Annotated in this window: 41 protein-coding genes and 1 tRNA gene; 20 read left to right on the top strand and 22 right to left on the bottom strand. The window is 66.4% G+C overall.

Features of this window, described 5'->3' with window-relative positions:
* Window positions 1-276 (bottom strand): transposase (locus BM353_RS16270; protein WP_143104060.1); only part of this gene is annotated, 276 nt, incomplete at its 3' end.
* Between the two features lie 68 nt (window positions 277-344).
* Between BM353_RS16270 and BM353_RS16265 the strand changes: the two genes are divergently transcribed.
* Entirely contained in the window at window positions 345-725 is a 381-nt protein-coding gene (locus tag BM353_RS16265) for a type II toxin-antitoxin system VapC family toxin (RefSeq protein WP_143104201.1), read from the top strand.
* 479 nt (window positions 726-1,204) lie between these two features.
* Here the strand turns inward: BM353_RS16265 and BM353_RS16260 are convergent, their stop codons facing one another.
* The 5 genes from BM353_RS16260 to BM353_RS16240 all read right to left on the bottom strand — a co-directional run bounded on the left by BM353_RS16260 (window position 1,205) and on the right by BM353_RS16240 (window position 4,962).
* Window positions 1,205-1,753, bottom strand: coding sequence for a pseudouridine synthase (locus BM353_RS16260; RefSeq protein ID WP_092082762.1), 549 nt, complete (start codon window positions 1,751-1,753; stop codon window positions 1,205-1,207).
* 22 nt (window positions 1,754-1,775) lie between these two features.
* Window positions 1,776-2,462: a ribulose-phosphate 3-epimerase gene (rpe, locus tag BM353_RS16255; RefSeq protein ID WP_092082760.1), complete on the bottom strand. Its 687-nt coding sequence runs from the start codon at window positions 2,460-2,462 to the stop codon at window positions 1,776-1,778.
* A gap of 101 nt (window positions 2,463-2,563) precedes the next feature.
* Window positions 2,564-2,767 (bottom strand): hypothetical protein, encoded by a 204-nt coding sequence (locus BM353_RS16250; protein ID WP_092082758.1) that lies wholly within the window; start codon window positions 2,765-2,767, stop codon window positions 2,564-2,566.
* 177 nt (window positions 2,768-2,944) lie between these two features.
* Window positions 2,945-4,087 (bottom strand): N-acetylglucosamine-6-phosphate deacetylase, encoded by a 1,143-nt coding sequence (gene nagA, locus BM353_RS16245; RefSeq protein WP_092082756.1) that lies wholly within the window; start codon window positions 4,085-4,087, stop codon window positions 2,945-2,947.
* Window positions 4,084-4,962 carry a glucosamine kinase nucleotide-binding domain-containing protein gene (locus tag BM353_RS16240; RefSeq protein ID WP_245759687.1) on the bottom strand — a complete coding sequence of 293 codons (879 nt, stop codon included), beginning with the start codon at window positions 4,960-4,962 and terminating at the stop codon, window positions 4,084-4,086. The genes nagA and BM353_RS16240 overlap by 4 nt, the downstream gene beginning before the upstream one ends.
* Window positions 4,963-5,152: 190 nt before the next feature.
* Here BM353_RS16240 and BM353_RS16235 point away from each other — a divergent pair, with 190 nt between their 5' ends.
* The 6 genes from BM353_RS16235 to mvaD are packed head-to-tail and all read left to right on the top strand — an operon-like array spanning window position 5,153 to window position 11,385.
* Window positions 5,153-6,169 carry a hydroxymethylglutaryl-CoA reductase gene (locus BM353_RS16235; protein WP_092082769.1) on the top strand — a complete coding sequence of 339 codons (1,017 nt, stop codon included), beginning with the start codon at window positions 5,153-5,155 and terminating at the stop codon, window positions 6,167-6,169.
* A complete protein-coding gene (gene fni / locus BM353_RS16230; protein WP_092082754.1) occupies window positions 6,169-7,221 on the top strand; it encodes a type 2 isopentenyl-diphosphate Delta-isomerase in 1,053 nt (350 codons plus the stop codon). The genes BM353_RS16235 and fni overlap by 1 nt, the downstream gene beginning before the upstream one ends.
* Before the next feature lie 11 nt (window positions 7,222-7,232).
* On the top strand, window positions 7,233-8,396 hold the full coding sequence (locus tag BM353_RS16225; RefSeq protein WP_245759686.1) for a hydroxymethylglutaryl-CoA synthase: 1,164 nt from the start codon (window positions 7,233-7,235) through the stop codon (window positions 8,394-8,396).
* Window positions 8,359-9,480 carry a mevalonate kinase family protein gene (locus tag BM353_RS16220; RefSeq protein WP_092082752.1) on the top strand — a complete coding sequence of 374 codons (1,122 nt, stop codon included), beginning with the start codon at window positions 8,359-8,361 and terminating at the stop codon, window positions 9,478-9,480. Before BM353_RS16225 ends, BM353_RS16220 begins: the two co-directional genes overlap by 38 nt.
* A complete protein-coding gene (locus BM353_RS16215; protein ID WP_092082750.1) occupies window positions 9,477-10,388 on the top strand; it encodes a mevalonate kinase family protein in 912 nt (303 codons plus the stop codon). The genes BM353_RS16220 and BM353_RS16215 overlap by 4 nt, the downstream gene beginning before the upstream one ends.
* Window positions 10,378-11,385 (top strand): diphosphomevalonate decarboxylase, encoded by a 1,008-nt coding sequence (gene mvaD / locus BM353_RS16210; RefSeq protein ID WP_218155494.1) that lies wholly within the window; start codon window positions 10,378-10,380, stop codon window positions 11,383-11,385. Before BM353_RS16215 ends, mvaD begins: the two co-directional genes overlap by 11 nt.
* A gap of 165 nt (window positions 11,386-11,550) precedes the next feature.
* On the opposite strand, the gene queG is transcribed toward mvaD, so the two are convergent.
* The 6 genes from queG to BM353_RS16180 form a co-directional block, all read right to left on the bottom strand.
* Window positions 11,551-12,582, bottom strand: a complete 1,032-nt coding sequence (queG, locus tag BM353_RS16205; protein ID WP_092082748.1) for a tRNA epoxyqueuosine(34) reductase QueG — start codon at window positions 12,580-12,582, stop codon at window positions 11,551-11,553.
* Window positions 12,583-12,616: 34 nt separating this feature from the next.
* On the bottom strand, window positions 12,617-13,303 hold the full coding sequence (gene fzlA, locus BM353_RS16200) for an FtsZ-binding protein FzlA (RefSeq protein WP_092082746.1): 687 nt from the start codon (window positions 13,301-13,303) through the stop codon (window positions 12,617-12,619).
* A gap of 34 nt (window positions 13,304-13,337) precedes the next feature.
* Window positions 13,338-14,102 carry a monofunctional biosynthetic peptidoglycan transglycosylase gene (gene mtgA / locus BM353_RS16195; RefSeq protein ID WP_092082744.1) on the bottom strand — a complete coding sequence of 255 codons (765 nt, stop codon included), beginning with the start codon at window positions 14,100-14,102 and terminating at the stop codon, window positions 13,338-13,340.
* Window positions 14,103-14,156: 54 nt separating this feature from the next.
* Window positions 14,157-15,059: a Hint domain-containing protein gene (locus tag BM353_RS16190; RefSeq protein ID WP_092082742.1), complete on the bottom strand. Its 903-nt coding sequence runs from the start codon at window positions 15,057-15,059 to the stop codon at window positions 14,157-14,159.
* A gap of 190 nt (window positions 15,060-15,249) precedes the next feature.
* On the bottom strand, window positions 15,250-19,785 hold the full coding sequence (gene gltB, locus BM353_RS16185) for a glutamate synthase large subunit (RefSeq protein WP_092082740.1): 4,536 nt from the start codon (window positions 19,783-19,785) through the stop codon (window positions 15,250-15,252).
* A 197-nt stretch (window positions 19,786-19,982) separates the two neighbouring features.
* Window positions 19,983-21,416: an NAD(P)-dependent oxidoreductase gene (locus BM353_RS16180; RefSeq protein WP_092082738.1), complete on the bottom strand. Its 1,434-nt coding sequence runs from the start codon at window positions 21,414-21,416 to the stop codon at window positions 19,983-19,985.
* A 229-nt stretch (window positions 21,417-21,645) separates the two neighbouring features.
* On the opposite strand from BM353_RS16180, the gene BM353_RS16175 reads away from it, so the two are divergent.
* Window positions 21,646-22,449, top strand: coding sequence for an undecaprenyl-diphosphate phosphatase (locus tag BM353_RS16175; protein ID WP_092082736.1), 804 nt, complete (start codon window positions 21,646-21,648; stop codon window positions 22,447-22,449).
* 87 nt (window positions 22,450-22,536) lie between these two features.
* On the opposite strand, the gene BM353_RS16170 is transcribed toward BM353_RS16175, so the two are convergent.
* A complete protein-coding gene (locus BM353_RS16170) occupies window positions 22,537-23,223 on the bottom strand; it encodes a response regulator transcription factor (protein ID WP_092082734.1) in 687 nt (228 codons plus the stop codon).
* Between the two features lie 163 nt (window positions 23,224-23,386).
* Here BM353_RS16170 and ribA point away from each other — a divergent pair, with 163 nt between their 5' ends.
* Both ribA and BM353_RS16160 read left to right on the top strand, forming a co-directional pair.
* Complete coding sequence (gene ribA, locus BM353_RS16165) at window positions 23,387-24,478, top strand: GTP cyclohydrolase II (RefSeq protein WP_092082732.1); 1,092 nt, start codon at window positions 23,387-23,389, stop codon at window positions 24,476-24,478.
* Window positions 24,475-24,966, top strand: coding sequence for a L,D-transpeptidase family protein (locus tag BM353_RS16160; protein ID WP_092082730.1), 492 nt, complete (start codon window positions 24,475-24,477; stop codon window positions 24,964-24,966). The genes ribA and BM353_RS16160 overlap by 4 nt, the downstream gene beginning before the upstream one ends.
* Here BM353_RS16160 and BM353_RS16155 read toward each other — a convergent pair.
* The gene (locus BM353_RS16155; RefSeq protein ID WP_092082728.1) at window positions 24,963-25,616 is read right to left on the bottom strand and encodes a YggS family pyridoxal phosphate-dependent enzyme; all 654 of its coding nucleotides are present in this window, start codon (window positions 25,614-25,616) and stop codon (window positions 24,963-24,965) included. The genes BM353_RS16160 and BM353_RS16155 overlap by 4 nt on opposite strands.
* A gap of 235 nt (window positions 25,617-25,851) precedes the next feature.
* Here BM353_RS16155 and BM353_RS16150 point away from each other — a divergent pair, with 235 nt between their 5' ends.
* The 5 genes from BM353_RS16150 (at window position 25,852) to holA (ending at window position 31,676) form a co-directional block, all read left to right on the top strand.
* Window positions 25,852-26,952, top strand: coding sequence for a porin (locus BM353_RS16150; RefSeq protein ID WP_092082726.1), 1,101 nt, complete (start codon window positions 25,852-25,854; stop codon window positions 26,950-26,952).
* Window positions 26,953-27,127: 175 nt separating this feature from the next.
* Window positions 27,128-27,514, top strand: coding sequence for a DUF3576 domain-containing protein (locus tag BM353_RS16145; RefSeq protein WP_245759685.1), 387 nt, complete (start codon window positions 27,128-27,130; stop codon window positions 27,512-27,514).
* An 80-nt stretch (window positions 27,515-27,594) separates the two neighbouring features.
* The gene (gene leuS, locus BM353_RS16140) at window positions 27,595-30,165 is read left to right on the top strand and encodes a leucine--tRNA ligase (RefSeq protein WP_092082722.1); all 2,571 of its coding nucleotides are present in this window, start codon (window positions 27,595-27,597) and stop codon (window positions 30,163-30,165) included.
* Window positions 30,166-30,651, top strand: coding sequence for an LPS assembly lipoprotein LptE (lptE, locus tag BM353_RS16135; RefSeq protein ID WP_092082720.1), 486 nt, complete (start codon window positions 30,166-30,168; stop codon window positions 30,649-30,651). It abuts the gene before it with no gap.
* On the top strand, window positions 30,648-31,676 hold the full coding sequence (gene holA / locus BM353_RS16130) for a DNA polymerase III subunit delta (RefSeq protein ID WP_092082718.1): 1,029 nt from the start codon (window positions 30,648-30,650) through the stop codon (window positions 31,674-31,676). The genes lptE and holA overlap by 4 nt, the downstream gene beginning before the upstream one ends.
* A 15-nt stretch (window positions 31,677-31,691) precedes the next feature.
* Here the strand turns inward: holA and BM353_RS16125 are convergent, their stop codons facing one another.
* A complete protein-coding gene (locus tag BM353_RS16125) occupies window positions 31,692-32,672 on the bottom strand; it encodes a complex I NDUFA9 subunit family protein (protein ID WP_092082716.1) in 981 nt (326 codons plus the stop codon).
* A 133-nt stretch (window positions 32,673-32,805) separates the two neighbouring features.
* On the opposite strand from BM353_RS16125, the gene BM353_RS16120 reads away from it, so the two are divergent.
* Together BM353_RS16120 and BM353_RS16115 are read left to right on the top strand one after the other, a co-directional pair.
* A tRNA-Leu gene (locus BM353_RS16120) sits at window positions 32,806-32,892 on the top strand.
* Between the two features lie 171 nt (window positions 32,893-33,063).
* On the top strand, window positions 33,064-34,275 hold the full coding sequence (locus BM353_RS16115) for an MFS transporter (protein ID WP_092082714.1): 1,212 nt from the start codon (window positions 33,064-33,066) through the stop codon (window positions 34,273-34,275).
* Window positions 34,276-34,284: 9 nt separating this feature from the next.
* Here BM353_RS16115 and BM353_RS16110 read toward each other — a convergent pair whose 3' ends face one another.
* The 5 genes from BM353_RS16110 to zrgA all read right to left on the bottom strand — a co-directional run bounded on the left by BM353_RS16110 (window position 34,285) and on the right by zrgA (window position 37,701).
* Window positions 34,285-35,433: an alpha-hydroxy acid oxidase gene (locus BM353_RS16110; protein ID WP_092082712.1), complete on the bottom strand. Its 1,149-nt coding sequence runs from the start codon at window positions 35,431-35,433 to the stop codon at window positions 34,285-34,287.
* Window positions 35,434-35,550: 117 nt separating this feature from the next.
* Window positions 35,551-35,835: a DUF2218 domain-containing protein gene (locus BM353_RS16105; RefSeq protein WP_092082710.1), complete on the bottom strand. Its 285-nt coding sequence runs from the start codon at window positions 35,833-35,835 to the stop codon at window positions 35,551-35,553.
* A 93-nt stretch (window positions 35,836-35,928) separates the two neighbouring features.
* Window positions 35,929-36,438 (bottom strand): DUF3299 domain-containing protein, encoded by a 510-nt coding sequence (locus tag BM353_RS16100; protein WP_092082708.1) that lies wholly within the window; start codon window positions 36,436-36,438, stop codon window positions 35,929-35,931.
* Window positions 36,432-36,962, bottom strand: coding sequence for a DUF3299 domain-containing protein (locus BM353_RS16095; RefSeq protein ID WP_092082706.1), 531 nt, complete (start codon window positions 36,960-36,962; stop codon window positions 36,432-36,434). Before BM353_RS16095 ends, BM353_RS16100 begins: the two co-directional genes overlap by 7 nt.
* A gap of 109 nt (window positions 36,963-37,071) precedes the next feature.
* On the bottom strand, window positions 37,072-37,701 hold the full coding sequence (zrgA, locus tag BM353_RS16090) for a zinc uptake protein ZrgA (protein ID WP_245759684.1): 630 nt from the start codon (window positions 37,699-37,701) through the stop codon (window positions 37,072-37,074).
* Window positions 37,702-37,877: 176 nt separating this feature from the next.
* Here zrgA and ettA point away from each other — a divergent pair, with 176 nt between their 5' ends.
* The 3 genes from ettA to BM353_RS16075 all read left to right on the top strand — a co-directional run bounded on the left by ettA (window position 37,878) and on the right by BM353_RS16075 (window position 40,702).
* Window positions 37,878-39,533 carry an energy-dependent translational throttle protein EttA gene (gene ettA, locus BM353_RS16085; RefSeq protein WP_092082702.1) on the top strand — a complete coding sequence of 552 codons (1,656 nt, stop codon included), beginning with the start codon at window positions 37,878-37,880 and terminating at the stop codon, window positions 39,531-39,533.
* Window positions 39,534-39,665: 132 nt separating this feature from the next.
* Window positions 39,666-40,241 (top strand): hypothetical protein, encoded by a 576-nt coding sequence (locus tag BM353_RS16080; RefSeq protein WP_092082700.1) that lies wholly within the window; start codon window positions 39,666-39,668, stop codon window positions 40,239-40,241.
* A gap of 254 nt (window positions 40,242-40,495) precedes the next feature.
* Window positions 40,496-40,702: a cold-shock protein gene (locus tag BM353_RS16075; RefSeq protein ID WP_092082699.1), complete on the top strand. Its 207-nt coding sequence runs from the start codon at window positions 40,496-40,498 to the stop codon at window positions 40,700-40,702.
* A 90-nt stretch (window positions 40,703-40,792) separates the two neighbouring features.
* Here BM353_RS16075 and metG read toward each other — a convergent pair whose 3' ends face one another.
* Together metG and BM353_RS16065 are read right to left on the bottom strand one after the other, a co-directional pair.
* Window positions 40,793-42,505, bottom strand: a complete 1,713-nt coding sequence (gene metG / locus BM353_RS16070; RefSeq protein ID WP_092082697.1) for a methionine--tRNA ligase — start codon at window positions 42,503-42,505, stop codon at window positions 40,793-40,795.
* A 542-nt stretch (window positions 42,506-43,047) separates the two neighbouring features.
* On the bottom strand, window positions 43,048-43,326 hold a 279-nt coding region (locus BM353_RS16065; protein WP_177220567.1), incomplete at its 5' end, for a transposase.

Here is a 43,326-nt window from a genome sequence, read left to right as displayed (position 1 = left end):
GATCAAAACGGTCTTCTCTTCGACCTGTTCTGCGGCCAAACCAACCATCATTTGCGCGAAGATGCCCTTGTCGCTCCAGCGCTTCCAACGATTGTAGAGCGTCTTGTGAGGGCCATATTCCTTCGGAGCATCCCGCCAACGCAACCCATTGCGGTTGATGAAGATAATCCCGCTCAGAACACGACGATCATCGACGCGTGGCTTGCCGTGGGACTTCGGGAAGTAAGGCTCCAGGCGCGCCATCTGCGCGTCGCTCAACCAGAAAAGATCAGACATGTCACCGCTCTGTTTTCGGACGGTGAATCATGACGCCTCAATGAAATCAATGGGTCCTGACCCTAGAAGTGTCACTGAAACTTTCCATTCTTAAACCTTACGGTGTTCAATCCGAACTCGAAAATCCGAACGTACCGGCATCCGCTAGAGCCGATATGAATGGTATCTATACCCTTCCTACAAGTTTGACCCCTGAGGAGTTTCAGCAGCGCTTGAAGCTGCGGATGCTTCTTCGCGGAAACGCGAAACCGGGGAAACATGAAGCCGACGCCGACCATTTATTTGAGGCGGGAAAATATGGCGGGGGATACTTTCTAACCCACGACAAACGCATTCACAAACTAGTGGATCAGATCAAAAAGATCATACCCAGCATCTCTGTCGTTACCTTAAAAGAATTCGTTGAAATTGCGCTATTCTACGAAAATGCAAACTCCCCAAACCCATAGTGCATACTATAGTTTAAAACACCGCCTTCTATCAGTTGCTCGGGCGACCAGCCCGGGCCGCGCCCTCCCCTCCCCGCGGGAGGGCGCATGGCGATGTCGGAAACCACACAAAGCGCGTCCGATGCTTTCAAGATAAAGCACTGACCACGAGCCGATCAAGGCGCCCTCCCAGGTGAGGGCGCGGCCCTTATCGCAACCATCCAGCCCTCCCTGGCGCTCCGCGCGTTCACGGCTGAAAAGGTCCACTGGACCTTTTCCGAGACGCCGTTCACTCCCCGCGGGAGGGCGCATGGCGATGTCATAAACCGTACAAAACGAGTCCGATGCTTTTGAGCATAAACCGCTGACCACAAGTCCATCAAAGCGCCCTCCCAGGTGAGGGCGCGACCCTTATCACTCAGGTCCAACCGCCCCCTGCGCTCCGCGCGTTCGAACCTCGATCCGTCCACTGGACGGATCACCGCTGCGCGGATCGGCTCTCACACCTCGCGCCACTCCCCCGGGGCGAGGTCACCCAAGGTCCAGTCGGCGACTTGCGATCGGATGAGGCGGAGCGTGGGGCAGCCCACAGCGGCGGTCATGCGGCGCACCTGACGGTTGCGGCCCTCGGTGAGGGTCAGGCGGAGCCAGCGGTCGGGGATGGATTTGCGCACGCGAATCGGCGGGATTCGGGGCCATAGCCAGCTTGGTTCTTCGGCGAGTTCCGCCCCGGCCGGGCGGGTCCGGCCGTCCTTGAGCGTCACGCCATCGCGCAGCGCGGCAAGCGCCGCCGCATCGGGGGCGCCTTCGACCTGGGCGAAGTAGGTCTTGCCCTGCTTGGCCCGTGGGCTCGCGATGCGCGCCTGCAAGCGCCCGTCATCGGTGAGGACCAGCAGCCCTTCGCTGTCACGGTCGAGCCGACCCGCGGCATAGACACCGGGCGGCAGGCCGAATTCCGAGAGCGTCCGCGCCGTGCTGCCCTGCGTGCCGCGATCGGTGAATTGCGAGAGCACGTCATAGGGTTTGTTGAAGAGGATCACGCGGGCCATGGGGGCGGGAGTGGCGGGCGCTTCAGCGCGCGCTCTCGGCGGCCTCGCGGATGGACGCGATGTTACGGCCGTAGACTTCCGGCGCCTCGACCGACCCGCCCTTGAACACCGCCGAGCCCGCGACGAGCACATCTGCCCCGGCCGCCGCCACCTGCGGCGCGGTGGTCGGATCGACCCCGCCGTCGATCTCGATGTGAATTTCCCGGTCGCCGATCATCTCGCGCAGGGCGCGCACCTTGCCGGTCATGTCGAGGAACTTCTGGCCGCCGAAACCGGGGTTCACGGTCATGACGCAGACGAGGTCCGCTAGGTCCAGCAGATGGGCGACGGCCTCCGCCGGCGTGCCGGGATTGAGCGCGACACCGGCCTTCATCCCCGCGCCGCGAATGGCTTGCAAGGTGCGATGACTATGGGGGCCGGCCTCGACATGGGCGGTCAGGATATCGGCGCCCGCCTCGGCATAGGCTTCGATGTAGGGATCGACGGGCGCGATCATCAAGTGCACGTCCATCACCGTTTTGACATGGGGCCGGAAGGCCTTCACCGCGGGCGGGCCGAAGGTCAGGTTGGGCACGAAATGCCCGTCCATCACATCCACATGCACCCAATCCGCGCCCTGCCCCTCGATCGCGCGGATCTCGGCGCCGAAATTGGCGAAATCGGCGGAGAGGATCGACGGGGCGATCTTGATGGAACGGTCGAACGGCATGGGCGAGGCCTCCTGATCTGGCGCGTGGGCGTTCCCTACCCCAAATCCGGTGGCGGCTCAAACGGGGTTTTGCCGCCGTTCGATGTGCTGTGCCTGATGGGTCAGGCGTGCTGTGCGATATCGCGCATGGAGCGGCATTTCCAGCTCGCCACCCGCCAGCGCGGATGGGTCTCTGTCCAGCGCGCAAGTTCGGGTTGGGCCTGCATCAGGCAGGTCATGGGCGATATGTCGCTATAGAGAAGGCTGCGTTTTTCGCAGGTGTCGGGCGTGCTCCAGAGGCAGGCGACGAAAACCAGTTCGATCATGGGACTCTCGTGTCAACTCATACAAAGGTATTGGGTACGGTCTCATGATAACCGCGAATTTCCTAAGATTCTGCTGTCGCGCCCCGGGGCGATTGCGGGTGCGCGGGCGGGAGTGATCGATTTTTGGGCAGACTCGCCGCGCGCCGGGCATACGGGCGAGGGTGCGTCGCCAGAGCGTCAGGACGGGGCGGACGGGAGCGCTCGGGCCCGGCCGGCCGCATCGAGATGGATCGCGGTGGAGGGCTCGCCGGGAGTGATCTCGCCAAAGCCCCGCGCGTCGCGCAGGAGCGCGGCGGGGGCGGACGTCGCCATCGCCAGGGCCTCGTGCAGCGGCAGTCCGACCGGCCCGGTGAGGACGGCGCACGCGGTGGGCATGTCGGCGTCGGCGCCCGCGAGCGTGCCGTCTTCCAGCGTCAGCCGGCCACCTTGCCGGATCACCCGCCGGCCGTTCAGGGCAAACCCGTCGATTTCCGATCCCAGGGTGGCCATCGCATCGGTCACGACGAAGAGCCCGCCAGGCGGGGCCTTGGCGGCGATGGCTGTGCGGAGCGTGCCGGGGTGGACATGGTGGCCATCGGCGATGATCCCGGCGCGGACCTCTGGCGTATCGAGGGCGGCGCCGACCAGGCCGGGCGCGCGGCTGCCGAGCTGGCTCATGGCGTTGAAGAGGTGGGTCACGGCGCGCGCGCCGGCGGCGAAGGCCGCTTTGGCCGCCTCGTAGGTGCAATCTGTGTGGCCGAGCGAGACGATGACGCCCGCGCGGCTCAGCGTGCTGATTTGCGCGGGCGGGACGGTCTCCGGCGCGACGGTGACCAGCAGGTTGGGCAGGCGCTGCGCCGCGTCGCAGAGCAAGGCGAGGTCCTCCGAGCCCATCGGGCGGATCAGCGCAGCGTCATGCGCGCCCTTGCGTGCGGCGGCGAGGTGCGGGCCTTCGAGGTGGAGCCCGAGGATGTCGGGCTGGCCTTGGGCGATCGCGCGCGTGACGGCATCGATGGCGGCGCGGGTTTTTTCGGGCCTGTCGGTGATCAGCGTCGGCAGGAGGGCGCGCGTGCCCGTGGCGGCATGGGCGCGGGCGATCCGCGCGATGCCTTCGGGCGTGGTGACATCGTTGAAGAGGATGCCGCCGCCGCCGTTGACTTGAAGGTCCACGAAGCCGGGCAAGATGGTGCCGCCGTCAAGCCGCGTGATCTCCGCCCCGACCGGCGTCTCGCCAGGGGCGAGCAGGGCAGAGACGATCCCGTCCTCGATCAACAGCCCGTGGCCGCAGTGCAGCGCGTGGCCGTCGAAGACATCCGCGCCGAGGAAGATCCGGGCCGTCATGGCGCGCCGTCCTGCCCGGCCAAGAGCAGGGCCCCGTCGAGTGCGGTGCCCGCCGGAGCGCGGAGGCGCGCGGCGAGGGGCGGCGAGAGGTAGGGGGCGTAGCTTGGGCCGAGCCCGCCGGAGAGGCAAAGCGGAGCGTTCCCGGCAAGGTCCAGCGCGGCGAGCGCGCGGGTCAGGTAGGACGCACCGCGGGCCATGATCGCGCGGCCGGTGTCGTCCCCCGCCGCCGCGGCCTCGGTCAATTTCCGGGCCAGGCGCGCGTAGTCTTGTGGGCCCGCCTGACCGGCGAAGGCGACGATGCGGTCCGGCGCGCCGCCGAAGTCGATCAGCACCGCGCGGGTCAGATCGGTGAAAGCAGCAAGGCCGTCATGGGCGAGAAGCGTCTCTTCGAGCAGCGCCCGGCCGAGCCAGGCGCCGGAGCCCTGATCGGAGAGCTGAAACCCCCAGCCGCCGATGGTGCGGAGCGCGGCGCCGCGCCGGGAGATCAGGAAACTGCCCGTGCCGACGCAGATCAGCGCGCCATCCTGCCCGCCAAGCGCGCCCGCAAGCGCGGTGGGCCGGTCGTCGGTCACGGTCCAGCGGGCGGGGGGCAAGGCGGCGCGGACCCGGTCCGCATCGGAGCGGGTCACGACCCCGGCGAGACCGGCATGGGCGCGGCAGGCGGCCAGGGCGCTCTCGTCGAGCCCGGCCGCCGAGAGCGCCTCATGGATCGCCGCGCGGAGATTGGCGAGGGCGCCGTCGAAATCGGAGGTGACATTCGCGGGGCCTCTCTCGGCCCGGGCAAGCACCGTGCCATCGGCGCGCGCGAGAGCGACCCGGCAGCCGGAGCCGCCGCCATCCACCCCGAGGAACAAGACTGGGAGCCCGCGCGTCATGGCGCTACCGATAGCAGACGGGATGCGAAAGGGAAGCCATTTGGGCCCGGTGCGCGCGCCTGCCCCATGGGAAGCCTGCCCGGGCGCGCGGCGTAAAAGATGGACATTCCCCGGCGCGAGCATGTAGTGCGGTGCTGTTGCCGAAAAGGCGCAGCAAACGGGCAGAGTTGTGAACGAAAAGACCCCGCATATGACCCCGATCCCGACCCAATGGGTGGGCCCCATCGCCTTCACCGGGGAGCTCGTCGAGGGCGAGGTGAGCGCGCCGCTGGCGACCTACGAGACGCCGCTCTGGCCCTCCACCGCGCGGGGGGCAGGGGTGTCGCGCCATGCGGGCGGCATCCGGGTCACGCTGGTCGATGAGCGGATGACGCGGTCGATCCTGCTGCGGGCCCGCGACGGCGCCGCCGCGACCGCCGCCTGGCGCCGGATCGAGGCGCGCAAGGACGAGATCGCCGCCATCGTGCAGGGGACAAGCCGCTTCGCGCGCCTTTTGGAGCTCAACCGCCAGATCGTCGGCAACCTGCTCTACATCCGCCTCGAGTGCGCCACGGGCGACGCCTCGGGCCACAACATGGTGACCAAGGCGGCCGAAGCGGTCCAGAGCTGGGTCCTCGGCGAATACCCCGAGCTTGCCTATGCCTCGATCTCCGGCAACTTCTGCACGGACAAGAAGGTCTCGGCGGTCAACGGCCTGCTGGGTCGGGGCAAATACGTCATCGCCGAGATGGAGATCCCCGGCAAGCTGCTGCGGCGGATGCTGCGGACGACGCCGGAAAAGATGCTCGCGCTCAACATCGAAAAGAACCTGATCGGCGGGAGCGTCGCCGGATCGCTGCGCAGCGCCAACGCGCATTTCGCCAACATGCTGCTGGCCTTTTACCTCGCCACCGGGCAGGACGCGGCCAATATCATCGAGGGCTCGCAAGGCATGGTGCATGTGGAGCCGCGGGGCGAGGATCTCTATTTTTCCTGCACTCTGCCCAATCTCATCGTCGGGACTGTCGGCTCCGGAAAGGGCAACCCGCAGGTGGAGGCGCATCTTGACGCGCTCGGCTGCCGCGAGCCGCGCGACGAGGGCGCCAACGCGCGCCGGCTTGCGGGGATCTGCGCGGGGGTGGTGCTTTGCGGGGAGCTGTCGCTGATGGCGGCCCAGACCAACCCCGGCGAGCTGATGCGCGCGCATCTGCAACTGGAACGCGGTTGATGAGCCGCGCGCCGGATCGCAGCACCGCCGGGCGCAAGCGCGACCACATCCGCGCGCTCGGGCAAGACGCTGGGATCGAGCGCGGCGGCACGGGATTCGACACCATCCGCCTGACCCATCGCGCCCTGCCAGAGCTTGATCTGGACAAGATCGACACGCGCACCACATTCCTCGGCAAGGAGCTCAGCTTTCCGCTGATCATATCGTCCATGACCGGCGGAGAGGACGCAGCAATTGCCCGCATCAACCGCAATCTGGCCCAGGCCGCAGAGGCCACCGGCGTCGCCATGGCCGTCGGATCGCAGCGGGTGATGTTCGACCGGCCCGCCGCGCGCGCGAGCTTTGCGATCCGCGAGTTTGCGCCGCATGTCCCGCTGGTGGCCAATATCGGCGCGGTGCAGCTCAACGCGGGGCTCGGCGCGGCCGAATGCCGGGCGGCGATCGACGTGCTTGAGGCCGACGGGCTCTACCTCCATCTCAACCCGCTGCAGGAAGCGGTCCAGCCCGAGGGCGACCGGGATTTTTCCGGCCTGATCGGCGCCGTCGCCGCGCTCGCCCCGCAGCTTCCCGTGCCGGTCCTTTTCAAGGAGGTGGGCGCGGGGCTCTCAGGCGCGGATATTCGCGCGGGGCTTGAGGCGGGGATCCGGCATTTCGACGTCGCCGGGCGCGGCGGGACATCCTGGAGCCGGATCGAATATCACCGCCGCGCGGAGGAAGACGACGATCTCGGCCTCGTCTTTCAGGACTGGGGCCTGACCACGGTCGAGGCGCTGGAGGAGGCGCGCGCCGCCCTCGGGCCGGACCGCGCCGAAACGACCCTCATCGCCAGCGGCGGGATCCGCAACGGTATCGACATGGTCAAAGCCCTCGTTCTGGGCGCGGACCTGTGCGGCATAGCGGCCCCCCTGCTTGCGGAGGCCCAAGAATCCTGCGATTGCGTTATCCGCAAAATCCAACGGATCCGGCGCGAATTCCAGACCGCCATGTTCCTGCTGGGCTGCGCGGACTGCACGGCGCTGCGCGGAAACGCGGCGTTGGTGAGGCAAGACTAGGAGAGGCACGAGTGATCAAGACAGGCATCGACGCGATGAGCTTTTACGTGCCGCATCGCTACATCGGGCTTGAAAGCCTCGCCGAACGTCACGGCATCGATCCGGAGAAGTTCTCCAAGGGGATCGGCCAGGAGAAGATCGCCCTGCCCGGCCATGACGAGGATATCGTCACCATGGCCGCCGAGGCCGCCAAGCCGCTGATCGACAAATACGGCGCCGACGGCATCGACACCGTGCTCTTTGCCACGGAGACCGGCATCGACCAGTCCAAATCCGCCGGCATCTATGTCCACCGGCTGCTCGGCCTGCCCGCAAACTGCCGCAACGTGGAGCTGAAGCAGGCCTGCTACTCGGCGACCCCGGCGATCCAGCTCGCCTGCGGCTATGTGGCGCGCAAGCCCGACCGGCGGGTCCTCGTGATCGCCTCCGATGTCGCGCGCTATGAGCTCGACAGCTCCGGCGAGCCGACCCAAGGGGCCGCGGCCGTGGCGATGCTGATCAGCGCCGATCCGCGGCTCGTGGAGATCGACCCGGTCTCGGGCTGCTTCACCGAGGACATCATGGATTTCTGGCGCCCCAACTACCGGCGCACCCCGCTGGTCGACGGGAAGTATTCCGCCCTGCGCTATCTCAACGCGCTGATCGAGGCCTGGCGCGACTATCAGGCCAACGGCGGGCTCGACTATTCCGAAATCGCGCGCTTCTGCTACCACCTGCCGTTTTCACGCATGGGCGAGAAGGCGCACCGGCATCTGGCCAAGGCCGCCAAGACGCAGGTCAACATGGATCAGGCCCTGCCCGGCATGATCTACAACCGCCAGATCGGCAACAGCTATGCGGCCTCGATGTATCTCGCGCTGATCTCGACGCTGGACAATTCCGACATGGATCTCGGCGGCAAGGCCATGGGCCTGTTCAGCTACGGCTCGGGCGCGGTGGCGGAATTCTTCGCCGGGCGCGTGGTCCCGGGCTACCGCGATCACCTCTTCACCGAGCGCCACCGGGCCCTGATCGACGAGCGCGAGCAGGTCGATTACGAGGGCTACCTCAAGCTCTGGCAGGCGGTCGATCCGGGCGACGGATCCGAGCGGATCCTCCCCGACGAGGCCCGTGGCCGCTACAGACTGGCGAGCATCAATGAGCACCAGCGCCACTACATCGACAGCGCCGCCTGAGCCCGCCCGCGCGCACGCGCCGGGCAAGCTGATCCTCTCGGGCGAGCACTCGGTGCTCTACGGCGCGCCGGCGCTGGCCGTGGCCATCGCGCAATATACCGAGGTTTGGTTCAAGCCGATGGATCTGGCCGAAGGGCTGCGCACCGCGTTTGACGATCTGTCCTCCGGCGCCTTCTATCCCTTCCGGTTGCTGACGAAATTCAAGGGCAGTCTGGACCGCCGCTTCGAGCAGTTCCGGCGCGGCGAGCTCGATGTGCAGAACATCCTGACCCACCCCGACGATCTGGCCGTCTACGCGCTCGCCTCCCTCCTGCAGGAGGGGCCGACGCCGGGGCTCGGCGCGGTTCACCATCTGCCCCATCCGGGACAGCTCGGGAGCCATTCCGCCCTTCCGCGCGGGGCGGGCTTTGGCTCCTCGGCGGCGGCGATCGCGGCGGTGACCGTCCTCTTCGAGACCCTGCTGGATCGGCCCAAGACCGCGCCGGAGCGCGTCGCGCGGGTGCGCTTTTGCGAGCGTCTCCAACACGGGCAGGCCGGCCCGATCGATGCGGCGACCGTGGTCCACGGCGGTCTGGTGCGCGCGCAGGACGGCGCGGTCTCCCCCGCCGAGATCGCCGAGGGCCATTCGCTCCTGCGGGGCGACGGCTGGTACTGGGTGCTGCACGGCCTCCCCGCCTCGACGACCGGCGATTGCGTCTCGCATGTCCGGCGGCACCACGGCTCCGACGCGCCGCTCTGGGCCGACTTCGCCGCCTGCACCGCCGCCTTTGCCGATGCGCTGGCCGAGGGCCGCGCGCCGCTCGGTGAGATCACCGCCAACCAGCGCCTGCTGGAGCGGATCGGCGTTGTTCCCGAGGGCACGTCCCGCTTCATCGGGGCCGTCGAAGCGGCTGGCGGCGCGGCCAAACTTTGCGGCGCGGGGTCCGTCGCGGGCCCGCACGGCGGCGCGGTGCTCGTCCGGCTCGGCGATCCCGAGGCGATGCGCGCACTCATGGCCCGCCAACCCGAGCTGCGCTGGTCCCCTCTCCGCGTTGCCCCGACTGGCGCCGCGCCGGGGCCCGCGCCTCGCGAGGCAGAGGCATGATCCGCGCCTCCGCCCCCGGCTCGATCATGATCACCGGCGAGCACGCGGTGGTCTATGGCCATTCGGCCATCGTCGCCGCCATAGATCAACGCATCACGGTCGAGCTTTTGCCGCAACCCGGCCCCGAGATCGACATCGCCTCCGACATCGCCCCGCCGCTCTTCGCGCGCCTCGACGCGCTCCCCCATGGCGGGCCCTACCGTTTCGTCCTCGCCGCCATCGCCGGGTTTGCGGCTGACCTGCCCGGCGGCGTCTCCCTGCGAATCCGCTCCGAGATCGACCCGACGCTCGGCCTCGGCTCCTCCGCCGCCGTCACCATCGCCACCCTCGGCGCGCTCGCCCGCTACGCAGACCACACGCCGGACGATCTGCACACCCGCGCGCTCGGGATCATCCGCGCCCTGCAGGGACGCGGCAGTGGCGCCGACCTTGCCTCAAGCCTCACCGGCGGGATGATCAGCTACCGCGCGCCGGAGGCCGGGGGGCCCGCCGCCAAGATCACCGCCCTCCCCGCGCCGCCGCCGCTCTCGCTGCGCTACGCCGGCTACAAGACACCGACCGCCGATGTGCTGGCCCTCGTGGCCGCCCGGATGGAGGCGGAACCAGAGAGATATCGCGCCCTCTACGCGCAAATGGGCGCGGCGGCCGAGACCGCCATCGCCGCCGCCACCGCACAGGATTGGCCCGCCCTTGCCGCCTCGCTCCAGCGCTACCAAACCTACATGGAGGCGCTCGGCGTTTGCGACGAAACGCTCGGCGCACTCATCCGGGGCGCCATCGCACACCCGGGCACCATCGCGGCGAAAATCTCCGGCTCAGGCCTCGGGGACTGTGTGGTCGCGCTCGGGCAAACGCCGCCGGGGTTTGCCCCCGCACCGCTCGCAAAGGAGGGCCTTCGTGTCGATTGATTGCGCCGCCCGCAACCGCATCGCCGCGGCGATGCAGACCGCCACCGCCCCCCGCCGCGCCTCGGCCTATGCGCCGAGCAACATTGCGCTGTCCAAATATTGGGGCAAGCGCGATCAGGCGCGCAACCTGCCGCTCAACAGCTCGCTGTCGATTTCGCTCGCCGAATGGGGCAGCCACACCGAGATCGTGCCCGCAGAGGATGGCGCGGATCGCGTCTGGCTCAACGGCGCGGCGCTCGACGCCGAGACGCCCTTCGCCGCCAAAGCCCTGCGCTTTGCCGACCTTTTCCGCGCGGGCCGGGACGCGCCGCTGCACATCCGCACGCGCAACACGATCCCGACCGCTGCCGGCCTTGCGTCCTCGGCCTCTGGCTTCGCCGCGCTGACCCGCGCGCTCGTCAGCGCTTTCGGGCTGGAGCTCAGCGAGCGTGACATGAGCCTCATCGCCCGGCTCGGCAGCGGCAGCGCCGCGCGCTCGCTCTGGCACGGCTTCGTCCGCTGGGATCGGGGCACGGCGCCCGACGGGGGCGACAGCCTTGCCGCGCCGCTCGATGTCCACTGGCCCGCCTTCCGCATCGCCATCGTTGCCGTCGACACTGGGCCGAAATCCATGACCTCCCGCGACGGGATGAACCACACGGTCGCGACAAGCCCGCTCTTTGCCACCTGGCCCCAGACGGCCGAGGCCGATTGCGCCGCGATCGAAACCGCCGTGCGGGCGCAGGATCTGCCAAAGCTCGGGGCGCTGGCCGAGGCCAATGCGCTGGCGATGCACGCCACGATGCTCGCCGCCCGCCCGGCGCTGAGCTATCTCAAGCCGGAAAGCTGGGCCGTGCTGGAGCGGCTCTGGCGTGCGCGGGCGGAAGGGTTACAGGCCTTTGCAACGATGGACGCCGGCGCGAATGTGAAGCTGATCTTTGAGCAGACGGACAGCGCGGATGTGCTGGCGGCGTTCCCGCAAGCCGAGATCATCGCGCCCTTTTCCGTGCAGAACTGAGCCGGGCCAGCGACGGCCCGTGGGGTGTCGCTCCTTCGGCTGAACGTGTTGCTTTATCGTGCCAAATACATCCAAAATTCGAGGTTTGCGCTGGCGGTGACAAAGCGACAGCCCGCCGGACGGGCCGTCGCTGGCCCGGCGCCTTCGGCGTGTTCCGGGCTGGGACTAGTTCGAGAGTCGGTCTACTGCCCAACTCGCAGCGTCGGCCACTGTCTCGCACGGATCGCCCCGTAGCCGGTCCGCCGCCGGGCGCAACCCTGCCTCCCCCGAGTTCCCGATCGCATAAAGCACGTTGCGCACAAACCGGTCCCGCCCGATCCGCTTGATCGGCGAGCCGGAGAACAGCGCGCGGAACCCGGCATCGTCCAGCGCCGCAAGCTCGGCCAGCCGTGGGGCCATCAGATCCGCGCGGGCGCGGTATTTCACCTCGCGCGCCTCCTGCGCGAACTTGTTCCACGGACAGACCGCGAGACAGTCATCGCAGCCGTAGATGCGATTGCCGAGCAGGGGCCGGAGCTCTTCGGCCACGGGGCCCTTGTGCTCGATGGTGAGGTAGGAAATGCAGCGGCGCGCGTCGAGCTGATAGGGGGCGGGGAAAGCGTCGGTCGGGCAGATGTCGAGGCACCGGCGGCAGGAGCCGCAGTGATCGACCTCCGCCGCATCGGGCGCCAGCTCCAGCGTGGTGAACACCGAGCCGATGAAGAACCAGCTGCCCATATCGCGCGAGACGAGGTTGGTGTGCTTGCCTTGCCAGCCGAGCCCGGCCGCGGCCCCGAGCGCCTTTTCCGGCACCGGGGCGGTATCGACAAAGACCTTCACCTCGCCCCCCGCCTCGGCGATGAGCCAGCGCGCCAGCCGCTTGAGCCGCTTCTTGACCACATCGTGGTAATCGCGGTTCTGGGCATAGACCGAAATCGCCGCGCGGTCCGGGTGCGAGAGCACCTCCAGCGGATCGTGCTCGGGCGTGTAGCTTTCCCCGAGCATGATCACCGTGCGCGCCTCGGGCCAGAGGACCTGCGGCGCCCCGCGCCAATGGCTGCGCTCGGCGAGCCATGACATCTGGCCGTGATACCCCTTGTCAAGAAAGGCGCGGAGGCGTTCGGGCACTTCCGGCACCGCATCGGGGCGCGTCAGGCGGCAGAGCTCGAAGCCCATCTCGCCCGCCGCCTCGATCAGCCGTACCTTCAGATCATCCATGGCGCATTCTGGCACAGGGACGCCCCCGCGCGCCTCAGAAATCGAGATCGGCGTAATGGGCGGGCTGGGGGAACCCCGGCACCTGATCGGCGAGGATGCGGCGGAAGGCCGGGCGCGACTTGATCTTGGCGTACCAGTCCTTGACCGCGTCCGAGCGGTTCCAGTCCACGTCCGAAATATAATCCAGCGCCGACAGATGCGCGGCGGCCGCGAAATCCGCGAGCGTCATGTTGTCCCCGGCGAGCCAGCGGCGGCGCTCCAGGAGCCAGGCCATGTAGTCGAGGTGATACTTGATCGCGCGCGCCCCGGCCTTGACGTTGCCGGAATCCGGAAAGCCCTGTTTCATGAGCTTCTTGTTCACCCGCTCGTAGAGCAGCTTGGACGTGACCTCGTTGTGAAACTTGTCGTCGAACCAGCTCACCAGCCGCCGAACCTCGTAGCGCGACTCGGCGTCCTCGGGCATGAGCGGCGGCGAGGGATGGGTCTCTTCGAGATACTCGCAAATCGGGGTGCTCTCGGCCATGAACCGGCCGTTGATCCGCAAGACGGGCACCTTGCCCGCCGGGTTGCGGCGCAGGAAATCGCCATCGGCCTCCCAATAGCGGACCTCGGCGAGCTCCACCTCGATGCGCTTCTCGGCAAGGCAGAGCCGCACCTTCCGGCAGAAGGGCGACAGCGGGACGTGGTACAGGCGCGGGGTGTCACTGGATGTGTCGGTCATGTCTCGTCATTCCTGCCCGAGGCTCGGGCGGGTTTCAACTCCCTGCGGTGAAACAGTCGGCGCGCCCGTCGCCGCGGATGGTTTCCGCGCCATCGGCGATCGCGGCGGCGCGGCGGCGGACAAAGGCGCTCGGCTCGGCGGCGGAGCGGCTCTTGGGGGCGGGCAGAACGGCGGCGAGGCGGGCGGCCTGCATCGGACTGAGCTGGGCGGCAGAGGTCTTGAAATAGGCGCGTGCGGCGGCCTCGACACCGAAGACGCCCTCGTCGAATTCGGCGAGGTTGAGATAGACCTCAAGGATTCGCTGCTTGGACCAGGCGATCTCGACCAACGGCGTGAGCAGCGCCTCGAGCGCCTTGCGCAGCCAGCTCCGCCCCTGCCAGAGATAGGCGTTCTTGACGGTCTGCTGGCTGATGGTGCTTGCGCCCCGGCTCTCGCCGGCTTCGATCACCGCGCGGATCGCCTCCATGTCAAACCCCCAGTGCAGGCAGAAATTGGCATCCTCCGCCGCGACGGCCGCGCGGGCCATCACCGGGGCGATCTCCTCCATCCCGACCCAGCGGTGCGACACGCCTCCGAGGCGGCGGCTTTCGCTGGCCATGTAGATCGAGCCGGGCGGGTTGACGATGGTGAAGAGCAGCACGGCCGCGGCCACCAGCGCGGCACAGGCCAGCGCGCAGCGTAGCACCCAGCGGCGAATGCGGGCGCGCAGCGGGCGGCGGGGCGCCTCCGCCGCGGCCTTGCGCTTGCGGGCCGGGGGTTTCGCCCGCGCAGCCTTGGTGGTTTTGGAGGGCCCGGTCATGCGCCAGATATGCCCGCAGACCTCCGGGCCCGCAAGCTCCGGCGGGCCGGGGGATCAAAGAATGAGCGCGCGCGCGTCCTTGCCGCAGGCCAGCGGGCGGGCGGGCGCCGTGCCGGTGCGGGGCATGTCCGGAAAGAGCGCCCTGAGCTCGGCGTCCAGCGCCGCATCGCCCTCGCGCACCATCGCCCCGGGGTTGAAGCTCTCGCTCACCGCGCCGTCGCTCCGCAAGAGCACAGGCCGCGCGCACATCACGTGAACGTAGTGCACTTCGCGCTCCCGGGCGCGGGTGACGGTCTTGCCATTGACCAGATGGACCGCCGTGGCGAGCACCTCGGGCAGACCGAAATAGATCTCGGCGCGCCAGCCGCGCAGCAAGACGCGATGCTGGGGCGAGACCGCGAGCGGGCGGGTATTGCCGAGCGTGCCGGGGGCAAAGACCACCGCGGCGAACTTGCCATCCCCCGGTGCGATGGTCGCGCCGGTCCAGACGATGGGTTCGCTCTGGCCGCCATCGGTGAGCACGGTATCGCCGACGCGCAGGGTCTCGACCGGCACCGGCCCGCGCGCGGTGTCGATCAGCGTCCCCGCGGTGAAGCAGGTCGGGCCGAATCGCGGCAAGGAGATATTCGTCTGCGACGAGACGGCGGTGGTGGAGATGAGCGTGCCGGTCGCGAGGGTCTGGCCATCCATCGGCGTGAAGAAGCGCCGCCCGTCGTCGAGATAGAAGGTCACCCCGGTGTATGTCACCTGGGTGCCGTTCGAGAGCTCAACCGTGACGGTATCGCCATCCCAGATGCGGTTGATGTCGGACCCGTCTATCAGGTCTTCACCGTAGCGGCTCAGAGTGCCGCTGTTGTCCGCGTCATCCGCTTCGAGAAACGCGACGTTCAGCGTCGTCCCCGCAGGCGGGGGCGAGAAAGGATCCATCTCGTAGAACTGGTCGAAAAACGTCGCCATGGGCAGGTCACACCGGTTAACAAACTGCGTTCGCGTCTAGCATAGCGCGATCAGCGCAAAAAGCAGCAGTTTTGCCTAGGCCGTGAGGTGGAGCGGAGTTTCGCTCTGGTCGCGGCCGCCCCCCGCGCTTACGGGACGGGGCTGCACCGGGCCGGCCTCGCCGTTGTGGCGGCCGGCCCGGTGCGCTGGATCATTCCGCGGGAATCGCGGTTTGCGTCTCGGACAGCGGCGCGGGCAGCTTGTCGAGCATCTCCTTGGGGCAAACCTGCACGAACCGGGGCAACTCTTCGTCCCAGTGCTGCCAGATCTCCTGCGCCAGCCGCGAGCCCGTCTCCTCGATATGGCGCTCGATGAGCTCCTCGAGCTCGGATTGCCAGTGATCGACCGTGACCGGGCAAGTCACCAGCGTTTCCATGTTGAGCAGCGTCGTGACCTCGGCGTTGGGATCATAGAGATAGGCCATGCCGCCCGTCATGCCCGCGCCGAAGTTGGCCCCGATCCGGCCGAGGATCACCGCGACGCCGCCGGTCATGTATTCGCAACCGTTGGAGCCACAGCCCTCGATCACCACCTTGGCGCCGGAGTTGCGCACCGCGAAGCGCTCGCCCGCGCGGCCCGCGGCAAAGAGATAGCCGTCGGTCGCGCCGTAAAGCACCGTGTTGCCGATGATCGTGTTCTCGGCGGCCACCAGCGGCGAGGCCATCGGCGGGCGCACGACGATCGTCCCCCCCGAGAGCCCCTTGCCGACATAGTCGTTGGCATCGCCGGAGACTTCGAGCTTGAGCCCGGGGGCCGCAAAGGCGCCGAGAGACTGGCCGGCGGAGCCGTTGAGCTTGACCGTCAGGTGGTTGGGCTGGAGCGCGTTGCGCATCCCGAACCGCTGCACGATATGGCTCGAGGTCCGCGTGCCGACCGTGCGGTGCGTGTTCTGCACCGAGTAGGAGAGCTGCATCTTCTCGCCCTCTTCGAGGAACCGCGCGGCGTCGCGGACAATCTCGGCGTCGAGCGTGTCGGGCACGGGATTGCGGGGCTTGTCGCGGTTGTAGACGATGTTTTTCGCCCCATCCACGGTGATCAGCATCGGGTTGAGGTCGAGATCGTCGAGATGCGCGGCGCCCCGGCTCACCTGGCTCAGCAGGTCCGCCCGGCCGATCACCTCATCGAGCGACCGCGCCCCGATCGAGGCCAGCACCTCGCGCACTTCCTGCGCGTAGAAGGTGATGAGGTTCACGACCTTGTCGGCATTGCCGGTAAACTTCGCACGGAGCGATTCGTCCTGCGTGCAGACGCCAACCGGGCAGGTGTTGGACTGGCACTGGCGCACCATGATGCAGCCCATCGCGATGAGCGCGGCGGTGCCGATGCCGTATTCCTCGGCGCCCATCATCGCCGCCATAACGATGTCGCGCCCGGTGCGCAGCCCGCCATCCGTCCGGAGTGTGATCCGGTCGCGCAGCTTGTTCATCGCCAGCACCTGATGCGCCTCGGTGAGGCCCATCTCCCAGGGCAGGCCCGCGAACTTGATCGAGGTCGCCGGGCTCGCGCCGGTGCCGCCGTTGTGGCCCGAGATGAGGATCACGTCGGCCTTGGCCTTGGCCACACCCGCCGCAATGGTGCCCACGCCCGAGGACGCCACCAGCTTGACGCAGACCTTCACCCGCGGGTTGATCTGCTTGAGGTCATAGATGAGCTGCGCCAGATCCTCAATCGAGTAGATGTCGTGATGCGGCGGGGGCGAGATCAGCGTCACGCCCTTGGTCGAATGCCGCAGCCGCGCGATGAGATCGGTGACCTTCATGCCCGGAAGCTGGCCGCCCTCGCCGGGCTTGGCGCCCTGGGCGACCTTGATCTCCAGCTCGTCGCACTGGTTGAGGTATTCCGCCGTGACGCCGAAGCGCCCCGACGCGACCTGCTTGATCTTGGCCGAGGGGTTGTCGCCGTTGGGCTCGGGCACGAAATGCGCCGGATCCTCGCCGCCCTCGCCGGAATCGGAGCGCGCGCCGATACGGTTCATCGCGACGTTCAGCGTTTTGTGCGCCTCCGGGCTCAGCGCCCCGAGCGACATGCCCGGCGTCACGAACCGCTTGCGGATCGCGGTGACGCTCTCGACCTCTTCGATCGGGACGGGTTTGCCAAGCGGCTTGACGTCCAGCAGGTCGCGCAGGTGGATCGGCGGGTTGGCCCGCATCCGCGCGGAATACTGCTTCCAGAGCTCGTAGCTCGCCTTGTTGCAGGCCATCTGCAGCATGTGCATCGACTGCGCGCCCCAGGCGTGGGTCTCGCCCGAGCGGCGCGCCTTGTAGAACCCGCCGATGGGCAGCACGTCGCGCCCACCGCGCCAGCCGAGATCGTGGATTTCCTCGACCTTCTTCTGGATGCCATGCACCCCGATGCCGGAAATGCGGCTCAGCATACCCGGGAAATACTCGGCGCACATCGCGCGCGAGAGGCCGACGGCTTCGAAGTTGAGCCCGCCGCGATAGGAGGAGATGACCGAGATGCCCATCTTGGCCATGATCTTGAGCATGCCCTGATCGATCGCCTCGCGGTAGCGTTGAACCGCGTCGCTGAGGCTCATGTCCAGCAGGCCGCGCTCGATCCGGTCGGCGAGGCTATCCTCGGCGAGATAGGGGTTCACCACGGTCGCGCCTGCGCCGATCAGCACTGCGAAGTAATGCGGATCGATGCATTCCGCCGAGCGGACGTTGAGCGAGCAGAAGGTCCGGAGGCCCTGCCGCGTGAGGTGGCTGTGGACCGCCGAGGTCGCGAGGATCATCGGCATCGGCGCCTTGTCCGGGCCCTGATACTCGTCGGTCAGCACAAGGTGCCCGGCACCCGAACGCACCGCGTCCTCCGCCTCGCGGCGGATGCGCGCCAGCCCCTCCATCAGCGCTGACGACTTGCCCGGCTCGAAGCTGCAATCGATCTCCACGAGATCGCTGTCGAGGTTCCCCACCAGTTCGGCGAACTGCGCGTTGCCGACAAACGGGCTCTCAAGAACGACGATCTCGGTCTGGGCGCTCGATTCATCGAGCACGTTCTTGAGGTTGCCGAACCGCGTCTTGAGGCTCATCACCCGGTATTCGCGCAGGCTGTCGATCGGCGGGTTGGTGACCTGGGAGAAGTTCTGCCGGAAGAAATGGCTCAGAGGGCGGTACATCTTGGAGAGCACCGCCGAGGGCGTGTCATCCCCCATGGAGGCCAGCGATTCCTTGCCGTCCTCGGCCATCGGCGCGAGGATCTGTTCGAGATCCTCCATCGAGTAGCCCGCCGCGATCTGCCGCTTGCGCAGCTCCGCCCCGGTGAAGATCGGCGCCTCGGAGACCCGGGCCAATTCCTCGCCCAGCTCCTTGATCTTGCCGACCCATTCGCCAAAGGGCTGGGACTGGCTGAGTTTGTCCTTGATCTCCTTGTCGTGGTAAAGCCGCCCCTCGGCCATATCCACGGCCAGCAGTTGCCCGGGGCCAAGCGCGCCCTTCTCGACAACGAACGCCTCGTCGATCGGGACCATGCCCGCCTCGGAGCCGGCGATCAGCAGCTTGTCGCCCGTGACCACGTAGCGCATCGGGCGCAGCCCGTTCCGGTCGAGCCCGGCGCAGACCCAGCGGCCATCGGTCATGGCCAGCGCCGCCGGCCCGTCCCAGGGCTCCATCACCGAGTTGCAGTAGGAATACATGTCGCGCCAGGCCTCGGGCAGCTCCAGCGCTTGCTTGGACCAGCTTTCGGGCACCAGCATCGTCTTGGCCATCGGCGCATTGCGCCCCGCGCGCACCAGAACCTCGAACACCGAATCGAGCGCCGCACTGTCCGAAGACCCCTGCGGGATGATCGGCTTGATGTCCTCGGCCATGTCGCCGAAAGCGGAGGAGGCCATGCGGATCTCATGGCTCTTCATCCAGTTGACGTTGCCCTTGAGCGTGTTGATCTCGCCGTTATGTGCAAGCATCCGGAACGGCTGCGCGAGCCACCACTGCGGGAAGGTGTTGGTCGAATAGCGCTGGTGATAGAGCGCAAAGGCGCTCTCGAAGCGCTCATCCTCAAGGTCGGGGTAGAAGACCGACACCTGCTCGGCCAGCATCATCCCCTTGTAGATGATCGACCGGCAGGAGAGCGACGCAATGTAGAGCGCGCCGATGCCCGCCGCGAGCGCCGCCTTCTCGATCCGCCGCCGGATGACATAGAGCTCGCGCTCAAAGGTCTCTTCGTCGACGCCCTTGGAGTTGGAAATCAGGATCTGCTCGATCTCGGGCCGGGTCGCGTTGGCCTTCTCGCCGAGGCAGGAGACATCCACCGGCACATGGCGCCAGCCATAGATATAGTGGCCCATCCGCAGGACTTCGGATTCCACGATCGTCCGGCAGCGCTCCTGCGCCCCGTGATCGGTCCGCGGCAGGAAGACCTGCCCGACGGCCATCAGCTCGCCCGGGCGCGGGTCGTGGCCCGTCCGGGTGATCTGGTCATAGAAGAAAGCGACCGGGATCTGGATATGGATGCCCGCGCCGTCACCGGTCTTGCCATCGGCATCCACCGCGCCGCGGTGCCAGATCGCCTTGAGCGCGCTGATCCCCGCCTGCACGACCTTGCGGCTCGGCCGCCCGTCGATCGAAACCACGAGCCCCACCCCGCAGGACGAATGCTCCTCTTCCTCGCGGTAGAGCGTGTTCTCGGCCATCCACTTGCGCTTGGCCTCTTCGGCGGCGGCCCATGCTGTATCGTATTTGGTCATGATCGGTCTCTCCCTCTCAATGGCCGCCGTGGCCGCCTTGGGCAATGGTGCCCGGCCCCGTCGTCGTGTCCGCGCTGCTGCGCGTGGCTTGGGTCAAGGAGACGCCCACAAATCGGCGCCCCGGTCAGTTGCGCGGGCAAATGCCCCGCGCGCAATTCGTTGTCTTTCCCGGCGGCAACCTGCGCCGGGCGGCGCCCTTATTCGGCCGCGATGGCCGGCGCTTCGTCAAGATCGCCGAGGATCGCATCCGCCGCGTCGCGGCCATCCTTGATCGCCCAGACCACAAGGCTCGCCCCGCGCACGATGTCGCCCACCGCATAGACCCGCGGGAGCGCCGTGCGCCCGGTGGTAAACTCGGCCTTGATGGTGCCCCAACGGGTCACCTCCAGCCCTTCGGTGTCCCACAGTTTCGGCAAGTCCTCAGGCTCGAAGCCGAGCGCCTTGATCACGAGCTCCGCCGGTTCGGTGTAATCCGAGCCGTCGATGATCTCGGGGCTCTGACGCCCGCTCGCATCCGGCGCGCCGAGGCGCATCTTCTGCACGATCACACCCTCGACAGGATCGCCGGCAAAACCCTTGGGCGCGGTCAGCCATTCGAACTGGACGCCCTCTTCCTCGGCGTTCTGCACCTCGCGCTGCGAGCCCGGCATGTTGGCCCGGTCGCGGCGGTAAAGGCATTTGACCGAGGCCGCGCCCTGACGGATCGCGGTACGCACGCAATCCATCGCAGTATCGCCGCCACCGATAACGACGACGCGCTTTCCAGCCGCGTTGAGGCTACCATCCTCCAGCTCGGCAACCGTGTCGCCGAAGCTCGCGCGGTTGGAGGCGGTCAGGTAATCGAGCGCCTTGACGATGCCGGAAGCCCCCGAGCCCGGCCCGCCCAGATCGCGGGATTTGTAAACGCCCGTCGCGATCAGCACCGCGTCATGCGCGCTGCGAATCTCGTCAAAACTTTTGTCGACCCCGACCGAGCAGTTGAGAACAAAGGCAACGCCGCCGGCCTCAAGCTGTTCGATCCGACGCATCACCACGTGTTTTTCCAGCTTGAAGCCCGGAATGCCGTAGGTCATCAGGCCGCCCGCGCGGTCATACCGGTCATAGACGGTGACCTGAATCCCCGCGCGGCGCAGACGGTCCGCCGCGGCCAGCCCGCCGGGCCCCGCGCCGATGATGCCCACCGATTCCGCGCGCTCCCGCGCCGGGCTCGGCGGCTTGACCCACCCTTTTTCCCAGGCCGTATCGGTGATGTATTTCTCGACCGATCCGATTGTCACGGTCCCGTGCCCGGATTGCTCGATGACGCAATTTCCCTCGCACAGCCGATCCTGCGGACAAATCCGTCCGCAGATTTCAGGGAAGGTATTCGTCGCCTGGCTGATCTGATAGGCTTCTTCGAGCCGCCCGGTGGCGGTCATGTTGAGCCAATCGGGGATATTGTTGTGCAATGGGCAATGGCTCTGGCAATAGGGCACACCGCACTGGCTGCACCGGCTCGATTGCTCCTTGGCCTTGGCGTCCGCATATTCCGCGTAGATTTCGTCGAAATCCTGCCTGCGGTTTTCGGCCGGCCGTTTGGCGGGCATGTCGCGCGGCACATTCACGAATTTCAGCATGGGTTGCTTGGCCATCCAATAACTCCCGTCGACCTGGCGCGCTTCCTGTTGCGGGCTGTCTACCGCAGCTCGCGAAGGATGAAAAGTCACGCATGCTGACCTATTTTGATAATTTTCTACTCCGCAGAGCCCTCAAGCCGTCAAAGCCGCCAAATTTAGGTAACTTAAGCTTACCTATAAACCATCTTTCTGAACAAACTCAATTCATTATACAAACACCCCAACTCCAAGTAGAAGCCCCCTCATGACCCTCTTCAATCTTCTCCTGGTCGCGATCGTGCAAGGGATCACCGAATTCCTGCCGGTCTCCTCGTCCGGCCACCTGATTCTGTTGCCGAATCTCACTGGGCTCGCCGATCAGGGCCTCGCCATCGACGTGGCCGTGCACGTGGGCACGCTCGTCGCCGTGGTGCTCTATTTCAGACAGGACGTCGGGCGCGCGATCCGCGGCGGGGGCCACCTGCTGCGCGGCCGCACGGACAGCCCGGAAAGCCGCCTCGCCCTCGGGCTGGTTGTCGCGACCATCCCGGTGGTCATAGCCGGGTTCGTTCTGAAGATCACCGGCCTGAGCGATATGCTGCGCTCGGTCGCCGTGGTCGGCTGGGCAACGCTCGTGTTCGGCCTGTTGCTCTATGTCGCCGATCAACGCGGGCCCCAGACCCGCGACGCCGGCGATTGGACGCTCTCCCATGCCCTCTGGATGGGGCTCTGGCAGGCCGTTGCCCTCATTCCGGGCACGTCGCGCTCCGGCATCACCATCACCGCGTCTCGCCTGCTGGGGTATGAACGCCAGGAGGGCGCGCGGCTGGCCATGCTCATGTCCATCCCCACGATCCTCGCGTCCGGGACGCTGCTGGGACTGGACATCGCGTCGGAGGGCACGTTCACAGCAGTGCGCGAAAGCGCCATCGCCGCGGCCTTCGCCTGCCTCGCCGCCCTCGCCGCTCTGAGCCTGATGATGCGTCTCCTGAGCAGCGTGAGCTACACACCCTACGTCATCTACCGGATCTTCCTCGGCCTCGCCCTACTCGCCTACGCCTATTTGTAGCGCAGACACCCGCCACGGACGCCGTTTTCTGATCAATCAGAAAACGTGCCGGAAAATGATCGATCATTTTCCGACCTGGCGGCACCGTCAGGCGACGAGTCGGTAGCCGCCGGCTTCGGTGACGAGGAGTCGCGCGTTGGAGGGATCGGGTTCGATCTTCTGGCGCAGGCGATAGATGTGGGTCTCCAGCGTATGGGTCGTCACGCCGGCGTTATAGCCCCAGACCTCGTGCAGCAGCACGTCTCGTGCCACCACGCCATCGGAGGACCGGTAGAGGTATTTCAGGATGTTGGTTTCCTTCTCCGTCAGCCTGATCTTGCGCTCATCTTCCGTCAGCAGAACCTTCATCGCGGGTTTGAACGTGTAGGGTCCGAGCTGGAAGATCGCGTCTTCGGATTGCTCGTGCTGCCGAAGCTGCGCCCTGATCCGCGCCAGAAGCACCGGAAACTTGAAGGGTTTGGTCACATAATCGTTCGCGCCGGCGTCGAGGCCGAGGATCGTGTCCGCGTCGCTGTCATGCCCCGTCAGCATGAGCACCGGCGCCTTGATCCCCTGTTTGCGCAGAAGGCGGCACAGCTCGCGCCCGTCGGTATCGGGCAGGCCGACGTCGAGGATGATCAGATCGTAGATCTCCTCGCGCGCCTTGGTCAGGGCCTCGGCCCCGTTGCCCGCTTCGAAGACGTCGAAGTCCTCGGTCATGACCAACTGCTCGCTGAGCGCCTCGCGGATGTCTTCGTCGTCATCGACGAGCAGGATACGTTTGAGTTGCGCCATGGCCCTACCTCTTTCGTGTCTATCACCGGGATGTGAGGCCGCCGTGCCCGTCCCACAAGGTTTGCGACATCTTCTCACGGGCTCGTGTCGCGGGGCGGGGAAATGTTTCAATTTCCGCGGCGCGGGTCTAAATGGGGCGGACCACTCGTGAAGGAATACCCTGGTGAGCCTGCATCCCGATACCACCGATCTCATTGCCCGGGCGCGGTCCGATCTGCGGATGGGGGTGCCTGTGGTGCTGCGCTCAGGGACGGCTGGCGCGGTGCTCGCCGCCGCCGAGACGCTGACCGCGCCGCGCCTTGCCGCGATGCAGGGCCTCTCGCCCGACACCGCGCTCGTCATCACCAAGCGGCGCGCCGAGACCCTCAAGGCGCGGGCCTATGACGGGGATATCGCGCGCATCGCGCTTGGCGGCGCGGCCGATCTGGGGTGGGTCCGGGCGGTCTCGGAGCCGTCTGGCGATCTCGAGACCCCGATGAAGGGCCCCTTCACGTCGCAGCGCGAGGGGCGCGCGGATCTGCACCGGCTTGCCTTGCGTCTGAACAAGGATGCGCGGCTCCTGCCCGCCGCCCTCGTCAGCCCGGTGGAGGATGCCGCGGCGGTGGCGGAAGCCAATGCGCTCACCTTGCTGGATGCCGATGACGTGGCGCGGGGGGCCGAGAGCGATATTCACCTCGATCTCATCGTCAGCGCGCGCGTCCCGCTGAGCCTTGCGCCGCAGGCGCGTCTCTATGTCTTTCGGCCGCGCGACGGGGCGGAAGAGCATTATGTGGTCGAGGTCGGCGCACCAGACCGCGATGCGCCGGTGCTCGCGCGACTCCATTCGGCCTGTTTCACCGGCGATCTGCTCGGCAGCCTGAAATGCGACTGCGGCCCGCAATTGCGCGGCGCGCTGGCGCAGATGGGCGCAGAGCAACACGGCATCCTGCTCTATCTCAACCAGGAAGGGCGCGGCATCGGGCTGGCCAACAAGATGCGCGCCTATTCGCTTCAGGATCAGGGGTTCGACACGGTCGAGGCCAACCACCGGCTCGGATTCGAGGATGACGAGCGCGATTTCCGCATCGGCGCGGCGCTCCTGCGCGAGATGGGGTTCGGCGCGGTCCGTCTGATGACGAACAACCCGGCCAAGATCGCGATGATGGAGCGCATGGGGATCGACGTGGTCGAGCGCGTGCCGCTCAAGGTCGGCCAGACGTCCGAGAACGCGGCCTACCTCGCGACCAAGGCGCTCAAATCCGGCCATTTGCTGTGACCCCGCTGGTCCTGACCCGGCAGGGGCTGCGGTTGGGCGCGCGGCTTTACCCCTGCGCCATCGGGCGCGGCGGGCGCGCGACGGACAAGCGCGAAGGCGATCGTGCGACCCCGGTGGGCACGCACCGAATCATCGGCATGCTCTACCGCCCCGATCGCCTCCCCCGCCCCGCGCCATGGGCCGCGCCGATCGGCCTGCGGGCGCTCTGGTCCGACGATCCGCAGGATGCGAGCTACAATGCGCCGGTGCTTGCGCCCCATGCCGCAAGCCACGAGCGGTTGCGGCGGGCCGATCCGCTCTATGATCTGATCCTGATCACCGATTGGAACATGTTCCCGGCGCGGCCCGGCCGGGGCTCGGCGATCTTCCTGCACCAGTGGCGGCGGCGCGGTTTTCCGACCGAAGGCTGCATCGCCCTGTCGCGCCCCGATCTGCTCGATCTCGCGCGGCGGATCGCGCCGGGAACGCCGCTGCGCGTGCCCGCCTAGCCCGCCTCGCGCCCGCCAAAAATCGCGGAGCCCACGCGCAGATGCGTCGCCCCTTGGGCGATTGCACTTATATAGTCACCGCTCATGCCCATCGAGAGCTTGTCCAGCCCATGCCGGTCCGCGAGCTTCTTGAGCAGCGCGAAATGCAGCGACGGCTCCTCCTCGACCGGCGGGATGCACATCAGGCCGATCACCGGAAGCCCGAGCGCGCGGCATTCCTCCACCAGCGCCGGGAGATCCGCCGGCAGGACGCCGGCTTTCTGCGGCTCCTCCCCGGTGTTGACCTGCAGGAACAGATCGGGGCAGGAGCCCAGCTCCCCGGCCAGCCGCGCGAGCGCGCGGGCCAGTTTGGCCCGGTCCACCGAATGGATCACGTCAAAGAGCTCCATCGCCTGCCGCGCCTTGTTGCTCTGGAGCGGCCCCAGCAGATGCAGCTCCACCTTGCCGAAGCGCTCCTGAAGCTCGGGCCACTTGCCGGCCGCCTCCTGCACGCGATTCTCACCGAAGACCCGGTGCCCCTGTTGCAAAACTGCCTCAACCCGCTCCAGAGGTTGCACCTTGGAGACCGCGATCAGGCTCAGCGCCTCCGCTGGCCGGCCCACGCGCTCAAGCTCCGCCGCGATGGCCGCCCTGACTTCAGTCAACGACATGAAAACTCCTGTTTTACATAAGATTGCCCCCGCGTCGCGAGAGACCGGCCCCATGATGGTCGGAAACCGCGCGGGCGCAATCGGGAAATGGTGTGTGGCCGATCTGCATCATTTTTTGCGATGCGCCTTGGAGCGCCGACGCCAACCGTTGACCCAATCGGGCGTTGGGCGCAAACACTCCCCCAATGCTGGACAACCCGGCATTCCCGAGAATGCAATTACGAGGGATACCAAGATGAAACGCATCCTCTTTACGACGACTGCAATCGTCGCCTTTGCCGGCGCAGCAGCTGCAGACGTGTCCTGGTCCGGCTCTGCCGAACTTGGCCATAATGACGATATCAACGGCGGGCTCTACGCTGATGGCGATCTCGACGTCACCATGTCCCAAGAGCTGGACAACGGCGTCACCGCCGGCGTCACTTTCGGCTTCGACCTTGAAGACGCCTCTGCTGATACGCTGGATACCGACGGCAATTTTCACGCCGACGATAACTTCACCCTTTTCCTCGAGTCCGACATGGCCTCCCTCTACTACGGCGACACCCCATTCGCGGCGGAAACGTACTGGAACGGCGTGACCAACATGGAAGAAGACAGCTTCTCCGAAGCTGACGGCGAAGTGGTTCTGCGCGGCGCGATGTCCTACGGTGGCTTCGACTTCGGCATCTCCAACGTCGTGCACAATGACAAATTTGCCCTAGGCGGCACCGGCTCCGGCGAAGTTGACCAGCTTTCGCTCGGCGCAGCTGGCGAAATCAACGGCGTTTCCGTGACCTTCGGTTACCAAGAGGAAGCCGAAAACGACTTCGACGGCAACGGCGACTTCAACGGCGCTGAAGTGTACGGCCTCTCCGTTGGCACCACCGTTGGTGGCGCTGACGTGCTGTTCGCCTACGCATCCGACGATGGCGAAGAGTCGATCGGCCTTCAGGGCTCCTACGCTGTTGCTCCTGGCGTCACCTTGACGGCGTTCTACGTATCCGAATCTCGCCCGGTTGATCCAACGGATACGGATATCGACGAAGATGGCGAAGACAACTACGGCCTCGCAGCGTCTTACGCAAACGGCCCGATCTCGGTTGACGCCTTCTACCACGATGGCGGCGACGAAGATGCAGGCGTCAACGTCAGCTACGACGTTGGCAACGGCCTCGGCCTCTTGGCTGGCTGGTCCGACGACGACGGCCAGTACGTTGCAGCCGAATACGACCTCGGCGGCGGCGCGGCCTTCGTTGCTTCCTACGCGGAAGACGAAGACAACAACCAGAACGACGAAATCGGCCCGCAGGAATACCTGCACGGCACGACCGTTGCTCTGACCCTGAGCTTCTAAGAACCTCTCGGTTACAGATCTGGAAGAGCGGTCCCTCGGGGCCGCTCTTTTCTTTTGCCTGATAGCCCGCGCACCCATGCCGCCCCGAAACAGCTTGTGAGCCCAAAAGCGCTTGGGTAAACAGGTCCGGAATTCTGGGGGAGAGCCTTGCGCGATGAAAATCCTGACAACTGCCATGACGATCGTCGCTCTTGCCGTGCTTTCGGGATGCGGCGGCGCCCGTGAGAACGCCACGCGGGAGGCCACGCGGATCCAGGGCGCCGAGACCGTCGCGGTCAACCGCTACATCTGGGCCGCCTCGCTCGACGTGTTGAGCTTCCTGCCCGTCACCGACATCGACCCCTACACCGGCGTGATCGTGACCGGCTTCGGCACCCCGCCGGGCAGCAGCCGCGCCTACAAGGCGACGGTCCATGTCCGCGACCCCGCGCTAGATGCCCGCTCGCTCAGCCTCGCGATGCAAACGCGCTCCGGCCCGGTGAGCGACGCCACGCTCCGCGCCGTGGAAGACGCGATCCTGTCGCGCGCGCGCCAGCTCCGCATCGCCGACGGCCGCCTCTGAGCCGCGCGGGCTGGACCAGACCAAACGGGCGGACTACACCCCCGCCAGAGAATACCACGTCAAGGAAAGGGCCCGGGCCCATGTCGCGCTATACCGCCGCGGAAATCGAAGCCAAATGGCAGGAGGCCTGGGACAAGGCCGGGACCTTCACCGCCACGCACACCGCCGACAAGCCGAAATACTACGTGCTCGAGATGTTCCCCTACCCGTCGGGGCGCATCCACATGGGCCATGTGCGAAACTATACAATGGGCGACGTGATCGCGCGCTACAAGCAGAGCACGGGCCACAACGTCCTGCACCCGATGGGCTGGGATGCCTTTGGGATGCCCGCCGAGAACGCCGCGATGGCCTCCGGCGGCCACCCCAAGGACTGGACCTATTCCAACATCGCCGACATGCGCGCACAGATGAAGCCGCTTGGCCTCTCCATCGACTGGTCCCGCGAATTCGCGACCTGCGACCCGGAGTATTACGGCCAGCAGCAACGGCTCTTCCTCGACATGCTCGAAGCCGGGCTCGTCTACCGCAAGAACGCGGTGGTGAACTGGGATCCGGTGGACATGACCGTGCTCGCCAACGAGCAGGTGATCGACGGCAAGGGATGGCGCTCGGGCGCCGAGGTCGAACGGCGTGAGCTCACGCAGTGGTTCTTCCGCATTTCCGACATGGCCGAGGAGCTTCTGGAGGCCATCGACGGGCTCGACAACTGGCCCGCCAAGGTCAAGCTGATGCAGGCCAACTGGATCGGCAAGTCGCGCGGGCTGCAATTCGCCTTCTCCACCGTCGATGCGCCCGAGGGGCATGACCGGATCGAGGTCTACACCACCCGCCCCGACACGCTCGGCGGCGCGAGCTTCGTGGGCATCTCGCCCGATCATCCGCTGGCCAAACACCTCGAACGCGACAACCCCGAGATCGCCGCCTTCAACGCCGAGTGCCGCAAGGGCGGTACGACGGAAGAAGCGCTTGAGAAAGCCGAGAAGCGCGGGTTCGACACCGGCATCCGTGTGCGGCACCCGTTCGACACGAGCTGGGAGCTCCCGGTCTACATCGCCAATTTCATCTTGATGGATTACGGCACCGGCGCGATCTTCGGCTGCCCGGCCCATGACCAGCGCGACCTCGACTTCGCGCGGAAATACGAGCTTCCAGTCGTCAGCACCTTCGAGCCCGCCGCCAAGGATGGCTACACCGCCCCGGAAGCCGGCGGCGAAGCGTTTGTGCCGCAAAAATCCGAAACCGTCCGCTGGCTCAAGCCCTACAACTGGGACGAAAACACCACGGGCGAGGCCGCCATCGACGCCGCGATTGCCTTCTGCGAAGAGAACGGCGTGGGCCACGGCGTGACCAAGTTCCGCCTGCGCGACTGGGGCCTCTCGCGCCAGCGCTATTGGGGCTGTCCGATCCCGGTGGTGCATTGCGACCAATGCGGCGTAGTGCCCGAGAAGGCGGAAAACCTGCCCATCGAGTTGCCCTATGATGAAGGCGGCACGCCGATCGACTTCTCCGTTCCCGGCAACCCGCTGGACCGGCATCCGACCTGGCGCGATTGTACCTGCCCGACTTGCGGCGGCGCGGCGCAGCGCGAGACCGACACGATGGACACCTTCGTCGACAGTTCGTGGTACTTCGCCCGCTTCACCGCCCCCCGCGCCGAGGCGCCGACGGACCTCACTGAGGCCGAATACTGGATGAACGTAGACCAGTATATCGGCGGGATCGAACACGCGATCCTGCACCTGCTCTATTCGCGCTTCTTCGCCCGCGCGATGCACAAGACCGGGCACCTGCCCGCCAAGGCGATCGAGCCCTTCGACGCGCTCTTCACCCAAGGCATGGTCACGCACGAGATCTATCAGACCCGCGATGAGAATGGCCGGCCGGTCTATCACCTCCCCGAGGAGGTCACCGACGGCAAGCTCAGCGATGGGACCGAGGTCGAGATCATCCCCTCGGCCAAGATGTCGAAATCCAAGAAGAACGTCGTCGATCCGGTCAACATCATCTCCGCCTTTGGCGCCGATACGGCGCGCTGGTTCGTGCTGTCGGACAGCCCGCCGGAACGCGATGTGGAATGGACCGCCGCCGGGGCCGAAGCCGCGCACAAGCACCTCGCGCGCGTGCACCGCATCGCCTCCGAAATCGCCGCGAGCGACGATCCCGCGACGGCTGAGGACGAGGCGCTCCTGCGCGAGACGCACAAGGCGATTTTCGATGTGACTAGCGGGGTCGCGAGCTTTGGTTTCAACGCCGCCATCGCCCGGCTTTATGCCTTCACCAACACGCTCGCCAAGGCCGAGGCGGGGACCGAGGCCAAGCGCTTCGCCGCCCGGACCCTCGCCCAGCTCATGGCCCCCATGACCCCGCATTTGGCCGAGGAACTCTGGTCGCTTCTCGGCGGTGAGGGGCTGGTGATCGACGCGCCCTGGCCCAAAGCCGATGAGGCGATGCTGGTCGAGGACACGGTCACGCTCCCGATCCAGGTCAACGGCAAGCGCCGGGGCGAGCTCGACGTGCCGAAGGACATGGCCAAGGACGAGATCGAAAAGCTGGTCCTCGCGCATGAGGCGGTCCAGCGGACGCTGGAAGGCGCGGCGCCGAAAAAGATCATCGTCGTGCCGGGGCGTATCGTGAATGTGGTGGTCTGAATGCGGTGGTCTGGCCGGCGCAGCTTCCTGATCGGGCTCGCCGCGGCCGGGCTCGCGGGCTGCGGCCTCCGGCCGGTCTATGCCCCCAGCGGCGCGGGCGCGCTCGCGGGCCGGGTGGCTGTTACCGTACCGGAAAACCGCGAGAGCTTCCTTCTCGTGACCCGGCTGCGCGACCGGCTCGGCGCCCCCGCCTCCGCGCCGGACTACAGGCTTGATTTCGACGTCAGCACCCGCGCCTCCGGCCTCGCCGTGACGCAGGAGCAATCCACCACCCGCTACCAGATCATCGGAACCGTCCGCTACGCGCTGCGCGACACCGCAACCGGCGCCGAGAGCGCGTCGGGCACCGTCACCGGCTTCACCGGCTATTCCACCACCGGCAGCACCGTCGCCACCCTCGCCGCGGAGCGCGATGCGCGCGAACGGCTGATGACCCTGCTCGCCGATGATCTCACCGCGCAACTGCTCGCACAGGTCGGCGCATGAAGCTCTCCCCGCGCGATGCGCTGCCCTATTTCCGCAAGCCCGATCCGAAGGCCGCCGGGCTGCTGATCCACGGGGCCGATGCGATGCGCGTGGCGCTGCGGCGGCAGGAGGTGATCGCCGCCTTGCTCGGGCCCGATGGCGAGGCGGAGATGCGGCTCACGCGGCTTGCCGCAAGCGATCTGCGCAAAGATCCCGCCGCGCTGATCGATGCGGTCAAGGCCCAGGCTTTCTTCCCCGGCACGCGCGTCGTGTTCGTCGAGGAGGCGACAGAGCCGCTCGCAAAACCGATCCTCACAGCGCTCGAGGATTGGCGCCCCGGAGACGCGCAACTCGTCGTCACAGCCGGATCGCTCCGCGCGACCTCCAAGCTGCGCAAGGGGTTCGAGGGGCACAAATCGGCCTATGCGGCGGCGATCTATGACGATCCGCCCTCGCGCGGCGAGATCGAAGACCTCTGCAAACGCGCCGGGCTGCGCGAGATCGACCGCGATGCCATGGGAGCGATCACCGCCCTCGCCCAGAGCCTCGATCCGGGCGATTTCCGCCAGACCGTCGAGAAGCTCGCGCTCTACAAACATGGCGACGCAACCCCGCTCACCAGCGCCGAAGTCGCGCTGAGCGCGCCGCAATCCACGGAGGCCGCCATTGACGACGTGCTCCACGCCGTGGCCGAAGCGCGGAGCGGCGATATCGCCAGTGTGATGTCTCGGCTCAAGGCGCAGGGCATCGCGCCCACCACGCTCTGCATCGGGGCGTTGCGCCATTTCCGCACGCTGCATGCCGCCGCTTCCGATCCCGGCGGCGTTTCCTCGGGGCTCGCGCGCGCGCGGCCGCCGGTTTTCGGCCCGCGCCGCGACCGAATGGGGCGGCAGGCCTCGCAATGGGGGGTGCGGCGGCTCGAAGACGCGCTCTCGCTGATCACGCAGACCGATCTGGCCCTGCGCTCGGCCGGCCAGACGGCGCCGCCGATGGCGGTGGTCGAGCGGGCGATGATCCGCCTCGCGATGCTGGGCCGCGCCCGCTAGGGGCCGGATCGGCACTCAGGGGCGAAGATTGCGCGCGCTCTCCTTGATCGCGGCATATTGCCCGCTCGGCCGAAAGCGCCAGAGATACTCCGGCAGGATCGCCTCCAGCGCACTGGGCGTGATCCCAAGCGCCTCAAAACCGCGTGCCCCGAGGGAGACGACGTTGTCGTTGCGCAGGTTGGCAACCTGATCGCGCGTGATCTGCGCCGGGATGAGGCCGAAGCTCAAGGCCTGCCCCATCTCGAACCCCGCACCCATGACGAAGGCCAGCGGGAACGGGATGTCGAGCACCAGCCGGCGCCGCCGGATCACCCGCAGCATCTCTTGCATCAGCGCGCTGAACCGCTGCACCTCCGGCCCGCCGAGCTCATAGATCCCCGGCTCCGCGCGGCCCGTGAGCGCCCGCTCCGCCGCCGCCGCGACATCGTCGACATAGACCGGCTGGAACAACGTCTTGCCGCCCACCACAGGCAGGACAGGCGAGAACCGCGTCATCGCCGCGAAGCGATTGAAGAAATCATCCTCGGGCCCGAAAATGATCGACGGGCGCAGAATCACCGCCCCCGGCATGTGCTTCAAGACGGCCTCTTCGCCCTGCGCCTTGGTGCGGGCATAGGCGCTCTTAGCCCCCGCATCCGCGCCAATCGCCGAGACATGCACCATCCGGGCAACGCCGCTCTTTGCGGCAAGCCGGGCGATCCGGTCCGCCCCCTCGGCCTGCACGCTCGCAAACCGGTTCTTGCCGGTTTCGGCCAGGATGCCCACGCAATTGACCACCGCGTCCGCCGACGTCATCGCCGCCGCGACGCTCGCCTCATCGCGAATGTTGCAAAGCACTGGCTCGACCTGCCCGACAACGCCGTAGGTTCGCACGAAAATCGCCTCGTTGGGCCGCCGCACCGCGACCCGCACGCGCCACCCCGCCCGCGCCATGCGCCGCGCGATATAGCGCCCGACAAACCCGGACCCGCCGTAGATCGTCACCAGCTTCGACATGCCGCAGTGCTCCTTTTGATGCGCGCCCCGAGCCTAGCCCCGGTACGCTATTCCGACAAGCTTTGCACAGCCTTCGGAATTGCCGTTGACACGCTCCGAAACCCCGTCTAAACGGCGGCTTCACGACCCCTGTGCCCAGGTGGCGGAATTGGTAGACGCGCTAGCTTCAGGTGCTAGTGTCTGTATGGACGTGGAGGTTCGAGTCCTCTCCTGGGCACCATGATCAAGCCTTGCCGCCCTTGAAAACTTGCGTTTTCGAGGGCATTTTGTTGGGATCTGTCGGGATCGCCGCACCTGGATGACCTCTCCAAGCCGGCGCCGCGGGCTCGGTGCCGGGGCAACGACGCGGATCGCGCGTTGACGCAGAGCCGCAGCCTTGAGATCTTGACCCATGAAACTCACCGGCCCCTTTCTGGTCATCCTCGCGACCATGCTCATCGATGCGATCGGCATCGGGATCGTGTTTCCGATCCTGCCGGATCTCATGGCCCGCGTCGGGGCAGGCAGCACGGCACAGGGCGCGTTGCTCGGCGGGCTGCTCATGTCGGCCTATGCGGCGGCGATGTTCCTGTGCGGGCCGATTGTCGGCGGCCTGTCCGACGCGGTCGGGCGCAAACCGGTCCTGATCGCCGCGCTACTGACTCTGTCCTTCGACTATGTGATCATGGCAACTGCCGGGTCCTACTGGCTGCTCCTCGTGGGCCGGATCGTCGCCGGGATGGCCGGGGCGACCTATATCACCGCGAGCGCCTATATCGCCGACATGGCCCGCCCCGACGAGCGCTCCGCTGCCTTCGGGATGATCGGCGCGGCCTTCGGCATCGGCTTTGTCCTGGGTCCAACCATTGGCGGGATCGCCGCCGGGTGGCACGTCACTGCGCCGTTCTGGATCGCGGCGGCGATGTCGGGCCTCAACGTGCTCTTCGCGCTGTTCATCCTGCCCGAATCGCTCAAGCCGGAAAACCGGCGGCCCTTCGGCCGGCGTGATCTCAACCCCTTCGGCGCGATGCTGCGGACCTTTGCCATGCCCGGCCTTGCCGCGCCGCTGGTCTGCATCTTCGTCTTCGAAACCGCGAACATGGTCTACCCCACGCTCTGGGCCTTTTGGGGGCGCGAGGTATTCGGCTGGGATGCGGTGATGATCGGGCTATCGCTCACCGCCTATGGCGTGCTGATCACGGGCGTCCAGGCGGGCCTCCTGCCGCGCCTGACCCGGCGGCTCGGCGACCATCGCACGCTCCTGATCGCCACCGGAGCCGCGATCGTTGCCATGACCGGTTTCGGGTTTAGCGGCGCGGTCTGGATGGTGGCGATACTGCTGCCGATCGCCGCTTTCTCGGATATGATCCCGCCCCTGCTTACGGCCTTTGCCGCCAACCGTTTGGGCGAAGATCAGCAAGGGTTGGTTCAGGGGGTCATCGCGGCGCAATCTTCGCTCTCTGCAGTGATCGCGCCATTGATCCTCACGGGCGTGTTCCACCGCGCGGTGAGCGGCCCCGGCCCCTATTTGCCGGGAGCGCCTTTCCTGCTGTCGGCACTGCTCGTTCTTGGGATCGTGCCGCTGATCCTCGGTTTTGGGCGGGGCGCGGCCAGGGCGCCCTGAGCCCCGAGGTTACTTGCGGGCGCGCAGGTGGTCGCGGGTCAGATCCGAGACCTTTTCGACCCCCATCAGGCGCATGTCGCGGATGATTTCGTCCTTCAGAAGGCCCACCATCCGCTCGACACCCGGCTGCCCGGCCGCCGCGAGCGGGAAGAGGTAGGCCCGGCCCACGCCGACGGCCTTGGCCCCGAGGGCGAGCGCCTTGAGGATATGCGTGCCCCGCTGCACGCCGCTGTCCATCAGCACGTCGAGCCGGTCCCCGGCGGCGTCTACCACTTCCTCCAGCGCGTCGAACGGCGTGCGCGAGCCGTCAAGCTGCCGCCCGCCGTGGTTCGAGAGCACCACCGCCTCGCATCCGATCTCGGCCGCCTTCACCGCGTCATCGGGATGGATCACCCCCTTGAGACAGAATGTCCCGCCCCATTCCTCGCGCAGTTTCTCGACGTCATCCCATGTCATCGTGGGATCGAGCATTTCGGTGAAATACTTGCCGATCGACATGGTGCCGCCGCCCATGTCCACGTGCTCGTCAAGCTGCGGCAGGCTGAATTTCTCGCTGCGCAGGTAGTTGATCCCCCAGGCCGGACGGATGGCGAATTGCGCCATGCCCTTGGCATTGAGCTTGAAGGGGATCGAGAACCCGGTGCGTTTGTCGCGCTCGCGGTTGCCGCCGGTGATCGTGTCGACGGTGAGCATCATGACGTCGATGCCCGCCTCCTTGGCGCGCTGCATCATCGCGCTGTTGAGGCCGCGATCCTTGTGGAAATAGAACTGGTAGACCTGCGGGTTCTTGTGCTTGCGGCGCATCTCCTCAAGGCTCACCGTCCCGAGCGAGGAGACGCCGAACATCGTCCCGTATGTCTCCGCCGCGGCGCCAACGGCGCGCTCGCCGTCGCGGTGAAACAGGCGCTGCAATGCGGTGGGCGAGAGGTAGAAGGGCAGGTCGAGCTTCTGGCCCATGACCTCGACCGAGAGATCCATCTCCGCCGCGCCCCGCAGGATCTTGGGCATGAGGTCAAGCCGGTCGAAGCTCGCCGTGTTGTGGCGATAGGTGACCTCGTCATCGGCCGCGCCATCGATGTAGTTGAAGATCGGGCCGGGCAACCTGCGCCGGGCAAGCTCCCGAAAATCGTGGAAATTGTGACAGTCATCCAAACGCATCGCGGCGATCTCCCCTCCTGGCCGAGGCTGGCGGCCTCGCGTCGTCGCCGCGCACATTGCCCCCGTCCCGGGGAATGTTCAATCGTTCATGCGGTTTGGGCCGGTCGCCGTGGCGCCTCAGGACTGCCAGCGCATCCCGGTGATGCCCTCGCGGAAGGCGAAACGCTCAAGGTGGCTGTCGACGATGAGCTTCACCCGCGCGAGGTCATCGGCCGTCTCGGCCGCCACATCCACGCGCAGCCCGTTGGCCCCGGCAGCCAGACGCGCCCGCCCCTGCGGGAAGGCGCAGGTACCCTCGCTGTCGGAATAGCTCACCTCGATCTTGTGGCCGAAATGCTTGCAGAGCTGCTGAAGGTAACGGCTGGCATTGATGGTGGTCAGCTCTCCGGTCTGCTCGATCATCTCGGCCCCTTTCGTGATGCGATCAATTCCTTATCATTATAGTCGGAATTTCCGCCGCGCAACCCGGCGCGGCGCTTGGTCGCGATCCCGGGCCTAGCGCCGGTAGGGCTCGATCCGGTCGGCGGAGAGGGCATAGCCGATCTCGGCGAGCTGGGTGGAGCTCGCGGCGGTGCCGAACATTCCGGTCACACGCACGGGCTCGAAGGTCCCGGAGCTCTCATAGGGCTTGGGCGTGGTGACGAGGACAAGCTGGTTCGCGGGCGGCGGCGGCACGTGCACGCAGGCCCCGACGAAGGGCACCAGGATAAAGGCGCTCAGCGCCGTCCCCTCGTAATCGAGCGGGACGATGAAGCCCGGAAGGCTGACGATCCGGCCGTTCCATTCGGTGCGGACACCGTTCGAGACGGGCTGCGCGGCGGCAAGATCGCTGCTTTCATGGGGCACGACGCCCTGCAGCTGCGGCGGGAGGGCCGTGGCACCGTCCGGCAGAAGGTCGGCCCAGCCAAGCTCGATGACCTCTTCCCCCGCCCAGCCGCGCGCCGCGATTCCCGTCGCCGCGAGCCCTGCCAGAACCGAGCGCCGTTTGATCAGCCGTTTCACCATTCGAAAAGCTCCACCTTGTCCGCTTGAAGCGCGTAGCCGGTTTCGGCCACGTCCGTCGATTGCAATTGCGTGCGCAAGATGCCCGTGACCCAGACCGCGTCCCAGAGGGCGCCGCCGTCCCAACCGGCCTCTGTCGTGACGAACACGAGCTGGTTCGGGGGCGGGGGCGGGACGTGAATGCAGGCCCCGACATAGGGGACCAACACGAAATCGCGGGGGCCATCCGCGCGCGTGTCGAGCGGCAGGACATAGCCCGGCATCCGCACGCGCCGCCCGTCCAGCGCGCGGTTCACCCGCACGGCATTGGCATCATAGACCGGGCGCCAGGTGTCGGCCTCGACGTCCATCTCGCCCTCAGCGATGATCTCGGCATAGGGCACACCCGGCGGAATCAGGTCATCCCAGGACAGCTCGAGCGGCGAGGCCGCCCGCGCCGTGCCGGGGCGCAGCGCGCCAGCCGCCAGCGCCGCGGCCCCAAGGAGCCACGACCGGCGGGTGAGCAAAGAAGAGCGCAGCTGAGTCATCGCCCCCTTTTGCCACTCCTGATCGCGGCGCGATAGCCCCGGCGCAGCCCTTGCGCCGCCCCAGATCGGAGGTTTCGGGTCACATGCACGTGACCCGCGCGCCATCGTCTCAGCGCGCGGCCGGGAAGGCGACGATGCGCGCATCCGGCGTTGCCTCGACCATGACGGCCCCGCCCGCGGACAGCACGGTCACGGCGATTTCCTCGGTGCGGGAAAAGACATCGAAATAGGTCAGCTCAAGCTGATCGAGCGCGGCCGGGGTGTCGCAGTGAAAATGGTACTCGGCCGAGAATTCGTTGTGGTTCGCGCCCGCTTCGTGGTCACCATGATCGTCGTGGTCGGCGTGGTCGGCGTGCTCTTCATGGTCCTCATGCTCATCGTGGTCGTCGTGCGCCTCATGATCCCCATGATCATGCGCGGCCTCCTCCCCCGAAAGAGAGACCTCCACATGCTCCACCACGCAGCCCGCCGCCTCGGTCAGGGCAAGAAGGCGCGCCGGATCCTCGAGCTGCTCTACCGCGCCGGCCACCGCCGCCTTGTCCGCCTCGCTCTTGGCGACATATTCGAACCCGACGATATCGGCCCCCGGCGCGCGCAGGGCCATGACGACCTCATCGCCATCGACCGCGATATCAAGCTCCACGTGGCCGTGGGTATGGGCATCGGCGCTGCGCTGCGCCTCCGCGACGCTGGCAACGGACAGGCTGGCCAGAGCGGCCATGGAAAGAATCTGTTTCAAGGTCGACCTCATGCGTTCTTCAGCCGGCCCCCAGCGGCGCGACTCGTGCGCCGTCCGAATGACATGTTATTTCATAACAATCAAGACAGCCATCAAGATCCCCCGCGCGAACCCGGTTTGCACCCGCCCCAAGGACGCGGTAGAGGACAGGTCAGTTTTCAGCGGCGGAGTTCCCGATGGCCTCGTATCAATACGTCTACCACATGGACGGCGTCTCCAAGACCTATCCCGGCGGCAAGAAAACCTTTGAGAATATCCGCCTGAGCTTCCTGCCCGGGGTCAAGATCGGCGTCGTCGGCGTCAACGGCGCGGGGAAATCCACGCTGCTCAAGATCATGGCCGGGATCGACAAGGATTTCTCCGGCGAGGCCTGGGCCGCCGAGGGCGCCAAGGTCGGCTACCTGCCGCAGGAACCGGAGCTCGATCCGGCGCTCGACGTGCGCGGGAATGTCATGGAAGGCGTGAAGGCCAAGAAGGACAAGCTGGAGCGGTTCAACGAACTGGCGATGAACTACTCCGAAGAGACCGCCGACGAGATGGCCCAGCTTCAGGACGAGATCGACAGCGAGAACCTGTGGGATCTCGACGCGCAGATCGACGTCGCGTTGGAAGCGCTGCGCTGCCCGCCGGACGATGCCGACGTGACCTCCCTCTCAGGTGGCGAAAAGCGCCGCGTTGCGCTTTGCAAGCTGCTGCTCGAAGCGCCCGAGATGCTGCTCCTCGACGAGCCGACCAACCACCTCGACGCCGAGACGATCGCCTGGCTCCAGCAACACCTGATCGACTACAAGGGCACGATCCTCATCGTCACCCACGATCGCTATTTCCTCGACGACATCACCGGCTGGATCCTCGAGCTCGATCGCGGCAAGGGCGTCCCCTACGAAGGCAACTATTCCGCCTGGCTGGAGCAGAAGGCCAAACGACTGGCGCAGGAAGCGCGCGAGGACAAGTCCAAGCAGAAGACCCTGGAGCGCGAGCTGGAATGGATGCGGCAGGGCCAGAAGGCGCGGCAGGCCAAGCAGAAAGCGCGGATCAACGCCTATAACGAGCTGGCCAGCCAGTCGGAGCGCGAGAAGATCACCCGCGCCCAGATTGTCATCCCCAACGGGCCGCGACTCGGGCAGAAGGTCATTGAGGTCAATGGGTTGAAGAAGGCGATGGGCGACAAGCTCCTGATCGAGGATCTCGATTTCGCCCTGCCCCCCGGCGGGATTGTCGGGGTCATTGGCCCCAACGGCGCGGGTAAATCGACGCTCTTCAAGATGCTGACCGGGCAGGAAGAGCCCGACGCGGGCAGCATCGAGCTTGGCGATACGGTCAAGCTCTCCTATGTCGACCAGAGCCGCGACGATCTCGATCCCAACGCCACCGTCTGGGAGGCGATCGGCGACGGGCTCGACATCATCCAGCTTGGCGATGCGGAAGTGAATTCCCGCGCCTACTGCTCGACCTTCAATTTCAAGGGCGGCGATCAGCAGAAGAAAGTCGGCATCCTGTCGGGCGGCGAACGCAACCGGGTTCACATGGCGCGCCTCCTGAAGGACGGCGGCAACGTGCTCCTCCTCGACGAGCCGACCAACGATCTCGACGTCGAAACCCTCCGCGCGCTGGAAGATGCCCTGACCGATTTCGCCGGCTGCGCCGTGGTCATCTCCCACGACCGCTTCTTCCTCGACCGGATCTGTACCCACATCCTCGCCTTCGAAGGCGACGCGCATGTGGAATGGTTCGAAGGCAACTTCGAGGACTACGAGGAAGACAAGAAACGCCGCCTCGGGCCCGACGCACTTGAGCCGAAACGGATCAAGTACAAGAAGTTCACGCGGTAGGCTCTGGCCCTTTCATCCTCGCTCGGCCGCGGCGCGCCTGCAGCGCGGCCGACACAAAAGCGCGACACCTGCCCTTTTGACGCACAAGCTTCCCTAAGGTAAACTTGTCCCCGGACAATGGGGGGAAGTGCAATGATGAAACGTCTTCTGCTGAGCTTGGCCTTGCTGCTCGCCGCCACCGGCGCGAACGCCGCGACGACAACCATATGGGAAGTCTTCAAAAGCAAGACCGGATCGGGCGCCTTCAGCGACCCGATCAGCTATAGCATCGTTTTGCGCGCCAAACTCTCGGGCGATCCGATTTCCGTCACCGATGCGCATGTCCGGCTGGTTGACGCCGCCGGGTCCTATATCGGAAGCGCCACCACCGATGTTCCCGGCTGGACGGCCACGAACACGTCAACCGGCGCCGACTACGAAGGCACCGCGCGCTCAACGCCCGGATCCGTCGGGCTGATCGCCTTTCGCCTGGTCGGCCCCGATGCGCCGGGCCCGGGCGCGGCTGGCGGGCTGCCGCTCGGCGCATCCTTCGATGCCTGGCTGACCACTGGCACGGATACGGAGATCACAGGCTCGCGGCAACGGTTCGAGATCAGCAAGACCGGCGCGATCGTCCCCCTGCCCGGCGCAATTCTTCTATTGTTCAGTGCTTTCGGGCTTCTACCGCTTCTCGCACGGCGGCACCGGGCATTTTCTGACCTAGCGTAAGGCGTTAAGCCCATCCCGGCCTGAACAGGACCCGCCAGACGTGCGCGGGCTCCTGCTCATGCAACCCCGATATGCCTACAAACACATGTTAGAATCTCTTGATTGGCGCGATCTGACCTGCGATATGGGGAATCGCTTGCTACACTCTTATTCGACACTGTTTTCCTCTACCGGCAAATCAGTCTTTCGATCGAGACTTAAGAAAGCCAGGCTGCCGCAACGACGTGGGCAGCATCCATGGAAGGAAAACAAACATGCCTACAGGCACAGTCAAATGGTTCAACACCACAAAGGGTTACGGCTTCATCGAGCCTGAAAACGGCGGCAAGGACGTGTTCGTGCACATCTCCGCAGTTGAGCGTTCGGGCCTGACCGGTCTCGCCGACGGCCAGAAGCTCAACTACGAGCTGTCGGCCGGCCGCGACAACCGCGAAAGCGCCGTGGACCTGTCGCTCATCTGAGCGACGCCATAAGTCGACGTTTTGTTCGGGCGCGGAAGTCTTTCCGCGCCCGAATTGTATTCATGATCAGGCGTTTAGGGCCCTATTGCCTCAGGTCCGTACGCCGGAAAACCGGCTCTGCCAGTCTTCGCGCGCCTCGTCGGCGATCTTGGCGAAGAGCACGTCCGGAACCGTGAAGCCATGGCCTTCGGGCAGGGCCGAAAGCGCGGTCGCGGCATCCTCGGGCCAGTCGGTCTCCTCGGCGTTCATGGCCGCCAGCAGCGTGGCGGAAGCGTCGGGGATGAAGGGCGCCGAGAGCACCGCGTAGAGCGGGATCAGGTTGAGCGCGAGGCGCACCTGCGCCGCCGCCCGGTCCGGGTCTTCCTTGAAGACAGACCAGGGCGCCGCGTCCTGAAGGTACTCGTTGCCAAGCACCCAGATCGCCCGCAGCGCGGCCGCGGATTTGCGCACCTCGATCGCTTCCATATGCCCCTCATAGGCGCGGAGCTGGGTCTCGATATCGGCGATGAGCTTCTCCTCGCGCGGGCCGTAGCTCCCGCCCGTGGGCACCTCCTCACCGAATTTCGACCGGCAGAACTTGGTCACCCGGCTCACGAAATTGCCCAGCACATCGGCGAGATCCTTGTTCACCGAGGCCTGGAAATTCTCCCAGGTAAACTCAGCATCAGAGCTCTCCGGCGCATGGCTCAGAAGCCACCAGCGCCAGTAGTCGGCGGGCAGGATCTCCAGCGCCTGATCCATGAAGACGCCGCGCCCCTGAGAGGTGCTGAACTGGCCGCCGTCATAGTTCAAGTAGTTGAAAGACTTGATATAATCGACGAGCTTCCAGGGCTCCCCGGAGCCGAGGATCGTGGCCGGGAAGGAGAGCGTGTGGAAGGGCACGTTGTCCTTGCCCATGAACTGGGTGTAGCGCACGTCTTCGGCGCCTTTGTCGGTGCGCCACCAGCGCTCCCAATCGGTGCCCTTGCCTGCGTCGACCCATTCCTGCGCCGCCGCGATGTATTCGATGGGCGCGTCGAACCAGACGTAGAAGACTTTGCCCTCCATGCCCGGCCAGTCCTCCGTGCCGCGTTTGACCGGCACGCCCCAGTCGAGATCCCGCGTGATGCCGCGATCCTGCAGCCCGTCGCCGTCATGCAGCCACTTCTTGGCGATCGACGTGGTCAGCAGCGGCCAATCCGTCTTCGAGTCGATCCAGGCGTCAAGCTCGTCCTTCATCGCCGACTGGCGCAGGTAGAGGTGCTTGGTCTCGCGCACCTCCAGATCGGTGGAGCCGGAGACGGCCGAGCGGGGCTCGATCAGGTCGGTCGGATCGAGCTGCTTGGTGCAGTTCTCGCACTGGTCCCCCCGCGCCTTGTCATAGCCGCAGTTGGGGCAGGTCCCCTCGATGTACCGATCCGGCAGAAAGCGCCCGTCGGCGTGGGAATATACTTGTTTTTCAGTCACTTCCCGGATCAGACCCGCCTCGGCCAGACGGCCTGCGAAATGCTGGGTGAGGGCCTGGTTCTGGGGGCTTGAGGAGCGGCCGAAATGGTCGAAGGAGAGGCGGAAGCCTTTCGCGATTTCGGCCTGCACCTCATGCATCTCGGCGCAGTATTCGGCCACCGGTTTGCCCGCCTTGGCAGCGGCCAGTTCGGCCGGTGTGCCGTGCTCGTCGGTGGCGCAGAGAAACATCACCTCGTTGCCCCGGCCGCGCTGGTAGCGCGCGTAGAGATCGGCCGGAAGCTGGCTTCCGACGAGGTTCCCGAGGTGCTTGATCCCGTTGATATAGGGGATCGCAGAGGTGATGAGATGTCTGGTCATGCTGGGTCTCTGGCTGGTGTCTTGGCGCTGAGCTTTAACGCATGGGACGCGGGAGAGCCACAGGTCAATCCGGCGGATCGGACGCCCGAAACGGCGGGGCGGAGGCCGGGCCGTTTTGTACACGGGCTTAAGCTTTGGTTCATCCGAACGTACATTTTGTACATCGGTTTTCGGGGGGCTTGTACATTTTGTACGCCGCCCGTCGAGGGGGATTTCGGCGCTTTGGAGCTGCGCGCGGAGCCGCGCCAGCGCAGGACCGTGGTCTTGCGCCGCGACACCTGAGCGGCGCGCTTGATGGTGCCAAGATACTTCCTCACTCAAAGGTCTGCGAGCCGGTGACAAGCGCATGACCGCGGGGACGGTCCTGCGCTGGCGCGGCGGCCTATCGGCCTTGTCCCGCGCCGGGGGAGTTGGGCATCGTTGCTTTGAACATGGTGCATGCCGGGCAACCAAATTCGCAATTCAGAGTAAAGCCGCGGATGATGTCCCACGGCGTGGTGTAGCTCGTGACGGGCCTCGTGCTCACCGGCGGGCCGAGCTTGTCAGTCGCGCTGCGCTGCAGGCAGGCTGACCACGACATCATCGCAGACCGGAGCCAGCGTTTCCAGCGTCATGTACCGACCGCGCTGCACCGTCCATTCCTCGGTCTGTTCCATCAGGCTGGCGCCGACGAGGCGGCGTATGGATGCCTCGTTGGGAAAGATCCCGACCACGTCGGTGCGCCGCTTGATCTCGCCGTTCAGACGCTCGATTGGATTCGTGCTGTGCAGCTTCGTCCGGTGCTGCTGGGGAAAGGTCATGTAGGCGAGGACGTCCTCCTC

Source organism: Poseidonocella sedimentorum, assembly GCF_900116005.1.
Classification (GTDB): Bacteria; Pseudomonadota; Alphaproteobacteria; order Rhodobacterales; family Rhodobacteraceae; genus Poseidonocella; species Poseidonocella sedimentorum.
This window is presented reverse-complemented; position numbering and strand designations above follow the sequence as displayed.

Excerpts from the sequence above, each read along its gene's own strand:
- nagA (WP_092082756.1), bottom strand. The coding sequence starts at position 4,087 with ATGACGGCCCGGATCTTCCTCGGCGCGGATGTCTTCGACGGCCACGCG.
- rpe (WP_092082760.1), bottom strand. The coding sequence starts at position 2,462 with ATGCCGTTCGACCGTTCCATCAAGATCGCCCCGTCGATCCTCTCCGCC.
- ettA (WP_092082702.1), top strand. The coding sequence starts at position 37,878 with ATGGCCTCGTATCAATACGTCTACCACATGGACGGCGTCTCCAAGACC.
- BM353_RS16190 (WP_092082742.1), bottom strand. The coding sequence starts at position 15,059 with ATGGCGACGTTTTTCGACCAGTTCTACGAGATGGATCCTTTCTCGCCC.
- BM353_RS16145 (WP_245759685.1), top strand. The coding sequence starts at position 27,128 with ATGACGATCGTCGCTCTTGCCGTGCTTTCGGGATGCGGCGGCGCCCGT.
- BM353_RS16220 (WP_092082752.1), top strand. The coding sequence starts at position 8,359 with ATGAGCACCAGCGCCACTACATCGACAGCGCCGCCTGAGCCCGCCCGC.
- leuS (WP_092082722.1), top strand. The coding sequence starts at position 27,595 with ATGTCGCGCTATACCGCCGCGGAAATCGAAGCCAAATGGCAGGAGGCC.
- gltB (WP_092082740.1), bottom strand. The coding sequence starts at position 19,785 with ATGACCAAATACGATACAGCATGGGCCGCCGCCGAAGAGGCCAAGCGC.
- BM353_RS16155 (WP_092082728.1), bottom strand. The coding sequence starts at position 25,616 with ATGTCGTTGACTGAAGTCAGGGCGGCCATCGCGGCGGAGCTTGAGCGC.
- BM353_RS16240 (WP_245759687.1), bottom strand. The coding sequence starts at position 4,962 with ATGACGCGCGGGCTCCCAGTCTTGTTCCTCGGGGTGGATGGCGGCGGC.
- fni (WP_092082754.1), top strand. The coding sequence starts at position 6,169 with ATGAGCCGCGCGCCGGATCGCAGCACCGCCGGGCGCAAGCGCGACCAC.
- BM353_RS16115 (WP_092082714.1), top strand. The coding sequence starts at position 33,064 with ATGAAACTCACCGGCCCCTTTCTGGTCATCCTCGCGACCATGCTCATC.
- holA (WP_092082718.1), top strand. The coding sequence starts at position 30,648 with ATGAAGCTCTCCCCGCGCGATGCGCTGCCCTATTTCCGCAAGCCCGAT.
- BM353_RS16080 (WP_092082700.1), top strand. The coding sequence starts at position 39,666 with ATGATGAAACGTCTTCTGCTGAGCTTGGCCTTGCTGCTCGCCGCCACC.
- BM353_RS16235 (WP_092082769.1), top strand. The coding sequence starts at position 5,153 with ATGACCCCGATCCCGACCCAATGGGTGGGCCCCATCGCCTTCACCGGG.
- BM353_RS16125 (WP_092082716.1), bottom strand. The coding sequence starts at position 32,672 with ATGTCGAAGCTGGTGACGATCTACGGCGGGTCCGGGTTTGTCGGGCGC.
- BM353_RS16105 (WP_092082710.1), bottom strand. The coding sequence starts at position 35,835 with ATGATCGAGCAGACCGGAGAGCTGACCACCATCAATGCCAGCCGTTAC.
- BM353_RS16110 (WP_092082712.1), bottom strand. The coding sequence starts at position 35,433 with ATGCGTTTGGATGACTGTCACAATTTCCACGATTTTCGGGAGCTTGCC.
- queG (WP_092082748.1), bottom strand. The coding sequence starts at position 12,582 with ATGGATGATCTGAAGGTACGGCTGATCGAGGCGGCGGGCGAGATGGGC.
- BM353_RS16215 (WP_092082750.1), top strand. The coding sequence starts at position 9,477 with ATGATCCGCGCCTCCGCCCCCGGCTCGATCATGATCACCGGCGAGCAC.
- BM353_RS16260 (WP_092082762.1), bottom strand. The coding sequence starts at position 1,753 with ATGGCCCGCGTGATCCTCTTCAACAAACCCTATGACGTGCTCTCGCAA.
- BM353_RS16095 (WP_092082706.1), bottom strand. The coding sequence starts at position 36,962 with ATGACTCAGCTGCGCTCTTCTTTGCTCACCCGCCGGTCGTGGCTCCTT.
- mtgA (WP_092082744.1), bottom strand. The coding sequence starts at position 14,102 with ATGACCGGGCCCTCCAAAACCACCAAGGCTGCGCGGGCGAAACCCCCG.
- BM353_RS16250 (WP_092082758.1), bottom strand. The coding sequence starts at position 2,767 with ATGATCGAACTGGTTTTCGTCGCCTGCCTCTGGAGCACGCCCGACACC.
- BM353_RS16075 (WP_092082699.1), top strand. The coding sequence starts at position 40,496 with ATGCCTACAGGCACAGTCAAATGGTTCAACACCACAAAGGGTTACGGC.
- BM353_RS16150 (WP_092082726.1), top strand. The coding sequence starts at position 25,852 with ATGAAACGCATCCTCTTTACGACGACTGCAATCGTCGCCTTTGCCGGC.
- BM353_RS16175 (WP_092082736.1), top strand. The coding sequence starts at position 21,646 with ATGACCCTCTTCAATCTTCTCCTGGTCGCGATCGTGCAAGGGATCACC.
- BM353_RS16170 (WP_092082734.1), bottom strand. The coding sequence starts at position 23,223 with ATGGCGCAACTCAAACGTATCCTGCTCGTCGATGACGACGAAGACATC.
- metG (WP_092082697.1), bottom strand. The coding sequence starts at position 42,505 with ATGACCAGACATCTCATCACCTCTGCGATCCCCTATATCAACGGGATC.
- BM353_RS16100 (WP_092082708.1), bottom strand. The coding sequence starts at position 36,438 with ATGGTGAAACGGCTGATCAAACGGCGCTCGGTTCTGGCAGGGCTCGCG.
- lptE (WP_092082720.1), top strand. The coding sequence starts at position 30,166 with ATGCGGTGGTCTGGCCGGCGCAGCTTCCTGATCGGGCTCGCCGCGGCC.
- fzlA (WP_092082746.1), bottom strand. The coding sequence starts at position 13,303 with ATGACCGACACATCCAGTGACACCCCGCGCCTGTACCACGTCCCGCTG.
- BM353_RS16180 (WP_092082738.1), bottom strand. The coding sequence starts at position 21,416 with ATGGCCAAGCAACCCATGCTGAAATTCGTGAATGTGCCGCGCGACATG.